The sequence below is a fragment of the Colwellia piezophila ATCC BAA-637 genome (genome assembly GCF_000378625.1).
Classification (GTDB): domain Bacteria; phylum Pseudomonadota; class Gammaproteobacteria; order Enterobacterales; family Alteromonadaceae; genus Colwellia; species Colwellia piezophila.
Map to the genome: position 1 here is coordinate 101,552 of NZ_KB905160.1, position 57,671 is coordinate 159,222.

Annotated in this window: 49 protein-coding genes, 4 tRNA genes and 2 other RNA genes (1 of these 55 cut by a window edge); 38 read left to right on the forward strand and 17 right to left on the reverse strand. The window is 38.3% G+C overall.

Annotated elements, in window-relative coordinates; genetic code table 11:
- From F580_RS0100500 to purF, 7 genes are all read left to right on the forward strand, one after another.
- The coding region (locus F580_RS0100500; RefSeq protein ID WP_020621316.1) for a FimV/HubP family polar landmark protein at window positions 1–1,245 on the forward strand (1,245 nt) is incomplete at its 5' end.
- Between the two features lie 95 nt (window positions 1,246–1,340).
- Complete coding sequence (gene truA, locus F580_RS0100505) at window positions 1,341–2,120, forward strand: tRNA pseudouridine(38-40) synthase TruA (protein ID WP_019025736.1); 780 nt, start codon at window positions 1,341–1,343, stop codon at window positions 2,118–2,120.
- Between the two features lie 182 nt (window positions 2,121–2,302).
- A complete protein-coding gene (accD, locus tag F580_RS0100510) occupies window positions 2,303–3,160 on the forward strand; it encodes an acetyl-CoA carboxylase, carboxyltransferase subunit beta (RefSeq protein WP_019025737.1) in 858 nt (285 codons plus the stop codon).
- 57 nt (window positions 3,161–3,217) lie between these two features.
- On the forward strand, window positions 3,218–4,531 hold the full coding sequence (gene folC, locus F580_RS0100515) for a bifunctional tetrahydrofolate synthase/dihydrofolate synthase (protein ID WP_019025738.1): 1,314 nt from the start codon (window positions 3,218–3,220) through the stop codon (window positions 4,529–4,531).
- Between the two features lie 107 nt (window positions 4,532–4,638).
- On the forward strand, window positions 4,639–5,247 hold the full coding sequence (locus F580_RS0100520) for an SPOR domain-containing protein (protein ID WP_019025739.1): 609 nt from the start codon (window positions 4,639–4,641) through the stop codon (window positions 5,245–5,247).
- Window positions 5,248–5,337: 90 nt separating this feature from the next.
- The gene (locus F580_RS0100525) at window positions 5,338–5,820 is read left to right on the forward strand and encodes a CvpA family protein (protein ID WP_019025740.1); all 483 of its coding nucleotides are present in this window, start codon (window positions 5,338–5,340) and stop codon (window positions 5,818–5,820) included.
- 164 nt (window positions 5,821–5,984) lie between these two features.
- Window positions 5,985–7,502: an amidophosphoribosyltransferase gene (purF, locus tag F580_RS0100530; protein WP_019025741.1), complete on the forward strand. Its 1,518-nt coding sequence runs from the start codon at window positions 5,985–5,987 to the stop codon at window positions 7,500–7,502.
- Window positions 7,503–7,656: 154 nt separating this feature from the next.
- Here the strand turns inward: purF and F580_RS0100535 are convergent, their stop codons facing one another.
- The gene (locus F580_RS0100535; protein WP_019025742.1) at window positions 7,657–8,256 is read right to left on the reverse strand and encodes a Yip1 family protein; all 600 of its coding nucleotides are present in this window, start codon (window positions 8,254–8,256) and stop codon (window positions 7,657–7,659) included.
- Window positions 8,257–8,663: 407 nt separating this feature from the next.
- A complete protein-coding gene (locus F580_RS0100540) occupies window positions 8,664–8,969 on the reverse strand; it encodes a hypothetical protein (protein ID WP_019025743.1) in 306 nt (101 codons plus the stop codon).
- A 589-nt stretch (window positions 8,970–9,558) separates the two neighbouring features.
- Here F580_RS0100540 and miaE point away from each other — a divergent pair.
- Window positions 9,559–10,338 (forward strand): tRNA isopentenyl-2-thiomethyl-A-37 hydroxylase MiaE, encoded by a 780-nt coding sequence (gene miaE / locus F580_RS0100545; protein WP_019025744.1) that lies wholly within the window; start codon window positions 9,559–9,561, stop codon window positions 10,336–10,338.
- A gap of 94 nt (window positions 10,339–10,432) precedes the next feature.
- Here the strand turns inward: miaE and F580_RS0100550 are convergent, their stop codons facing one another.
- Together F580_RS0100550 and F580_RS0100555 are read right to left on the reverse strand one after the other, a co-directional pair.
- On the reverse strand, window positions 10,433–11,176 hold the full coding sequence (locus F580_RS0100550; RefSeq protein ID WP_019025745.1) for a UDP-2,3-diacylglucosamine diphosphatase: 744 nt from the start codon (window positions 11,174–11,176) through the stop codon (window positions 10,433–10,435).
- A 27-nt stretch (window positions 11,177–11,203) separates the two neighbouring features.
- Window positions 11,204–11,695, reverse strand: coding sequence for a peptidylprolyl isomerase (locus tag F580_RS0100555; RefSeq protein ID WP_019025746.1), 492 nt, complete (start codon window positions 11,693–11,695; stop codon window positions 11,204–11,206).
- Between the two features lie 380 nt (window positions 11,696–12,075).
- On the opposite strand from F580_RS0100555, the gene cysS reads away from it, so the two are divergent.
- Window positions 12,076–13,485 (forward strand): cysteine--tRNA ligase, encoded by a 1,410-nt coding sequence (gene cysS, locus F580_RS0100560; protein WP_019025747.1) that lies wholly within the window; start codon window positions 12,076–12,078, stop codon window positions 13,483–13,485.
- Between the two features lie 338 nt (window positions 13,486–13,823).
- Here the strand turns inward: cysS and folD are convergent, their stop codons facing one another.
- Entirely contained in the window at window positions 13,824–14,678 is an 855-nt protein-coding gene (folD, locus tag F580_RS0100565; RefSeq protein ID WP_019025748.1) for a bifunctional methylenetetrahydrofolate dehydrogenase/methenyltetrahydrofolate cyclohydrolase FolD, read from the reverse strand.
- Between the two features lie 576 nt (window positions 14,679–15,254).
- On the opposite strand from folD, the gene F580_RS0100570 reads away from it, so the two are divergent.
- From F580_RS0100570 to F580_RS0100615, 10 genes are all read left to right on the forward strand, one after another.
- Window positions 15,255–15,331 (forward strand) — tRNA-Pro (locus F580_RS0100570).
- 129 nt (window positions 15,332–15,460) lie between these two features.
- A tRNA-Arg gene (locus F580_RS0100575) sits at window positions 15,461–15,537 on the forward strand.
- Between the two features lie 39 nt (window positions 15,538–15,576).
- Window positions 15,577–15,652 (forward strand) — tRNA-His (locus F580_RS0100580).
- 46 nt (window positions 15,653–15,698) lie between these two features.
- Window positions 15,699–15,775, forward strand: a tRNA-Pro gene (locus F580_RS0100585).
- 405 nt (window positions 15,776–16,180) lie between these two features.
- The gene (tig, locus tag F580_RS0100590; protein WP_019025749.1) at window positions 16,181–17,488 is read left to right on the forward strand and encodes a trigger factor; all 1,308 of its coding nucleotides are present in this window, start codon (window positions 16,181–16,183) and stop codon (window positions 17,486–17,488) included.
- Between the two features lie 149 nt (window positions 17,489–17,637).
- Window positions 17,638–18,285, forward strand: coding sequence for an ATP-dependent Clp endopeptidase proteolytic subunit ClpP (clpP, locus tag F580_RS0100595; RefSeq protein ID WP_425393308.1), 648 nt, complete (start codon window positions 17,638–17,640; stop codon window positions 18,283–18,285).
- Window positions 18,286–18,360: 75 nt separating this feature from the next.
- Window positions 18,361–19,635 carry an ATP-dependent protease ATP-binding subunit ClpX gene (clpX, locus tag F580_RS0100600; RefSeq protein ID WP_019025751.1) on the forward strand — a complete coding sequence of 425 codons (1,275 nt, stop codon included), beginning with the start codon at window positions 18,361–18,363 and terminating at the stop codon, window positions 19,633–19,635.
- Window positions 19,636–19,855: 220 nt separating this feature from the next.
- Window positions 19,856–22,204, forward strand: coding sequence for an endopeptidase La (gene lon / locus F580_RS0100605; protein ID WP_019025752.1), 2,349 nt, complete (start codon window positions 19,856–19,858; stop codon window positions 22,202–22,204).
- A 294-nt stretch (window positions 22,205–22,498) separates the two neighbouring features.
- Window positions 22,499–22,771, forward strand: a complete 273-nt coding sequence (gene hupB / locus F580_RS0100610; protein WP_019025753.1) for a nucleoid-associated protein HU-beta — start codon at window positions 22,499–22,501, stop codon at window positions 22,769–22,771.
- 489 nt (window positions 22,772–23,260) lie between these two features.
- Entirely contained in the window at window positions 23,261–25,177 is a 1,917-nt protein-coding gene (locus tag F580_RS0100615) for a SurA N-terminal domain-containing protein (RefSeq protein WP_019025754.1), read from the forward strand.
- A gap of 179 nt (window positions 25,178–25,356) precedes the next feature.
- On the opposite strand, the gene F580_RS0100620 is transcribed toward F580_RS0100615, so the two are convergent.
- From F580_RS0100620 to pspF, 6 genes are read right to left on the reverse strand one after another with little or no spacing between them, the layout of a single operon-like run.
- Window positions 25,357–26,133 carry a peptide ABC transporter ATP-binding protein gene (locus tag F580_RS0100620; RefSeq protein ID WP_019025755.1) on the reverse strand — a complete coding sequence of 259 codons (777 nt, stop codon included), beginning with the start codon at window positions 26,131–26,133 and terminating at the stop codon, window positions 25,357–25,359.
- A 1-nt stretch (window position 26,134) separates the two neighbouring features.
- Window positions 26,135–27,169: a peptide ABC transporter ATP-binding protein gene (locus tag F580_RS0100625; protein WP_019025756.1), complete on the reverse strand. Its 1,035-nt coding sequence runs from the start codon at window positions 27,167–27,169 to the stop codon at window positions 26,135–26,137.
- A 46-nt stretch (window positions 27,170–27,215) separates the two neighbouring features.
- Window positions 27,216–28,109 carry an ABC transporter permease subunit gene (locus F580_RS0100630; RefSeq protein WP_019025757.1) on the reverse strand — a complete coding sequence of 298 codons (894 nt, stop codon included), beginning with the start codon at window positions 28,107–28,109 and terminating at the stop codon, window positions 27,216–27,218.
- Entirely contained in the window at window positions 28,099–29,127 is a 1,029-nt protein-coding gene (locus F580_RS0100635; RefSeq protein WP_019025758.1) for an ABC transporter permease, read from the reverse strand. The genes F580_RS0100630 and F580_RS0100635 overlap by 11 nt, the downstream gene beginning before the upstream one ends.
- Before the next feature lies 1 nt (window position 29,128).
- The gene (locus F580_RS0100640) at window positions 29,129–30,724 is read right to left on the reverse strand and encodes an ABC transporter substrate-binding protein (protein ID WP_245560580.1); all 1,596 of its coding nucleotides are present in this window, start codon (window positions 30,722–30,724) and stop codon (window positions 29,129–29,131) included.
- A 31-nt stretch (window positions 30,725–30,755) separates the two neighbouring features.
- A complete protein-coding gene (gene pspF, locus F580_RS0100645; RefSeq protein ID WP_019025760.1) occupies window positions 30,756–31,874 on the reverse strand; it encodes a phage shock protein operon transcriptional activator in 1,119 nt (372 codons plus the stop codon).
- Window positions 31,875–32,121: 247 nt separating this feature from the next.
- Between pspF and pspA the strand changes: the two genes are divergently transcribed.
- From pspA to F580_RS27070, 14 genes are all read left to right on the forward strand, one after another.
- A complete protein-coding gene (gene pspA, locus F580_RS0100650; RefSeq protein WP_019025761.1) occupies window positions 32,122–32,787 on the forward strand; it encodes a phage shock protein PspA in 666 nt (221 codons plus the stop codon).
- 89 nt (window positions 32,788–32,876) lie between these two features.
- Entirely contained in the window at window positions 32,877–33,089 is a 213-nt protein-coding gene (gene pspB / locus F580_RS0100655) for an envelope stress response membrane protein PspB (protein ID WP_040356686.1), read from the forward strand.
- Window positions 33,086–33,526, forward strand: coding sequence for an envelope stress response membrane protein PspC (gene pspC, locus F580_RS0100660; protein ID WP_019025763.1), 441 nt, complete (start codon window positions 33,086–33,088; stop codon window positions 33,524–33,526). The genes pspB and pspC overlap by 4 nt, the downstream gene beginning before the upstream one ends.
- 193 nt (window positions 33,527–33,719) lie before the next feature.
- Complete coding sequence (locus F580_RS0100665) at window positions 33,720–35,252, forward strand: YcjX family GTP-binding protein (RefSeq protein WP_019025764.1); 1,533 nt, start codon at window positions 33,720–33,722, stop codon at window positions 35,250–35,252.
- Window positions 35,249–36,385, forward strand: coding sequence for a YcjF family protein (locus F580_RS0100670; protein WP_019025765.1), 1,137 nt, complete (start codon window positions 35,249–35,251; stop codon window positions 36,383–36,385). The genes F580_RS0100665 and F580_RS0100670 overlap by 4 nt, the downstream gene beginning before the upstream one ends.
- A gap of 218 nt (window positions 36,386–36,603) precedes the next feature.
- A complete protein-coding gene (gene phhA / locus F580_RS0100675; protein WP_019025766.1) occupies window positions 36,604–37,407 on the forward strand; it encodes a phenylalanine 4-monooxygenase in 804 nt (267 codons plus the stop codon).
- A gap of 54 nt (window positions 37,408–37,461) precedes the next feature.
- Window positions 37,462–37,815 carry a 4a-hydroxytetrahydrobiopterin dehydratase gene (locus tag F580_RS0100680; RefSeq protein WP_019025767.1) on the forward strand — a complete coding sequence of 118 codons (354 nt, stop codon included), beginning with the start codon at window positions 37,462–37,464 and terminating at the stop codon, window positions 37,813–37,815.
- Window positions 37,816–37,984: 169 nt separating this feature from the next.
- Window positions 37,985–39,535 carry a transcriptional regulator TyrR gene (gene tyrR / locus F580_RS0100685; protein WP_019025768.1) on the forward strand — a complete coding sequence of 517 codons (1,551 nt, stop codon included), beginning with the start codon at window positions 37,985–37,987 and terminating at the stop codon, window positions 39,533–39,535.
- A 177-nt stretch (window positions 39,536–39,712) separates the two neighbouring features.
- On the forward strand, window positions 39,713–40,702 hold the full coding sequence (locus F580_RS0100690; protein ID WP_019025769.1) for a fumarylacetoacetate hydrolase family protein: 990 nt from the start codon (window positions 39,713–39,715) through the stop codon (window positions 40,700–40,702).
- A 146-nt stretch (window positions 40,703–40,848) separates the two neighbouring features.
- Window positions 40,849–41,487: a maleylacetoacetate isomerase gene (gene maiA / locus F580_RS0100695; protein ID WP_019025770.1), complete on the forward strand. Its 639-nt coding sequence runs from the start codon at window positions 40,849–40,851 to the stop codon at window positions 41,485–41,487.
- A 208-nt stretch (window positions 41,488–41,695) separates the two neighbouring features.
- Entirely contained in the window at window positions 41,696–42,610 is a 915-nt protein-coding gene (locus F580_RS0100700) for a DUF3014 domain-containing protein (RefSeq protein ID WP_019025771.1), read from the forward strand.
- A 130-nt stretch (window positions 42,611–42,740) separates the two neighbouring features.
- Window positions 42,741–42,837: signal recognition particle sRNA small type (gene ffs / locus F580_RS25800), an RNA gene on the forward strand.
- 69 nt (window positions 42,838–42,906) lie between these two features.
- Entirely contained in the window at window positions 42,907–43,287 is a 381-nt protein-coding gene (locus tag F580_RS0100705) for a hypothetical protein (RefSeq protein ID WP_019025772.1), read from the forward strand.
- Between the two features lie 260 nt (window positions 43,288–43,547).
- The gene (locus F580_RS27070) at window positions 43,548–43,673 is read left to right on the forward strand and encodes a site-specific integrase (RefSeq protein WP_281167203.1); all 126 of its coding nucleotides are present in this window, start codon (window positions 43,548–43,550) and stop codon (window positions 43,671–43,673) included.
- A gap of 520 nt (window positions 43,674–44,193) precedes the next feature.
- On the opposite strand, the gene F580_RS0100710 is transcribed toward F580_RS27070, so the two are convergent.
- Both F580_RS0100710 and F580_RS0100715 read right to left on the reverse strand, forming a co-directional pair.
- Window positions 44,194–44,586: a hypothetical protein gene (locus F580_RS0100710; RefSeq protein ID WP_019025773.1), complete on the reverse strand. Its 393-nt coding sequence runs from the start codon at window positions 44,584–44,586 to the stop codon at window positions 44,194–44,196.
- A gap of 458 nt (window positions 44,587–45,044) precedes the next feature.
- Window positions 45,045–46,043 (reverse strand): PAS domain S-box protein, encoded by a 999-nt coding sequence (locus tag F580_RS0100715; protein WP_019025774.1) that lies wholly within the window; start codon window positions 46,041–46,043, stop codon window positions 45,045–45,047.
- Between the two features lie 974 nt (window positions 46,044–47,017).
- On the opposite strand from F580_RS0100715, the gene F580_RS25280 reads away from it, so the two are divergent.
- The gene (locus tag F580_RS25280; protein ID WP_051092033.1) at window positions 47,018–47,503 is read left to right on the forward strand and encodes an STAS domain-containing protein; all 486 of its coding nucleotides are present in this window, start codon (window positions 47,018–47,020) and stop codon (window positions 47,501–47,503) included.
- 968 nt (window positions 47,504–48,471) lie between these two features.
- Window positions 48,472–48,987, forward strand: a complete 516-nt coding sequence (locus F580_RS0100725) for a hypothetical protein (protein ID WP_019025776.1) — start codon at window positions 48,472–48,474, stop codon at window positions 48,985–48,987.
- 280 nt (window positions 48,988–49,267) lie between these two features.
- On the opposite strand, the gene F580_RS0100730 is transcribed toward F580_RS0100725, so the two are convergent.
- Both F580_RS0100730 and F580_RS0100735 read right to left on the reverse strand, forming a co-directional pair.
- The gene (locus tag F580_RS0100730) at window positions 49,268–50,128 is read right to left on the reverse strand and encodes an alpha/beta fold hydrolase (RefSeq protein WP_019025777.1); all 861 of its coding nucleotides are present in this window, start codon (window positions 50,126–50,128) and stop codon (window positions 49,268–49,270) included.
- Window positions 50,129–50,496: 368 nt separating this feature from the next.
- Window positions 50,497–51,732: an ABC transporter substrate-binding protein gene (locus F580_RS0100735; protein ID WP_019025778.1), complete on the reverse strand. Its 1,236-nt coding sequence runs from the start codon at window positions 51,730–51,732 to the stop codon at window positions 50,497–50,499.
- Window positions 51,733–52,164: 432 nt separating this feature from the next.
- Between F580_RS0100735 and ffs (F580_RS25810) the strand changes: the two genes are divergently transcribed.
- Window positions 52,165–52,261: signal recognition particle sRNA small type (gene ffs / locus F580_RS25810), an RNA gene on the forward strand.
- Window positions 52,262–52,285: 24 nt separating this feature from the next.
- On the opposite strand, the gene F580_RS0100740 is transcribed toward ffs (F580_RS25810), so the two are convergent.
- A complete protein-coding gene (locus tag F580_RS0100740) occupies window positions 52,286–52,555 on the reverse strand; it encodes a late competence development ComFB family protein (RefSeq protein WP_019025779.1) in 270 nt (89 codons plus the stop codon).
- A 119-nt stretch (window positions 52,556–52,674) separates the two neighbouring features.
- Window positions 52,675–53,427: a primosomal replication protein PriC gene (priC, locus tag F580_RS0100745; protein WP_019025780.1), complete on the reverse strand. Its 753-nt coding sequence runs from the start codon at window positions 53,425–53,427 to the stop codon at window positions 52,675–52,677.
- 589 nt (window positions 53,428–54,016) lie between these two features.
- Here priC and F580_RS0100750 point away from each other — a divergent pair.
- Together F580_RS0100750 and F580_RS0100755 are read left to right on the forward strand one after the other, a co-directional pair.
- Window positions 54,017–56,641: a TonB-dependent receptor gene (locus tag F580_RS0100750; RefSeq protein ID WP_019025781.1), complete on the forward strand. Its 2,625-nt coding sequence runs from the start codon at window positions 54,017–54,019 to the stop codon at window positions 56,639–56,641.
- Between the two features lie 126 nt (window positions 56,642–56,767).
- A protein-coding gene (locus tag F580_RS0100755; protein ID WP_019025782.1) for a class I SAM-dependent methyltransferase crosses the window boundary here: on the forward strand, window positions 56,768–57,671 show its 5' portion. It continues 71 nt past the right edge of the window; 904 of the gene's 975 nt are visible here — the first part of the coding sequence; it begins with the start codon at window positions 56,768–56,770; the stop codon falls past the right edge of the window.

The following is a 57,671-nucleotide window of genomic DNA, read 5'->3' on the forward strand; positions in this document are numbered from 1 at the left end:
GATATTGATGCCCTGCTTGACTCTGTAGCGGAAGCCGCTGATGTCACTGACCCTGACGATATTGATGCCCTGCTTGACTCTATAGCTGGAACAGCTGATGTTACCGACCCTGACGATATTGATGCACTACTTGAGGCCGCTAATGCTTCTGCTAACACTTCAGTTAACACTTCAGTTAACACCTCAGTAAATGACGCGGCTAATGCGTCAGAGACTGACCCTGTCGCTAAAGCAAGTGATGTCACTGAAGCAGAAGATAAGGCAGTCGAAAGCGATAGTACGTTAAGTGCAGAAGATCTGAGAATTAAAAATGAAATAGCAGAAAATGAAGCTAAAATTGCTGAGTTTACTGCTGAGTATGTGACCCCATTCCTTACCGCTGATTTTAGTGATATTTTTGCCAAAGAAAGTGAGGCAGAAGTAGAAATCGCGATAGAAGAGGGTGATAGCAGTGAGAGTAATCTATTAGATGATGAGCTCGATATAGATGCTCTCATTGCTGAGGCGCAAAATGAAGCGTCAAATGGTGCAGACGACATTGGTGATAGCTTAACAGAGCAAATAACAATTGAATCGTCAGATGAGCCAATTACTGAGTCATTATCTGAATCGGCATTAAGTCAATTATTAGCTGAAGAGTCACTTAATGATGAAAATTCACTAGCAGAAGATATGACACTTGAGGCAATAGAACTAGCGCCTGACTTCACTGATGAAGATGTATTAGCTGACTTATTAGCGGAAACTGCAGAGCAAGATGAGCAGTTTGATAAAGTTGAAGAGTTGGATGTTATTAAAGAATTAGATGATGTCGACTTTGACGAACTGTTAGCTAATATCGAAGCGGAAAGTGATACAGACTCTGCAGAGGAAGATGAAGTTGCTCTAACGCTTGATGATATCGGTGACGATTTAATTGATGAAACCCTTGCATCGACCAATCAGAAAACAGAGTCAGAGGACTATGTTTCTGTAGAAGAACTACTTGCTGAACCTTTGAGTGAGGAAGACTTAACAGAGCCTTATGAAAACATGAATATCGATGTCGGCTTAGACCAGTTTTCTGAAAATGAAGCGGGCATTGACGTCGATGAAGATGGCACCATGTCGAGTAAATTAGATTTAGCTAAAATGTATATAGAGTTAAGTGATGAAGAAAATGCTCAAGTAATTTTGCTAGAAGTTATCGAAAAAGGAAATGCTGTTCAGCAAGTTGAGGCGAAAAAGATTTTAGACGCTTTATAGGGTAATAAAAACTAACAGCAATAGCCTAACTGCATAAAATAAAGGATAATACGCAGCGGAAAATAATCTCCGCACGGTTGAAGAGGCGAATTGGTATGCGTTATGCGTTAGGCATTGAGTACGATGGTAAGAATTATTGCGGCTGGCAACGTCAAAACAACGCCATGACAGTACAAGAAAAAGTAGAAAAAGCACTCTCAAAAATTGCTGATGAGCCTATAGAAGTTACTTGCGCGGGTCGTACCGATACGGGGGTGAATGCCACTAATCAAGTCATTCACTTTGATACCACCAAAAAGCGAAAAGATGTAGCTTGGACGTTGGGCGTAAATACTCACTTACCTACTGATATCGCCGTTGCTTGGGTCAAGCAGGTTGATGATGAGTTCCACGCTCGCTTTAGTGCTACCGCTAGAAATTATCGTTATATTATTTATAACAAGCCGCTACGTTCAGCGATATTGAGTCATGGTATAAGTCATCATCATCACAGTTTAGATGAAGGTTTAATGCAACTGGGTGCTGATCATCTAATTGGTTGCCATGATTTCACCTCTTTTAGAACGGTACACTGTCAATCACATTCAGCGGTCCGTACCATTAAACATTGTCGGGTAACACGCCAAGGTGATTATCTTGTTGTTGATATCAAAGCGAATGCTTTTTTACATCACATGGTAAGAAATATTGTCGGTAGTTTAATGCGGGTAGGGCAATCACAAGAGACGACGCAATGGATGAAAGAAGTATTATTGGCTAAAAACCGCTGTGTCGCAGGTATAACCGCGCCACCAGAAGGACTTTATTTTGTTGATGTCGATTATCCGGAACATTTTAACTTGCCAAAGAGCCGTTTAGGGCCGCTTTTTTTATAGAAAAGAATAGCCTATATCTAATAGTTATTAACTAAGCAGACCAGTTTTTCCTATATTGTATAGGCTATACTGTGCTTTAATGTTTGGTTTACGATTAGTGTTTTTAAAAAATAGAGTTTGATGGGGGGTATTCCTATCAATAAACCGTCAGATATTTCGTTGTTACAGGCAAAGATAAAATTATGAGCTGGATAGAAAAAATTCTCCCAAAAGCAAAAACGACCCGAAAAAGTAATATTCCTGAAGGTGTATGGAGTAAATGTTCTTCATGTAATGCCGTGTTATACAAAACTGAATTAGAACGTCAAATTTCAGTATGTCCTAAGTGTGACCATCATATGCGTATCAGCGCACGTAAACGTATTGATAGTTTCCTTGACAAAGATAACCGCATGGAATTAGGTGAAGAATTTCAAGCTCAAGATATCTTAAAATTTAAAGACACTAAGCGATATAAAGACCGTATTACTGCGGCACAAAAAAAGACCGGTGAAAAAGATGCGATAGTGGTCATGAAAGGTGAGCTAAATGGTATGCCAGTTGTTGCTGCTGCATTTGAATTTGCATTTTTAGGCGGTTCAATGGCCTCGGTTGTCGGTGCTCGCTTTGTTAAAGGTGTAGAATACTGTTTAGAACATAACACCCCCTTTATCTGTTTCTCTGCTAGTGGCGGTGCTCGTATGCAAGAAGCACTTATATCTTTAATGCAAATGGCAAAAACCAGTGCAGCATTAGCTAAAATGAGTGAAAAAGGTCTTCCGTATGTTTCTGTGTTAACTGATCCTACTATGGGTGGCGTATCGGCAAGTTTAGCAATGTTAGGCGATATTAATGTCGCTGAGCCAAAAGCGCTTATCGGTTTCGCAGGTCCTCGTATTATCGAACAAACAGTTCGTGAAAAACTACCTGAAGGCTTTCAACGTAGTGAATTCTTATTAGAAAAAGGCGCGATTGATATGATTGTTGATCGCCGTGATATGCGTACTACTTTATCACGCATGCTAGGTAAATATATGGGGCAACCTAGCGTAGTCTCGTAACTAGTATGGTAAGATAACTTATTAGTTATTTTACTTATATCACTGGTTGTTGGAATAATGTCAGTATCCTATTCAAGCCACTATCAAGACTTTACTCGTCTTGATCAGTGGCTTTATTATTTAGAGAATTTGCATAGTACTGAGATAGACATGGGCCTATCTAGGATAGGAAAAGTTGCTCAATGTCTGGCTATTGATCTAAGCTTTGCAAAAGTAATTACTGTTGCAGGTACAAACGGTAAAGGCACCACCTGTGCTTTTATTGAGAATGCTTTACTCCTTCACCAAAATAATGGTTTAACACCCACTGTTGCGGTTTATTCCTCTCCTCATATTGAACACTTCAATGAACGTTTACGGTTCAATAAGCAAGATGTAAAAGATCAGCCGTTAATGGCTGCTTTTAAGCAGATTGAAGAAGCGCGTGCAGATATTTCATTAACTTACTATGAATATACGACCCTAGCAGCACTCTTGGTGTTGATGAAGCTGAAACCGCAATTTATCATCCTTGAAGTAGGTTTAGGTGGGCGGTTAGATGCAACCAACATTATTGATGCAGACATTGCCGTAATCACGACAATTGATCTTGACCACCAAAACTTCTTAGGTGATGACAGGGAAAGTATTGGCTTTGAAAAAGCAGGCATCATGCGACAAGGGCAAGATATTATTGTCGGTGATAGTAATATACCCCAGTCAGTATTAAAACATGCACATACGTTACATGCTCACCATGGGGACAAACTGTTTTTACGTGATGCTGAGTTCATTGTTAAAAGTGAAACACCTTGTTGGCAATGGCAGTCAAAGCAAATAATATTAAAAGGTCTTGAAGCGACCTTTATCCCACAAGATAATGTCGCTACAGCATTAATGGTTTTACAAACACTTGATATACCGCTTACTACTGACATGGTAAACAAAATTATTTCGATAACAAAGGTAGCCGGACGTACAGAGCTAATAAAGCAAATAAAGCATTGTGATGTTATTCTTGATGTCGGCCATAATCCACAAGCGACACGTTACTTAGCAAGTCACCTTAAACGGGTGAAAGAGCAAGCTAATTATCAAAATATTTATGCTGTCGTTGCTATGTTAGGTGATAAGGATATTAGTGCTAGTTTGCTCTCTTTAAAAGACGATGTCGACTTTTGGTATACTGCCGCGTTAAGTGTACCAAGGGCTGCAACAAGAGAAACAATGCAAAGTAAGTTAGCAAGCTTTACTAATGAGGTTAATTGTTTTGACAATATTGGTGAGGCATTTAAAATGGCGAACAAGAAGGCTAGTTCATCTGATTTGATCCTTGTTTTTGGTTCATTTTTTACTGTTGCGCAAATTAGGTCTCAGTTAATTACCGGCTAGTTACGCTATGACTTCCATAGTGCTAGTTTTATTGGGTAATTTTACCGTATTAATTTTGACATATAAGTTTTCCGAATAGCTGAACTTATATTAATTAGGAGTATCTCTTGTCTACACCATTTCAAAATCGCCTTGTCGGTACCATTATTGTTGCAGCCGTGGTTATCATTTTCTTACCTGATGTACTTGATGGTGAGAAACAGTCATACCAAGCTGATTTTGAAGCTATCCCAAGAGCCGAAGTTTTTTCGGGTAGATTGGCCAATAAACCTTTTCCTGAAGATAAATTAAGCCCTCAAAAAACGATACCAATCTCAAATGAGCAGGCTATCGATGCAGTGATTAAAGCTCAGGACAATGACAGTAAAGCGAAAGAAACTAGCCAAGTCACGATAACTAAACCTAAGCATAAACCACCGGTTACAGTCGTCAGTGCCACAAAAAAGAAGTTACCAGAAAAGGCTATCGCCAAAGAAGCGTGGGTTATTCATCTTGGTAGCTTTAGAGATAAAAGTAATGTCGAGCAATTATTAAAGAAATTGCGCGCAAATGGTTATATTGTTTTCACTAAACCAATCAAGACCAAACAAGGGACTTTGACTAAAGTCATTATTGGTCCCGAATTAATTAAGTCAGTGATGATAAAAAAAATACCAGCCTTGAAAAAACTCACCGATATCCAAGGTAAAATCGCATCTTTTGAGCCCAAGAAATAACAGCTGCTTATAAAAAATTAGGCAATATTTAGTGGGTTCTGATAGAATGCGCGCCTCTAATTTAGAGAAACTCAACGAGACATTCAAGTTATGGTTTGGATAGATTACGCCATTTTGGCCATCATAGGTATATCAACGCTAGTTAGTTTGATCCGCGGCTTTGTAAAAGAAGCGGTATCTTTAATCATATGGATCAGTGCCTTCTTCATCGCTAGTACATTTTATGCAAACCTCGCCAACTTATTAACCAATATTTCCGATCAATTCCTGCGCAATGCTGCAGCCGTTGCCATTCTCTTTATAACAACTTTAGTCCTCGGTGCTTTAGTGAATTACCTTATTGGACAGCTAGTTAGTAAAACCGGCCTTTCAGGCACAGACCGTATATTAGGTTTGGTTTTTGGTGCTCTTCGCGGCGTGCTTATTATTAGCGCATTGTTGTTTTTTGTTGATGCCTTTACTGGCGTTGCTACTACACCATGGTGGCAAAGCTCGCAATTAATTCCTGAGTTTACTTTGGTAGTAGAATGGTTTTTTGAGTATCTGAAAGGCTCATCAAGTTTTTTAACCTAGTGTTTTAAAAACCGCTAGTGATTATGCGGAGTCAATCCGCATAGGTTGATTTATAAGGTTTTTTTAATCCCTTATTTCAAATATTATATTATGGTTCATTCCATTTTGAGCAGAACGCTTTAACCCTAAAGATATTGCAAATACTTTTTTGTGGAGAAAATTACATGTGTGGCATTGTCGGTATTGTTGGTCAAACCCCTGTTAGTCAGAATTTATACGATGCATTAACTGTACTTCAGCATCGTGGTCAAGATGCGGCGGGTATCGTTACCATTCATAACAACAAGTTCAGGTTACGTAAAGGTAACGGCTTAGTAAAAGATGTTTTTCATACGCGCCATATGCTGCGTTTGCAAGGTAACATTGGTATTGGTCATATTCGTTATCCTACCGCGGGAACCTCTAGCTCTTCTGAAGCCCAGCCTTTTTATGCAAACTCGCCATTTGGTTTATCATTAGCCCATAACGGTAACTTAACGAATGCAGAAGAATTAAGAACATGGTTGTTTAATGAGGCTCGTCGCCATGTTAATACCAGCTCTGATTCAGAAGTATTATTAAACGTTTTAGCCCATGAGTTGCAGCAAAGTAAAAATATTGTATTAACTCCGGATGATATTTTCACTGCGGTTACAAAAATCCATAAGCGTGTTCGTGGTGCATATGCGAGTGTTGCATTGATCGTTGGCCATGGTTTGATTGCGTTTCGAGATCCAAACGGTATCCGACCTTTAGTTTTTGGTAAGCGTGAAACCGAGCAGGGCATTGAATATATGGTTGCTTCTGAATCAGTTGCGCTTGATGCATGTTCTTTTGAATTTGTCCGTGATGTTGCACCTGGAGAGGCTATATTCTTTGGTGAAAATGGTCAAATTCACAGCCAGCAATGCGCAGAAAATCCAGTGTATAGCCCATGTATTTTTGAGTTTGTTTATTTTGCACGCCCTGATTCAACCATGGATAAAATGTCGGTTTATGCCTCACGTGTCGAAATGGGAACTAAGCTAGGCGAAAAAATAGCGACAGAATGGCAAGATCTCGATATTGATGTTGTAATCCCTATCCCTGAAACGTCATGTGATATTGCTTTGCAAATTGCTCATCATCTTGACTTACCTTATCGACAAGGTTTTGTTAAGAATCGCTATATTGGCCGTACTTTCATTATGCCTGGTCAGGAGCAACGTAAGAAATCAGTTCGTCAAAAACTTAATGCTATAACGACTGAGTTTAAAGGTAAAAATGTTTTGCTTGTTGACGACTCAATCGTTCGAGGGACTACCTCAGAGCAGATTATTGAGATGGCACGTGCTGCGGGAGCAAAGAAAGTTTACTTCGCATCAGCGGCTCCTGAAGTTAGGTTCCCTAATGTCTATGGTATTGATATGCCAAGTGCTAATGAATTAATTGCACATGGACGCGAATTAGAAGATATTTGTAATTTACTTGGTGCTGATAAGCTTATCTATCAATCACTTAATGATCTTATTGCCGCAGTGAGTTCAGGTAACCCTGAAATCAAGACTTTTGATACCTCGGTATTTGACGGGAATTATGTTACTAATGATATTGATCAAGCTTACTTAGAAAAATTAGATGCACTGCGTAATAATACCAGTAAAGAAGATTCAGATAAGGATGCTGACTCAATAATTGATATGTATAATGAAGGCGCAGAGTAGCTTTTTACCCGGCTCTGGTACTGGCATTAGATAATTTATTCAACAGTAATCGTTGAAAAAAAAGGCCCTGTTTCTATCAAAGAAATAGGGCCTTTTTATTTGCATTATCAATACAAGAACAATACCGGGTAACTAACTAACTAACTAACTAATGTTAGGAAACGAATTCTGGACCAAAGCCCATTGTCCACATCATTGCGGTAAATGCCATTAAGGCAACCAATAATACTAAACCACAAGTAACCACCGAGCTAGAATAAATAAAGCCTTTCTCTTCTGGAATATTCATCATAATAGGAACGCCTGAATATAACAGGTAGACCGAATAAGCTACGGCGGCAAGTCCAGCCACTGCAACGAACCATAACACCGGAAATAAGGCAGTAATACCTACCATAAATAATGGTGTCGCTGTGTAGGAAGCAAGCTCTAGTGCTTGAACAAAATCAGGTTTAGAGTCAAAGGTTTTCGCCATCCATTGTATTAAGTAGGCTAAAGCGAATACACCAAAAATCAAGCCGAAATACATACTTATCGCCATTATCTTAGCACTTTCAATACTTATTTTTATTGGGTCGCCAACACCAATGGTCCAGCCTATATAGGCGGCAGCGTAGTAAGAGCATATTGCAGGAATAAGCGCGACGGTTAAAATGTGCATTAAACTATAACTCAAGCTTTCGTGACGTTTTTCAATAATATGCCATTCTTCTTTAGGGTGGGCATAAAGCCCCCAAATGTGATTCAGTATCATATTTATTCCTCTCGCACGTGAGTATTTGGAATGTACTTTTTAGTTTTAAACAACAACATTAAATGATTAAGCTAGTAGTACTCTTATTATTACTTTTATATCCATTATCAATCACAGCAACGATGAAGTGATGTTGCTCAAGCGCTTCTTTGATGGGTTTTAAATGACTTTATACCGGGTTAAATTATCTAAACATAAAATGACTATGCTTAATTTATTTTTCCTAGCCTAAAGATATTTTAATTCCCACACAAATCCTGCACTTTGAATGGTAACGGCTATATATATTTATGAAATATATAAAGCCTCCCGTCAAGTGTTGGTTGAAAAATAATCAATAAAGCTCTATTAAAAGCATTTTTAATCGTTTTATGTAATAAGGGGAATGGCTTTATCTGGTAGAACTATCAACTGATTTTTATTCGCACAACCGACATTACTTCGATACTAAAACCGGCAACAAGCTCAGTTTCAGCATAATAAGTCAGGTTAACCCTTTGTCCTTGCAAACATTGGTAAAGCTTTTTACGTTTGTATTTGAATGGAACATCAAGGTTAGCTAACATTAAGGTGTTAACGATCCAATCATCAGACTCTCGTTGTACATGAGAGCTAACTTTCATGTTTTCGCTATGTATTAATTGTTTATGTTTCTTAACAAGGTTTATTGCGGCATTTTTACTTGTTAGTGTTTTTTTTATAATAGAAGGCATAAATCTGATCTATGTAAGGTAAAAAACAGGCTTTGCTAGTATCTCAATAAATAGGCTTTTTAAATAGCGTAATAATTTAAAACCCCTTTTTAAATCATCATCGGGGTAAATGAACTTACTCGTAATTTAGGCGTGAGATAAACCCATAACGGGAAACGAACAATTACCTCCCCCTAGATAAGTTTTGTTTCATGCAAAACTCCTGAGACATGGATGGATTAAGCGAGGAACATCTCTGCTCGATTTAATGCGGCCAATTCTTTGGCAACGATCGCTAGGGTGATAAAGCAGCAAGTTATATCGTTGCCACAATCGCCGATGTAATTAAAGATTGGTATAGAGGCATTGATAAATTATACCTACGTGGGTAAAAGCAATATTACCTCTTAGTGGCGATGTGCTTCACATCGGTAGTAGACCAAGTAATTAGTGAGCATATTATTTTTGTATCGCGTTCGATTGTTGTTAACCATGAGGGACTGTTTGATAAATTTAAATATATGAAACAGGCATAAAAGCTCGCTTGTTTCGTTATATCGCTATGGTAGAATGCCGCACAATTTATATTTACCGCTGAGTTGCTAACGTTTTGTCGAATTATTCATTATTAAAGCCTATTTTATCCTTTCTTAAATGTGAAACGCCTGATGCATGGATCGATGAAGCTAAAAAGCCTGAAAATTTAAAATTATTACTTATTGATCATATGATTTGTGAATTAAAAGCAGGCCAAAGTGCGATGTTTTTAATTAGAAAATATGCAATAGATAAAAATAGCTCGAAAGAGTTGTTAGCATGGTTTCGGCCGTATGAAGACTTTATTTATAAAAAACAAGGTGATCTAGCTAGCCTTGAGCAAACGCCAAAGCTGTCTAAATTAATAGTACTCAAAGCCACACCTAATGATACGTTAACTGTTTTTACGCAAGAGCTTGTTGATAAAATGATCATGTTGATCAAAGAAGAGTTACATCACTTTTATCAAGTATTAGAAATCATGACCAAGCGAGGCATCGAGTATGAAAATATTACTGCCGGTCGTTATGCCAAAGGCATGCTTAAACATGTGAAAACTTTTGAACCTGCGGCCTTAGTCGATAAGTTAATTATCGGTGCATATATAGAAGCACGGTCTTGTGAGCGTTTCGCTAAATTAGCACCACATTTAGATGATGACCTAAATAAATTTTATGTGTCTTTATTACGCTCTGAAGCGCGTCACTACCAAGATTACTTGACGCTTGCCGGCCAAGTTGCCGGCGAGGGCATAGATATTAGTGAGCGCATTGCTTATTTCGGCAAGGTTGAAGCAGAGCTTATTACTAGTCTGGATGAAGACTTTAAATTCCACTCGGGAGCGCCGGTTTAAACAATTGATAGAGAGTGGCATAAAACCGGTATTTTTTGTTGCTGACCACTACTTATCCTAGGTAGTGGTGGGAAATAGTATTTAGTAAATATTATTATAAAGAATGATTGAGTAATTCAATAGTTTTAGGCGTTACTTTTAACCAAGCACCTTGTTCGTACCAATCCCCAAGTACAATACGTTGAGCTTTAACACCGTTGGCCATTATATCGTGCACCGCAGGTCTGTGGGTATGACCATGAATTAACAATTGGCTATGGTTGTTTTCAAGGCATTTTATCACCTCACTTTCGGTAACATCCATAATATCTTGTGATTTCATTGCTGTGGCTTGTGCACTTTTCTTTCGGTAATTTGCGGCCATCTTTTTACGGACAAATAATGGCAGACTTTTAACCATTGTTTGCCACCACCAGGAGCGGGATTTTTTTCTAAATACTTGATAGTCGATGTCACGGGTACATAAAGTATCACCATGCATTATAACGACATGTCGGCCATAAAGATCGATAGTCTCTATTTCTGGTAGGAGCGTCATGCTTGATTTTTTTGCGTAATTTTTACCTAAGAGGAAATCTCGATTACCATGAATATAATAAACACAGGTACCAGACTGACTTAACTTAGTTAGTGCCTCAGCGATAGTTTTAAGGTAAGGATTATCATCATCATCACCGACCCACGTTTCAAACAAATCACCTAAAATATAAAGCGTCTCTGCCTCTGTCGCATCATTTTCTAAAAAACGTAAAAAACAGGCGCTGATATCAGGCCTGTTTTCACATAAGTGCAAATCAGCAATAAAGTAAGTTATTGCTGTATCTTTACTGTTAATCATAATTTTAATTGGGTTAAGCGCTAAAACTTATTCGACAATAGCCGATTCAATCAAAATGTCATCTTTTGGTACGTCGCCATGACCATGATAAGTGCCTGTTTCAACTAAAGCCATCTTATCAACGATGTCCATGCCTTCGACAACTTCACCAAATACACAGTAACCCCAGCCTTGTACGTTTTCAGCGGTGAAATCTAAGAAGTCATTATCTGATAAATTGATAAAAAATTGTGCCGATGCAGAATGTGGTTCTTGAGTACGTGCCATGGCTAAAGTACCGCGCTTATTGCTTACACCATTGTTTGCTTCATTTTTAATGCTAGCGCGAGATTCTTTTTCTTCTAATCCAGGTGTAAAACCACCACCTTGTGCCATAAAACCTTTAATTACACGGTGAAAAATTGTGCCATTGAAATGACCCTCTTCAACATACTGCTGAAAGTTTTTTGCGGAAACAGGTGCGTTTTCGAAGTCTAACTCTACTTTAATATCGCCAAGGCTGGTTTTTAATACGATCATAATTGTCTCTTGTTAAGTTCTGATAAATTAATTGCCACAATTGTACGCTAACTTGCTATAAAGTGCATTACTCCAATGACATCAATAAAGGGGGCAATCTAGCGTTGCATTGGTGATCTTAAAACAAATCAAATTACTTTCGCATAGTTATTCTATATGCCATTCATTCTGAGCGGTTATCAGATCGCTAATGAACTTCTGCAAAGAGATAGCTAATAAGAAAGCAAAGGCTTATAAGCGCGTTATGAATTTTATTAATTCTCGTTAAGTGGTCAATTAATTAATGTATTTGGTCTTTGTCTTGATGATCCTTTAGGTATGTTCAGGTACAATCTACGCCTAATTTATTAAAAGCTACTCAGTAGGAGTCATAAAATATCATGTTGCAGATTTACAACACTTTAAGTCGAAAAAAAGAAACCTTTACACCAATTAACCCCGGTAAAGTAGGCTTATATGTTTGTGGTTGCACTGTTTATGATTTATGCCATATTGGCCATGGCCGTACCTATATTAGTTTTGATAATATTGCGCGTTACTTACGATTTTCTGGTTATGATGTTAACTATGTACGCAACATCACTGATGTTGAAGATAAGATAATCAATCGAGCCAATGAAAATAATGAAACACCTGAAGCATTAACTGAGCGTACCATCGCAGCTATGCATCAAGACTTTGATGCACTTAATATGGTTCGGCCTGATCTTGAGCCAAGAGTCACTACACACATGGATGAAATCATCACTATGATTGAAACCTTAGTGGTGAAGGGGCATGCTTATGTTGCGGGTGCTAACGTTACCTCTACCGGGCAGGGCGATGTACTTTTTGATGTTTCTAGTTATGCTGATTACGGCAAATTAAGTGGTCAAAACCTTGATCAATTACAAGCGGGCTCACGCGTAGAAGTTGACCAGTACAAACATAACCCACTTGATTTCGTTTTATGGAAATCAGCTAAACCGGGTGAGCCGAGCTGGTCATCGCCTTGGGGAGAAGGTCGTCCTGGTTGGCATATAGAATGTTCAGCGATGAATGCTAAAGAGCTAGGTCATCATTTTGATATTCACGGTGGCGGCTCTGATTTAACTTTCCCTCATCATGAAAATGAAATCGCGCAGAGTTGTTGTGCTCTAGATACTCCCTATGTCAATTACTGGATACATACTGGGATGGTGCAAGTCGATCAAGAAAAAATGTCTAAGTCATTGGGTAACTTTTTCACTATACGTGATGTATTAACTCAATATGATGCCGAAACAGTGCGGTTTTTCTTAACTACAGGGCATTATCGTAGTCAATTAAATTATTCTACCGATAACTTAACGCAAGCGAGATCTTCTGTAGAGCGAATTTATACTTCGCTACGTGATGTAAATATCCCAAGTAATCATGTGCTGGATAAAGACTCAAGTTTCGTTAAACAATTTTGCCAAGCAATGGATGATGACTTTAACACCCCACAGGCGTTAGCGGTGTTTTTTGAAATATCGAAAGAGTTAAATGTTGCGAAAGCTGCCAATAATGAAGTCTTAGCAGGCGAGTTGGCGGCAACATTAGTTGCGCTTGGTGATATTGTTGGCTTATTACAGCTCGACCCTGCCGCTTTCTTGCAAGGTGACAATGATAATGATGAGGTAGCTGTTATTGAAGCCCTTATCGTTCAGCGTAACCAGGCACGTATTGATAAAGATTGGGCACTTGCTGATGATGCACGTGACAAGCTTAATGCGATGAATATTGTGTTAGAAGATAGCGCAGGTAAAACAACGTGGCGTAAAGCCTAGCTTAATCCTAACGGCAGGGACATTAAGTTAACATCATAAAAAAGGTGAACACGACAAGTGTTCACCTTTTTTTGTATTGGAATTTTACTTTACGTTTTAGCAAGTCACTACTTAACATCAACTCTGGATAATGAATGTTAATTTTTTAAGTACTTATTTATTATCAGTCACATAGCATAAACACCTATGCTATAAGTTTATTTATTCGTCTCAATATTGATAGTTTTGGTGAAAACAAGGCGGTATTACGTACCCAATAACTGGTTATTGGTAGGAATACCAACGCTGATATCGCCTAAAATAGCTTTTTAAGTAACTTTGCTTATCCAGAGTTGAGGTTACTTAGTCGTTTGCTCGCAAGCAATCAAGGTATTCTCAATTAAGCTAGCCACTGTCATTGGCCCAACGCCACCTGGTACCGGTGTGATAAATGCCGCTCTTTCTTTAGCACTATCAAAATCAACATCACCCACTAATTTACCGTTATCTAAGCGGTTAATACCAACATCTATCACTATAGCGCCTTCTTTAATCCATGCACCAGGGATAAAGCCAGGTTTGCCAACGGCGACCACAATAAGGTCTGCGTTGCGCACTTTGCCTTCTAGGTCTTTGGTAAAACGATGCGCTGTTGTTACCGTGCACTTGGCGAGTAAAAGTTCTAGTCCCATAGGTCGACCGACAATGTTTGAAGCGCCAACAACAAGTGCATCTAGACCTCTAGGGTCGATACCAGTCGATTCAATTAAGGTGATAATGCCTTTTGGCGTACAGGGTCTTAGGCCGGGTTGTCTTAATACTAACTTACCGACATTAGCGGGGTGAAAACCGTCTACATCTTTAAGTGGGTTGATATGCTCGATGATTAGATCAGCATTTAATCCCTCAGGTAAAGGTAGCTGTACTAATATACCATCGATGGTGTCATCGTTATTTAACTCACTCACTAAAGCTAGTAGTTCTTGCTCAGATGTCGTGCTTGGTAAATCATAAGAGCGGGAAACAAAGCCAACTTCCTCACAGGCTTTACGCTTACTACCAACATAAACTTGAGAAGCTGCATCACAACCAACAAGAATCACGGCTAAACCGGGTACTTTTTGGCCTTTACTAATACGTAAGCTAACTTTTTCTTTAACTGAGTCTCTAAGTTGTTTGGCAATCGCTTTGCCATCGATCAATGATGCTGTCATAACTCTACTGTTAGCCTTACTTTAAATAATAAAAAAACACGGTTATTTTGCCACAAACTACACTGGTATTGTAGGTTTACTTTACTTATCCTTACCTTGAAATACGGAGGACTAGCAAAGGGCATTTTTTCTCTTCATTTAGCCACTATTGTATACAATAGTCATTGGCAATATGTACTATCACAACGTTGCCAAAAACTAAATGAGTCAAGCTAGCTTATTTAGTCACTATCGAATTCCCCGTATCGTTCATTACTTAGTCGTATTGAACGGGTATTTTATATAGCGCGATATAAGTAATCTCGAATATTTTAATATTGAGTCAAATTTAATAGTAGCTGTCATAGCTAGCTACATAGTTAAGTTAAATTAAGTAAAGTTGAATTTACCTTGTCGATATCCTGGGTAATTAAATCACAGCAACACCATTGCTCGCTGAAGAATCCAACGACTTGCGCTAAAAACAACCGAACAGTTATTTATTTATAAAAAAGGTTTGACTGGGGATAAGCAACTCGGTAATATCCGCATCCGTTGAAACGAGGCAGTCTTCTGTTTAGTTGAAACAGCATAAATCGGTGATTAGCGCAGCTTGGTAGCGCACTTGGTTTGGGTCCAAGGGGTCGCAAGTTCGAATCTTGCATCACCGACCACTTTTTCTTTACAGTCAATCTGTAGCAAAATATTTAGTTTGGGGTCGTCAAATTCAGTCGTAAGTTTGAATTTTACATAACCTTACAATTTAGTTTATTAGTTAAAGTGATTATGCTTTGTAGGGAATTGCGCCCTTAGCTCAGCTGGATAGAGCAACGCCCTTCTAAGGCGTGGGTCGCAGGTTCGAATCCTGCAGGGCGCACCATATTTATCTGTTTAAGGATAGGTGTGGGAAGTTGTTATGGTGGCTATAGCTCAGTTGGTAGAGCCCCGGATTGTGATTCCGGTTGTCGAGGGTTCAAGTCCCTTTAGCCACCCCATCTTTATGTTATTAGTGTCTACTAATAAAATATTGAGAGAATATGTCGGTGATTAGCGCAGCTTGGTAGCGCACTTGGTTTGGGTCCAAGGGGTCGCAAGTTCGAATCTTGCATCACCGACCACTTTCTCTAATTCTTCAAGTAACCTCTAAAAATTCTAGCTGTAAATATTAATTCAATCGTTCAATCATTCAATCATTTAATCATTTAATCATTCAATCATTCAATCACTCAATAAATCTACTAACCCTCTAACCCTCTATGCTTCATCGGTTTTTACACCATGAAAGTTGTCATAGCTTTTAGGGTCAGATCCCCCAATATATCTCTTATTTTTGCCCTTATGACAAAAAAATCCTTATTGCTTAAAACTTACAACTTGCAACTTTTTTTAGCCCTCGCTATAATTCGGCGTCATATTTTTGTAACAGGGCATCATTTTGTCACAAATTTGGTAATTTTTATCAAAGGTGTTGGCAACTAATTGGTGCGTAAAAAGCGTAATACGCTAAGTTTTGAGGTATTAAAATGCAAGTTTCAGTTGAGACTACACAAGGTTTGGAACGTCGTCTGACTATTTCTGTTCCTGCCGAGAAAGTCGATGTAGAAGTTAAGAGCCGTCTTCGTCAAATTAGTAAAACACAGCGTATTGACGGTTTCCGTCCAGGTAAAGTACCTGCGTCTGTAATTCAAAAGCGCTACGGTAAGTCAGTACGTCAAGAAGTCGCTGGTGAAATCATGCAGCGTAACTTTGTTGATGCTATTGTTGCAGAAAAAATCAACCCTGCAGGTCGTCCTTCATTTGTAGCTAAAAGTAATGAAGATGGCAAAGCACTAGAATTTGAAGCAACTTTTGAAATTTATCCTGAAGTTGAATTAAAAGATTTAGATAAAATTGCCATTGAGCGTCCACAAGTAGATGTGACCGATGCTGATCTAGATGAAATGTTTGTTACGCTACAAAAGCAACACCAAACATGGAAAGAAAATAAACGTAAAACTAAAAAAGGCGATAAGTTAACGCTTGATTTCACTGGTCGTGTCGACGGTGAAGAGTTTGAAGGTGGTAAGGCTGAAGCTTTTGAATTAGAACTAGGCGCTGGTCGTATGATCCCTGGTTTTGAGAAAGAAGTTACGGGCATGAAAGCCGGTGACGAAAAAACTATCAAGGTAACTTTCCCTGATGATTACCATGCTGAAAACCTAAAAGGCAAAGAAGCTGAGTTTGATATCGTTGTTCATAAAACTGAAGCTCCAGAGCTACCAGAAATTGATGACGCGTTTGCAAAGCTTTTCGGTATTGAGGAAGGTGGCGTTGAAGCTTTACGTGCTGAAGTAAGTAAAAACATGACACGTGAATTAACGCAAGCTGTTAAAGCTAAAGTTAAGACACAAGTGATTGACGGTTTATTAGCCGGTCATGAAGTTGATTTACCAGCTAGTCTAGTTACGCAAGAAGTTGATGTTTTGCGTCAGCAAGCGATGCAACGTTTTAAAGGCCAAATGGACCCTAAAAACTTACCTGAACTTCCAGCTGAAATGTTCAAAGAGCAAGCTGAACGTCGTGTTAAGATCGGTTTACTTTTAGGTGAAGTAATTAAAGTAAATGAACTTAAAGTTGATGAAACTAAAGTTAACGAACTTATCGCGTCTGCGGCTTCTGCTTATGAAGACCCTAAAGAAGTCGTTGATTACTACGCTAATAACAAAGAGCTAATGCAGCAAATGCAGAACGTTGCTTTAGAAGAGCAGGCTGTTGAACTTTTAGTTGAAAAAGCTAAAGTTTCTGATAAAAAAGTAAGCTTCAATGAGATAATGAATCCAGAAGCTAAGTAATATTAAGTAAAGCTAAAGTTTATCGCAATTTTGCATTGACAATAGACTTAGCTATCGCTTAAATTTAATGGCTTGTATGGCAACATACAGGCCATTTTTATTTATTAAGGGAAGGTATACTCTTGTTTAACTCTCAGATTAATTATCAAATTACATCACAAAGTTCATCTCCTGTTTCATCACAACGTGGTGCGACGGGTATCGAAAGTACGTTAGTGCCTATGGTTGTTGAGCAAACACCTAAAGGTGAACGTTCATACGATATCTATTCAAGGTTGTTAAAAGAGCGTGTAATCTTTCTTTGTGGTCAAGTTGAAGACCATATGGCTAACTTAATCATTGCACAGTTATTATACTTAGAATCCGAAAGCCCAGATAAAGATATATTTCTTTACATAAATTCACCCGGTGGCTCTGTGACGGCTGGTATGGCGATTTATGACACAATGAAATTCATCAAGCCGAATGTCAGCACTGTTTGTATTGGCCAAGCGGCAAGTATGGGCGCATTTTTGTTATCAGGTGGTGAAAAAGGCAAACGTTATTGCTTACCTAATGCGCGAGTAATGATTCATCAGCCGCTAGGTGGTTTCCAAGGACAAGCTTCAGATTTTGAAATTCACGCCAAAGAAATTTTATTTATTAAAGAGAAACTTAACCGATTAATGGCCGAGCATACGGGTAAAACATTAGAGCAGCTTTCTCAAGATACAGACAGAGATAACTTTTTAAGTGCAGAGGCTGCGGTTGAATATGGCTTAGTTGACTCCATATTAGAACAACGTAACGATAAATAGAATTTCGGTGTATACTTAGCAGTATAGATTGAGTAAACAATGGATCTATTGGTATTAAAAGTTTAGAGGTAGGGCATGACCGATATTAAAAGTGGTGGCGATAAGGGTAAATTACTTTACTGTTCATTTTGTGGTAAAAGCCAACATGAAGTACGTAAATTAATTGCTGGCCCATCAGTATTTGTTTGTGATGAATGTGTTGAACTTTGCAATGACATTATTCGCGAAGAAATTTCTGAAATTTCGCCAAAAGAAAGTAAAAAGGCATTGCCAACTCCGATGGAGATTCGTAAAAGCCTTGATGATTATGTTATTGGTCAAGACCATGCAAAGAAAGTATTAGCGGTTGCTGTTTATAATCACTATAAGCGTTTACGAAATGGTGATAATCATAATGGTATCGAACTCGGTAAAAGTAATATTTTACTGATTGGGCCAACGGGTAGTGGTAAAACATTATTAGCGCAAACTCTAGCTCGTTTATTAGACGTGCCCTTTACCATGGCTGATGCAACTACGTTAACTGAAGCAGGTTATGTAGGTGAAGATGTAGAGAATATCATTCAAAAGTTATTACAGAAATGTGATTACGACGTAGAAAAAGCTCAACGTGGTATTGTTTACATTGATGAGATCGATAAAATCTCACGTAAGTCAGATAACCCTTCTATTACTCGTGATGTATCAGGTGAAGGTGTTCAGCAAGCTTTATTAAAGCTTATTGAAGGCACAATCGCTTCAGTCCCGCCGCAAGGTGGTCGTAAACACCCACAACAAGAGTTCTTACAAGTAGATACTTCTAAGATTCTTTTCATTTGTGGTGGTGCGTTTTCTGGTCTAGAGAAAGTGATTGAACAGCGTAATCATAAAGGTACAGGTATTGGCTTTGGCGCGGAAGTTCGTGGTAAAGATCAACAAAAATCGTTAACAGATCATTTAGCTGAAGTTGAGCCGGAAGATTTAGTTAAGTATGGTTTGATCCCTGAGTTTATTGGTCGTTTACCCGTTTTGGCCACCTTACGTGAACTTGATGAAGAAGCGCTTATTCAAATTTTACAAGAGCCTAAAAATGCACTAACTAAGCAGTTTACCGCATTATTTGATATGGAAGATGTCGAGCTAGAGTTTAGAACTGATGCTTTACATGCCATTGCAACTAAGGCAATGAACAGAAAGACCGGCGCTCGTGGTTTACGCTCTATTGTTGAAGCCGTTTTGCTTGATACCATGTATGAACTACCATCAATGGAAAATGTCAGTAAAATAGTTGTTGATGAAAACACCATTAAAGGTGAGAGTAAGCCAATTGTTATTTATGACAGTAAGCAAGATAAAGCCGTTTCTGAGTAAATTCAAGCACTCATAATCTGTTTAAACATAAAGATATAGCCTGGTGTAGTGAGTAATTATATTTATAAGTAATTACTCACTACACCAGGCTTTTTTGATCGTATAAATAAAAAGCCGACTGTTTAGCTCTTTATTTTTTTTCTATTGTTGAAAGTTAACAGCCTAGCCCCATATAGTTTCTATAGCTTTATAATTAAAAAAATTCCAAGAAGAGTAGCCAATGAGTAAAGAATTATCTGGTGTCGTTGAGATCCCCGTTTTAGCCCTAAGAGATGTTGTTGTTTACCCACAAATGGTTATCCCCCTTTTTGTTGGTCGTGAAAAATCAATTCGCTGTTTAGATTTAGCCATGGAACAAGATAAACAGGTATTTCTGGTTGCGCAAAAAGATGCCGCTATTGATGATCCTAAAGCGGAAGATGTATACAGCACAGGTACGGTTGCCACTATTTTGCAAATGTTAAAGCTTCCTGACGGTACCGTTAAAGTATTAGTGGAAGGCGCACAGCGGGCAACGATAAAAAAGTTTATTGAGACTGAAGAATACTTTAGCGCAGAAATTGAATATCTTAAACCAAAGACAGATCTGGGCGATGATATTGAAGTACTGATACGTTCGGCTATTTCGCAATTTGAAGGTTATGTAAAACTTAATAAAAAAATCCCGCCGGAAGTTCTCACTTCGGTATCGGGTATTGATGAAGCTGAACAACTTGCCGATACTATGGCCGCTCATATGCCTTTGAAACTTGCAGACAAGCAAAAGATCTTAGAGATTATTGATGTCAATGTGCGATTAGAGCATTTGATGGCATTGATGGAAGGCGAAATCGACTTACTACAAGTTGAAAAGAAAATTCGCACCCGTGTTAAAAAGCAAATGGAAAAAAGTCAGCGCGATTATTACTTGAATGAGCAAATGAAAGCCATTCAAAAAGAGCTTAATGAGGGGGATGATACCCTTGATGAGCTTGAACAAATGGCTAAGCGCATTGAAGAGGCGCAGATGCCTACTGAAGCCAAGGAAAAAACCTTGGCTGAGTTGCAGAAGCTAAAAATGATGTCGCCTATGTCTGCAGAGGCAACCGTGGTACGTAGCTATATCGATTGTATGATTAACGTACCTTGGAAAAAACGAAGTAAATTAAAGCGCAACCTTACTCTTGCAAAAGAAGTGCTTGATCAAGACCATTATGGTTTAGATAAGGTTAAAGAACGAATTCTAGAGTATCTAGCCGTTCAGCAACGAGTGAGCCAGTTAAAAGGCCCTATTTTATGTTTAGTGGGACCTCCAGGTGTAGGTAAAACTTCACTAGGACAATCTATAGCAAGATCTACAGGACGAAAATTTGTCCGTATGGCTTTAGGTGGTGTTCGTGATGAAGCAGAGATTCGTGGCCATAGACGTACATACATTGGTTCTTTACCGGGTAAGTTGATCCAAAAAATATCTAAAGTAGGGGTGAAAAATCCACTTTTCTTATTAGATGAAATCGATAAAATGGCTTCAGATATGCGTGGCGATCCTGCCTCAGCCCTGCTTGAAGTGTTAGACCCAGAGCAAAATACCACGTTTAACGATCACTATTTGGAAGTTGATTACGATTTATCTGATGTGATGTTTGTCGCTACCTCAAATAGCATGGATATTCCAGGGCCATTATTGGATCGTATGGAAGTTATTCGTTTGTCAGGTTATACCGAAGATGAAAAACTCAATATTGCTAAAAATCATTTACTCAATAAGCAAATTGAGCGCAATGGCCTAAAGGCAAAAGAAATAGACATTGATGACAGTGCCATTATTGGCATTATCCGCTACTACACACGAGAAGCTGGTGTACGGAGCTTAGAACGTGAGATATCAAAGTTATGCCGTAAAGCGGTAAAGGCTATTTTACTTGATAAAAAAATCAAGAAAGTCACTATTAATCAAGATAATCTCAATGAGTTCTTAGGTGTACAGCGCTTTGATTACGGTAAAGCAGACACAGAAAATAGAATCGGCTTGGTTACTGGTTTAGCTTGGACTCAAGTGGGCGGAGAGCTACTTACCATAGAAACGGCGTCTGTACCGGGTAAAGGTAAGTTGACTTATACCGGTTCATTAGGTGATGTTATGCAAGAGTCTATTCAAGCGGCCATGACGGTTGTGCGAAGTCGTACCGAGAAACTTCGAATCAATGAAAACTTTTACGAGAAACGTGATATCCATGTTCATGTTCCTGAAGGAGCAACACCAAAAGATGGTCCTAGTGCGGGTATTGGTATGTGTACAGCCCTAGTATCAAGCCTCACGGGAAATCCGGTAAAAGCAGAAGTAGCGATGACAGGAGAAATTACTCTACGTGGTGAGATTCTCGCTATTGGTGGTTTAAAAGAGAAGTTGTTGGCTGCGCATCGTGGCGGTATTAAAACCGTGATTATCCCCCACGAAAATGAACGAGATTTACAAGACATTCCTGAAAATGTTAAGGCTGAATTGTCTATCCACCCCGTAAAATGGATAGATGAAGTACTTGCCATTGCGCTTGAGCACCCAGTAGAACAATGGAAAGTAGAGAAATAAATTGCTTAAAGCTTGGCCTTTTTTGATGATTTATATCAAAAAAGGTCAAAAAAACTAAAAAAACAGTAAAAAAATGCAGTTTTCGCTTTTCAAACGCTGAAACTATGGTAAGTTAACTACGCTTTTATCGCTAGACCCCTTGTTCTCTATGTTACATAGGTGAGTTGGAGGGAATTTGATAGCGCAATAATTTCTAAACTCAACGCTATAATTCGTCAAAAAAAATAATTTTGGATTGTCGAAATTTATAATAAAGGATAGCGTTGTATAATAACAATTGAAGGGGTATACACTGTGAATAAATCTCAACTAATCGAGAAAATTGCTGCTGGTGCAGATATTTCAAAAGCTGCTGCGGGTCGTGCATTAGATTCATTTATTGGCGCTGTAACTGATGAATTAAAAAATGGCGAGCAAGTTGCTCTTGTTGGTTTTGGTACTTTCTCTGTACGTGACCGTGCTGCACGTACTGGTCGTAACCCACAAACGGGTGCTACTATCCAAATCGCTGCTGCTAAAATTCCAGCTTTCAAAGCGGGTAAAGCATTAAAAGACGCATGTAACTAGTCACTATGTAGACTGAGTTATTCCGCGTATTAGAAACCACCTTTATAGGTGGTTTTTTACTTTTAGCCTAGTTAAACATGAAATATTATAATTAAAATAATAATAAATTTGCATTTAGCTCAAGTTGTACTTCAAGCTGGGTTTATACCAATTGCACTAATTAATTGCTCAACTTAGAGTTGTATTAGCGAGCTTAGAACAAACAAAATTACTTAAACATAGTTATTCTATATTTTATTAATTCTGTGCTGTTATCAGTTTGCTAATAAACTCCCAAGGGCGAGTTTAAAAGGCTTACATGCCGCGTTATTGATTTTGATAAGGGAATAACCATTCTCTTCGGTCAATGCCTTGCCTCTAAGCCTTTTAATTCTCGCTAAGTAGACAATAAATTAATGCACTTGGTATTATCATCTGCTAAAATCGCGAACAACTTTAATTTAAAGACACTGAAGCTTAGATATTTTAGGCATAAAAAAAGAGAAAGAGATGTTAGAAGATATTCGTGAAAAATCGCAGGGATTGACTGCCAAAATTATTCTTGGTTTGATTATCTTAACCTTCGCTGTTGCTGGGGTTGGTAGTTATACCAATTCAGTTGATACTTCTGTAGCGACAGTTAATGGCGAAGTTATCAGCCAGCAAGCATTTAATAAAGCCTATCAGGCACAACGCGGTCGCATGGCGCAGCAATTTGGTGAAATGTTTGATACTTTATCAAATGATGCAAGTTACATGGCTAACTTCCGCCAGGGTGTTTTAGATACCCTGATTAATGAAAAATTAATTGATCAAAGTAGTGCCGCATTAGCTATTCGTGTTTCAGACCAGCGATTGAAAGAAGCTATTCGTACCATGCCTGAATTTCAAGTTGAGGGCAATTTTGATAACAACCGCTATTTAGCCATTATTAATCAAGCAGGTTTCTTTCAGTCTTCGGATTTTCGTGATTATTTACGCGTAGATATGACACGTCGTCAATTAAGCCAAGCGCTAGTTGCCACAGAGTTTAATTTACCGTATCAAGAGGAACTGCAACTAGCGTTGCAAAACCAGACTCGTGACATTCGCTTTGCTACTATTTCAGCGCAGCAATTTAAAGCAGATATTGAATTAACCGATGAAGAAATCAATAACTATTACTTAACTAACCAAGCCCGTTTTGAAAATAAAGAGCAAGTGAAGGTAGATTATATCCGTTTAAACGTTGCTGATATCGCTAAAAACGTTAAAATTACCGATGCAGAACTCGCTACACATTATCAAGAAAACCTAGCAAGCTTTACTGAAACAGAGCAGCGTCGTATTTCTCATATCTTAATTGAGTTTACAGATGGCGATGCAGATGATGAATTAGCCAAGAGCCAAGCACAAGCCGTGATCGCTCGTCTTGAGCAGGGTGAAGATTTTGCTGTTATCGCTAAAGAAGTATCAAATGATACTTTCAGTGGTGAAAACGGCGGTGATTTAGAATGGTTAGAGCCAGGCGTAATGGAAGAAAGTTTTGATGAAGCCGCATTAGCATTAGTCAGTGTTGGCGATACTAGCCCACTGGTTAAAACTAGCTTTGGTTATCACGTATTAAAGTTAACCGATTATAAAGAACAAGTTGTCCAAGCCTTTGGTGAAGTTAAAGCTGAGTTACTTATTAAGCTGAGCAATGATGAAGCGCAAGAGCAGTTCTTTACCCTACAGCAAGAGATGGCTCGTATTAGCTTTGAATATCCTGATAGCCTAGATGATGCTTCCGAAGAGGTAAGTGTCACCATTCAAACATCTCCTTGGTTATTACGTGGTGGCAATAGCGCTCCTTTTGATCAAACCCAAGTGATCGAGGCTGCTTTTTCTGAGATGGTTATACAAGACAATATGAACTCAGACCTTATCGAAGTGAATGATGGCGTTGCGTTGGTTTTACGACTAAATACTTTCCAAGAAGCTAATGTAAAACCTCTAATGGAAGTTGAAGCGCAAATTAAAGATATTTTAGTGAATCAAAAAGCCACACAGAAAGCTCAGCAAACTGTTGATTCACTATTCGCTGACTTTAATGCGGGTAACGATATTTCTGCTCAATTAGCAGCACTTAACACTAGCTTTGTTAGTAAAACTAACGTTGCTCGTTATAGTTCTCAAGTTGACCAAGGAATCAGTCGTGCTGCTTTTGTATTGCCACACCCAGTGAATGATGTTATTTCTGCATCAACGGTAGCCTTAAGTAATGGTGATCTTGCCATTGTTGAAGTGACTGCAGTTGCGGTAAATGAAACGGCAGTTAACCCTAATTTAGCCCAACAACAAACGTCCCAGTTGGCGCAATCAGCTTATCAAAGCTTTGTTAACTCGTTAAAGGTTGATGCTACCATTACTCGTAGAGCAGTTTCTGAGCCTGTAGCCGCTTATTAATAGCGAATACATTTACTAAGGTTATAGTAGTCGCTAAGGCGATTAAACCGAGTAGACCACCTAAAAAAGCCAATATCAGCAAGCTGTTATTGGCTTTTTTGTCGCTTATTTTTAAGCGTTATAAGTATAATCAAATACCGGCAAGGGCAGGTAAATTCAGCCTAATAGGGGGGGGGAAGTTATTTCACCTGAAAGTTTTGGCTCATCATTAATCTTTGCGTCACTTTATGTTGCGGATTACGCATAACTTCCATTGTTTTACCTGACTCAACGACCTCGCCATGAGACATCACCATGACATTGTCACTGAAATGACGAACAATGCCTAAGTTATGTGAAATCAAAATATAAGCCAAGCCCATTTGTTGTTGGAGGTCGAGTAATAGATTTATCATCTGTGAGCGCAGCGAGGGATCTAGCGCGGCTAAAGCTTCATCTAATATAATGACTTGTGGCTCTAATATAATAGCTCTAGCGAGCGATATGCGTTGTTTTTGCCCACCCGAAAACATATGAGGATAAAAATTCATATGATCACCAAGTAAACCAACTTTTTGTAAGGTATTCCTAATAAGCTGACGGCGCTGTTTTTCATCTAAGTCAGTATTGAGCGTTAAGGGCTCATCAAGTAATTGCTGAATAGTTAAGCTAGGGTTTAAGGTTGTGCCCGAGTCTTGAAAGATCATTCTGACATGCTGACAACGTTGTTTGAACTGCTTGCTTTGCAATAATTGACCGTTTAGGTATATTTCACCTGTGGTTGGCGCCTCTGCACCGACCAATATTTTTGCTAAAGTCGATTTACCCGAACCGGTTTCGCCAACAATCGCGAGCGTCTTTTTTGCTGCTACGGTAAAAGATATCGGCGCTAGTGCATTAAACTTACGCTTGTGATACCAGTGCCCCTTAAGCTTAAACGACTTAGCGACCCCTCTAACATCCAATAATACGCTCATCTTAACGGACTCCTTTCACTGGTTTGCGCTTGGTCGATTCTTTTCGAGTTGTTTCTTGCAGTATAGGGAAGTGACAACTGACTTTATGGCCATGAAAATTACTGACCTTTGGCGCGACCACACAGCTTTGTTGTGCTCTCGGGCATCGTGGCCCTAGACGGCAACCAATCGGTAAATGTTGTAAAATTGGGATGCTACCTGGTAGGGTCATTAAACGTGATTTGGACGGTAACTGTAAATTAGCCTTAGTACTACTATCAACTAAAGCACGGGTGTAGGGGTGCATTGGCTTATTGAATATCTGCTCGGTAGTGCCCGCTTCCACAAACTGCCCGCTATACATCACTGTAATGGTACTAGTCCAGTGGGTAAGGTTTTCTAAATCATGACTGATTAATAGAATTGACATGTTTTTTAATTGGTTTAAGTTAGCTAATAGCCTATATATTTGCCCCTGATTAGTACTTTCCATTGTTGCTGTCGGCTCATCGGCAATCAATAATATTGGCCTGCCGGCGAGGGCGATTGCAATCATAACGCGTTGACAAATAGCTTCAGTAAGTTGATGAGGGTAACTATTAATACATTGGCTATGTTTCTTAATACCCACTTTGTGCAGTAATTTTATTACCGCCTCTTTTCGTTGTTTTTTCCGCTGCCAGAAATGACCAGATAATTGTGAAGTATCGATGGCCTCACTTAACTGCTCGCCTATCAAAGTGGTGGGATCTAAGCAACTCATAGGCTCTTGAAAAATCATCGCGATATCACGGCATAACAGTGCTCTACGTTCATCGATTGTTAATCTCAACAAGTCGATACCGCGCCAATGAAATCGGTCGGCATGGACATGCCACTTATCTTCTAAAACGCCGATGATTGCCTGTGCGAGCAAGGTTTTACCTGAGCCAGATTCACCCACTAAACCGCGAACTTCGCCTTCTTTAATTGATAGACTTACCTTATCTACCGCTAATACCCGCCCATTGGGGGTGTCTAGTTCAATAGATAAGTTTCTAATATCGAGTAAATTCATAAGCTCTACTTATGTGCTCTTATAGGGAAAGTGGGTAATGGTGTCATTAGTTCTCCTTACGTAGCTTTAACGCATGACGAATGCCTTCACCTACTAAGTTAGTGGCAACTACGGCGAACAATATGGCTAAACCTGGCAGATAAACTGTCCATGGCGCTATATAAAAACGTTCTAGGCCATTAGCTAATATAGCGCCCCATTCAGGTAAGGGGATTTGCGCGCCGAGACCTAAGAAGCCTAAGGTGGCTATATCTAAAATCGCAGCAGACTGCGCTAAGGTTGCTTGACTCATTAAGCGCTCAATAATGTTAGGGAATACCGAGTAGTACAAAATACGGAAATTACTGGCGCCATCAAGGCGTGATGCCAAAACATAATCTTTTCTAAATTCTTCTTTCACTGCATAACGAGTGATGTGGATAAATTGAGGGATAAAGACAATGGCAACTGCCCACACGGTATTACTGATGCCTGGCCCTAATATCGCCACGATAATTATCGCCAACAATAGCGATGGAATTGATAACACGACATCGAGAAAGTGATTTAAAAAACTAGATTTAATGCCTTTGGTTAGGGCCGAAAGTGAGCCTATCACTACACCGATAACTAAAGAGAAAAAGACCACGATAAAACTTAAGCCAAAGGTCAGTGAGGTGCCGTACATCAGGCGAGATAACATGTCTCTGCCTAATTCATCAGTGCCTAATAAGTAACTTACATTGCCATCTGGATGCCATGCAGGCGGTAATAAAATCATTTCCAAATTACTGTCTACGGGCGAGTAGGGGGATAAAATAGGTGCGAAAATAGCTAATAAAATTAAAAAGATAAAACAACAAAACCCAGCCATGGCAACAGGGGTTTTACGAAATATCCCCCATAACTGCATAAAAGGAGAAGGAAAAACTTCCTCAAGATAGGTTTTTTCACGAGCCATGATTGTTACCTCGTGCTAGTGGGTTAAGCGCCGCATAAATAAAATCCGTTAGAATATGCACCAGAAATATAAAACATGACAGCACTAACAGTCCACTTTGAATCGCGGTGTAATCACGTTGATAAATACTTTCTATTAACCAACGTCCAATTCCAGGCCAGCTAAATATGACCTCAGTGACCATAGCAATGGTGACGAGATTGGCAAACTGTAAACCGACATGACGAATTATTTTAATTAAGGCATTTCGTATGGCATGACGAAATATTATTTGATTAAAGCTTAAGCCTTTAGCCCGAGCGGCTCTTATATAAGGTGCCGCTAATACTTCAATCATTGCAGCGCGTGATAAACGGATGAATATCGTTGCCGGTGCTAAGGCGATGACACAAGCGGGTAGGATGATATGCGCACTAGCGTTACTGAACGCTTGCCACTTATATGGGCTGTCACTTAACAAAATATCAATAAACTGAATGCCGGTTACAAAGTCAATTTCAAATAACAAACTGATTTTACCTGCAGAGGGCAGCCAACCAAGGTTGATAGAGAAGGTGTGTATCGCTAATAAGCCAAGCCAGAAAACAGGAATGGAATAGCCAATCATCGCGAAGGATAATATCGCATTATCACTGGTCTTATTATGGCGAATGGCGGCAATAAAACCCAGAGGAATACCAATGAGCATTGCAATAAGTAAGGCGACTAAGCTGAGTTCAATAGTTGCGGGCAGTAATTCTATAATTTCATCACTAATGGGTGATTGACTGGCCATCGACTGACCCAGATCACCTTGCAGTATGTGCGATAAGTAAGCATTGTATTGGCTGAAAATATTTTCATCCATTTTATAGACTTTATTCAGCTCCACTAACTCTGTTGGGGTAGCATGAATTTGCCCCGAGTGGTTGATAACCGTATCACCAGGAAAAAGAAAACTTAAACTGAACGAAAGCAGTGTTAACACCAACATAGTAAAGATAAATAAGCTGAAGCGTCGTAAGGTAAAAGTAAGCATCTTAGTTACTCGCCTCGTTAACCAATTTGGCCTTTTTACTTGCCTGATAAAAACTAATGCCACCAAATTTTGATAGTATATCGCCTTCTACGTCAGAGCCTCGTGCTTGAAATCGTTTAGAGTGAGCAATAGGTAATAATGGCATTTCATCATTAATTATTACCATCGCCTTGGCGTAATAGCCTTTGCGTTTACTCATATCGGTGGTTTTTAACGCTTTTTTTAGCAAATCATCATATTCTTTATGACACCAAAATGTGCGGTTGTTACCTATTTCATTTGCTGAACAACTTAACATGGGGGTAAAGAAATTATCCGGGTCGGGGTGATCGGCATTCCAGCCTAATAAAAAACTCTGATGTTCACCTAATGATAAACGACGTAGAAAAGTACTCCACTCGTAGCTGACAATCTTCACCTTAACGCCTATTTTCTTTAAGTCTGCCTGAATGAGTTTTGCCATCTTCACAGCATTAGGATTGTATGTCCTTTGAACTGGCATTGCCCAAATGTCCATGGTAAAACCTTGGGGATAACCTGCTTCCGCTAATAACGATTTTGCACGCACAGGATCATAACCGAGCTCAGGGGTGTTTTTGTCATACGCCCAAGAAGTTGTCGGCAAAATGGACTTTGCACGAGCCGCCTGCGAGCGATAAATATTATCAACTAAAGCCTGTTTATTGATCGCCAAACTGATGGCCTGTCGGACTAATTTATTATCAAAGGGTGCCTTTTGGGTATTAAAACCAAAGTAGCCGACATTTAATGACGTAATTGACTCTAGCTGCAAATCGCTACGCTGCGCTATTTTTTTATGGGCGTTAGGGTAGCTACTGACATCACACTCTTTCGCTAATAACTTAGTTAAACGACTGGTTTCTCTGGGGGATATATCATAAACGAGCTGCTCAATTTTAGCTTTTCCTTGCCAATATGAATCATGACGATAAAAACGGATTAAGGATCCCACCCGATAGTCCTTTAGCTTGAAGGGTCCTGTACCGATTGGGAGGATATCTATTTCATGTTTTGAGTTGCTGTTGGTGAGTTGTTGTCCATATTCAGCGGATAAAATTACGGCATAATCGGTGGCTAAATTGGCCAAAAATGAGCTTTCATTACGCCTCAATATAAAGCGTACAGTATAGTCATTAATTTTCTCTACCTTTTCAACAAGCTCAGAAAAATTAACGCTTTGAAAAAAGGGATATTGGCCACCGGATACGTGATGAAAAGCATGTTCTTTATCTAGGATTCGATTAAAAGTGAATAAAACATCGTCAGCATTAAATAATCTTGTTGGGGTAAAGTAGCTTGTTTGATGGAAGCTCACATCTTGTCGTAAATAAAAAGTGATTTTTCTACCATCACGGGTTATATGTTTGGATTTAGCTAAGCTAGGACCTAGAGTATTGCTTTGCCCTTTATAAACAATCAGGCTGTTATAAAGCTGCTTTGAAGTCGCATCGGATGTTGTGCCAGAGGTACTCAGTTGTGGGTTAAATGTTTCAGGAGAGCCTTCAGAGCAATAGATAATACTTCGTTCACTTAACGACAATTTACTATCTTCGTTACATCCTGACAAAAGGCTCACCAAAGCCACCATTGAAATAAAGAGGATGGACTTAGAATTCATCGGTAATACTGCTATCAAGCAAGTTGTATTTTTTTAGATAACCCCTTAATTGATGATACGTTAATTCAAGTGCTTCAGCGGTTTTCTTTTGGTTAAACTGACAATGTGCTAATGCAGACTTAATTAACTCAATTTCATAGTCTTGCGACAGGGTTTTTAATGACTGTGGAAACTGTTGTGTCACCAGAGTAGAAGACGTCTGTAGGGATTCCTCTTTGGCAGGCATTACCGTTGAACCTTCTGCAACTAATTTTTCATCAGGTGTACTGTGACTGCTCTGAAGGGAATTTATCCGGTCATTTGTTTTGATTCGTTGACTGGGTCTAAAAGGTGACTCAAATGGATCTATGATTAATTCATGCACAGGCAAGTGTGGATTGTTACATCGATAGACACTGCGCTCAACGACATTTTTCAACTCGCGAACATTACCCGGCCAATGATATTCAAGTAGGCTGCGTTTAGCTTTTTCGGTAAAACCACTAAACAATTCAAATTCAAGCTCACGCGCCATAATTATAGCGAAGTGTTCAGCTAACATTAAAATGTCATCTAAACGCTCTCTTAATGGTGGCAGGGTAATAACATCAAAGGCTAATCTATCTAATAAGTCAGCTCTAAAATGACCTGATGCGGCTAGGGTAGGTAAGTCTTCGTTGGTGGCTGCAACCAAACGGACATCGGTATAGATTGTTTTTGAACCACCGACACGTTCAAATTCACCGTATTCAACGACACGTAAGAGCTTCTCTTGAATTAAGCCTGAAGTATTGGCAATCTCGTCTAAAAAGAGCGTACCTTTATCGGCACGTTCAAACCGGCCTTCATGTCGTTTGTTGGCACCGGTGAATGCACCACTGTCGTAACCAAATAGTTCAGTTTCGAGTAGATTTTCATTTAGAGCCGCGCAATTGAGCTTTAAATAGCTTTGATCCCAGCGCTTTGATAAATAATGCAAACGAGCGGCAACAAGTTCTTTGCCCGTACCACGCTCACCGATGATCAGAACGGATTTTCTTAACGGAGCAATTTGGGATATTTGCTCGAGAACTTCTAAAAAGCTATTTGATTGACCAAGCAGGTTATCTTGTTGGTTAAAACGCGACATACTAAACTCAAATGTTGGTTTATTTCACTAACAAATAGTGTATTTTATTAGTTGGTAGGTTGGAAGACTTTTTTAAATAAATAATAAGTTTATTTAAAACAGTGTGTTATAAGTTATTATAAAGTTGGCGTAAATAATGAATATGTTAAAACGTAGTTAAAGTAAAAATAAACGCTAAGTTAGTGCTTAGTTCATGTAAAAGTAATTATAAATTGGCATTGTTTAGCCATTAGTTGAGGAAGATGTTATGGGTATTTTTTCAAGGTTCACCGATATTATAAATTCGAATATTAACAATTTATTAGACAAAGCCGAAGATCCAGCAAAAATGGTGCGTTTAATCATTCAAGAGATGGAAGATACCTTAGTTGAAGTACGCTCTAGTTCTGCAAAAACACTTGCAGATAAAAAAGAATTAACCCGCCAAGTAAGCCGCCTTGAAAAGGATGCGCTAATATGGCAAGAAAAAGCAGAGTTGGCGTTAAGTAAAGATCGAGAAGATTTGGCACGTGCCGCCTTAATGGAAAAGAAAAAAAGCAGCGAAAGTGCCGCGGCTTTACTAGCCGAGTTAACCCACACTGATGGCCATATCAGCAAGTTGCAAGATGAAATTTCACAATTACAAGATAAGCTCTCCGATGCTAAATCGCGTCAAAAAGCGATTCTTATTCGTGAAAAATCAGCTAGCTCTCGTCTGAAAGTAAAAGAAAACATCCATAGTAACCGAGTAAACGACGCGTTAAACCGCTTTGATCACTATGAACGTAAAATTGATGACATCGAAGCCGAAATTGAATCTTATGACTTAGGTGGTAAATCTTTAGCTGATGAGATTGCCGAACTTGAGAGTGATGAAAAGGTTGATGATGAATTAGCGAAATTAAAAGCTAAGATGAAACGTAATAAAAAATAGCCAAAATCACAGAATAAACATCTAATAAGAACGTAAAAAAAACTATCGATAGAATAGGATAAAGGAGAAGTATTGTGGAAGAGATTATCATGGCACCCGTCATTATATTTATGATCATTGTCGCGCCTATATGGTTGGTGTTGCATTACCGCAGTAAAAAGCAGGTTAGCCAGGGGTTAAGCCAAGAAGAGTATATGCAATTATCAGAATTGTCTGAAGTTGCTGATACCATGGCTGATAGAATACAAACTCTTGAAGCGATATTAGACGCGGAGACCCCGAGCTGGAGAGCCAAATTATGAACCGAAAAAGAGGTGAATTGTATCGTAATACCAATCGGGGGAAAATCGCCGGGGTTTGTGCTGGTATAGCAGACTACTTTGGTTGGGAAACGTGGTTAGTTAGAATTTTAGTGGTATCTGGGGTGTTGTTTGGTATGCCTTTTCTTATCTTAGGCTATATTGCCGGTTGGTTTATTCTTGATAAGTCGCCAGAGCAAGCAATCGAACCCGGTGGACGTCATAGCCGCTATGCTAAAGGTCATTCACAGCAATATAATGATGTGAGTAATGAGTCAATCAAGGTGAAATCGCGAATATGGCAAGCAGGTGAGCCGCCAAAACAAGCCCTGCATGATATCGGCCGTAAATTTCGTTCTCTGGAAAGGAAAGTACAAGCGATGGAACAATATGTCACGTCGGCTGAATTTACCGTTTCAAGAGAAATTAATAAGCTGTAATAGCCTCACCTTAAAAGCTGCCGTTGGTAGCTTTTTTATTTTACTCACTCACTATGTTCTCCCCTGATTCGCTCATTTTTCTGAGGAAGGTAATCAATAAGGTGTAATGTTATAGAAAAGACCTTATTATCAACTTATTCATCAAATATATTATCATTAAATCTACTATTAATTTAAAAGTTATCAATTCGTTATGGCATTAATAAGCAAGTCGTTAATAAAAAAATATGGCCTAGATAAGCTAAAAAATAAGCTGAAAGATAAGGGCAAGGAACTTCTACGTCACACACTCGACCAACAGGTAACGTTAGCGGTGACCGGGTTAAGTCGTAGCGGTAAGACTGCGTTTATTACTTCATTGGTGAATCAACTAATCAATGAAGGTAGTGGCACTAAATTGAGTTTTTTTGATCCCGTCCATAATGGTAATTTTATTGCCGCTAAACGAGTGCCGCAAAAACATTTTCATGTGCCCCGATTTGATTATGACTCGGCAATGTCTGCCTTAACATCTGAGCCTGCTAACTGGCCAAAACCAACACATGGCATCAGTGAACTACGCTTGGCTATTCGTTATCAACCTAAAAACTCAATACTTAAATATGCCACTGACATGGCAACGTTGACTTTAGATATTACCGACTACCCTGGTGAGTGGTTACTCGACTTACCTATGCTTAAGCAAACTTATCAAGAGTGGTCAAAGCAAACCCATGAATTGATGAAAAAGGCCCCAAGAGCTGAGTACAGTAAAAGTTTTTTGGCTAAACTGGCAAAAATTGACCCTTTTTCGACGGCGAGTGAAGAGTTATTAGCCCAGCTAGCCCAGGAATATAGCGCACTGTTACATACTTTTCGTCATACGTTGGGTTTATCTGTGATCCAGCCAGGGCGTTTTATATTACCCGGTGATTTAGCCGGAGCACCAATCTTAGAGTTTTTCCCCTTTCCTGCGTTAGAAGAACTTGACGGCAATGATTATCAAAATGCCCCTGATGATAGCTTTATTGGCATGTTGCGTTCACGTTACCTTGAATATAAAGAGCAGGTGGTGCGCAAGTTCTATCAAGAACACTTTCTGCGTTTTGACCGACAAATAGTATTAGCTGATTGTTTAACGCCCTTGAATAAAGGTAAAGAAAGTTTTGCCGATTTAGAGTTGGCGATGTCGATGATCTTGCAAAGTTACAGTTACGGAAAGTCGGGGCTGTTTTCTCGTTTATTCTCACCTAAGATAGACAAGTTACTTTTTGCCGCGACAAAAGCTGATCATGTCACCCCTGAGCAACATGGCCCTATGGTGGCGTTATTGAATCAGTTAATTCATCAAAATAAGCATCAGTTAAACTTTGAGGCCGTTAAGGTTAAAACGTTAGCCATTGCATCCGTTAAAGCAACTAACTCAGGACTAAGTAAACATAAGGGCAAAGATATTCCTGTGATACAGGGGCGAAGTTTAGCTAAAGCAAGTGCCGTTAATTCAAACTCTGCTAATTCAAATATATCTCATTCAGACGTTGATGAATCAACAGAAATCTTCGGTCATAAAATAACCGTTTTTCCCGGCGCGGTACCCAGTCAGTTGCCAAAGGATGATTACTGGCAATCGAGTTCCTTTAATTTTATTGATTTCGCGCCGTTAAGTGGCCTTAACAAGCACCAATGCTTGCCTCATGTACGTATGGATCAAGTATTACAGTTTTTAATTGCAGATAAAATGATATGACTAATAACAAAGATAAAGCCAATGAAGACTTACAGCAACAACAAATACTTTTTAGCGAAAGTGATACCGTCGTTGTATCGAGTAATAGTCAATATAAAGATAAAATCGCAGGTAACAGTGTTACCGAACAAGTTGTCTTTACTAATGAGGACTACTTGCCTTTGGTGCTTGATGAGCATCAGGCAGATGAACTAGACCAAACAGAGCTAAGTGCTGATGACATTTTATCGGGCGTTGACAAAATACAGCGTGGTAAGCGTTCGTGGTTATGGCGTACTATCCTGGTATTATTTGTCACCTTACTCACCATAGAAATGGTTGGTTTTTTTATTAGTGGTTTTGAACAGTCACCAATAATTACTAGTCTTTATGGGATATTATTCGCTTCATTAACTTTGGTTGCGGGTAATGCTCTGTGGCATGAACTTATCGGGCTTAAGCAGTTTAAGCGTCGCCAGAAAATGAAAAAACAAGCAACTGAGTTATTATTAATTGAAAGCGAACAATTAACCGAGTCTACCAACCAACGCGGTAAAGACTTTTGTGAAAATATTAGCGAAAGTTTGCCCTGTGATTTAGTGTTTGATTGCCCTAAAGAGCAGCAGGTTTGGCATGACGCCTTAGCTTCAGATCATAGCTCGAGAGAATTAGTACAGTTATATTCTCGCGTGGTATTAACTAAAGTCGACGAGAAAGCGCTAAATGAAGTCGCTAAATTTTCAACCGAAGCGGTGGTGCTAATCGCTTTAAGTCCGGTTGCCCTTATCGATATGTTGATTATGTTGTCGCGTAACTTACGTATGATTAATAAAATAGCTGGGCTTTATGGCTTAAAGTTGGGCTATTGGAGTCGTATAAAGTTGATCAAGCAGGTATTTATTAATTTGGCTTATGCTGGCGCCAGTGAGTTAGTCGCTGATTTGGGGAGTGATATGCTCGGCGCAGAACTCATGGGTAAACTCTCTGCTCGATTCGCCCAAGGACTAGGTGCTGGTATGCTTACCGCTCGACTCGGTGCCAAAACAATGGAGTTGTGTCGTCCTATTCCATTTGAGAAGAAACCTAAGTTAAGCCATGTCCGTAAAAAAATTGCCCAGCAAATTAAAGTGCTACTCAGTCCTAAAAAGTCATGAGAGTGGGGGAAACCCCACTGTAATTTATGATGTAACCTTTCTTGTACAGTAAATGCTATTGTTTGTTATTTGACCGTTTGTTGCGGCTTTATTTTATCTACCCAGATGTCTTAAGATGAATACAGCAACATTACATCTTTAACGCTAAAGTTTTAGCGTTAAAATTTTAGCGTAAAAAACTACAATAATAATAATCGCATTGCAGAAAGGTTAGTAAGATGGACAAAATAACTAAATATACTTCTAAAGCTCCTGATGAACAGGGTTATATCCAATGGACAGCAGAAGAAAATACTATTTGGCAAGAGCTGTTTGCTCGCCAAATAGCCTGTATTAAGGATAAAGCTTGTGATGAATATCACGAAGGTCTAGCAAAATTAAACTTAAGTCAAGATCGCATTCCTCAACTTGGTGATGTAAGTAAGGTGCTAAAAGCAACTACGGGTTGGCAATGCTATCCTGTGCCTGCCTTAATTGGTTTTGGTGAGTTTTTTAGACTACTATCGGAAAAGAAATTTCCAGTAGCAACTTTTATACGTAGTCGTGAAGAAATGGACTATTTACAAGAACCGGATATTTTTCATGAAATCTTCGGTCATTGCCCGCTACTAACAAACCCATCTTTTGCCAACTACACCGAAGCTTTTGGAAAAATGGGCTTAAACGCGAGTAAAGAGCAGCGGGTATTTTTAGCTCGCTTATATTGGTTTACCATTGAATTTGGCTTACTTGATACCCCGAAAGGTCTACGTATTTACGGTGGTGGTGTACTGTCTTCTCCAGGAGAAACAGACTACGCCATGAACAGTACCGAAGTGGAACGTCAGCCTTTTAATGTTCTAGATGTTTTAAGAACGCCTTATCGCATAGATATAATGCAGCCTATATATTACATGCTAACCAAGGTATCTGATTTAGATGATATTAGAAAATATGAAGTTGAGGATATCATGGCGCTGGTTGCCGAAGCACAAAGTCTAGGTTTACATGAAGCAAAATTTCCAGCGAAAGAAGCCAGTTAGTGCTTCGGGAAATAAGTCAGACGAATAATTTAAAATATAAACTAAGGATAAATAATGACTACAACACCAAGTAACCCATTAGCGAACCAAGTGTGTGAAGCTTGCCATGCCGATGCGCCAAAAGTAAGCGATGAAGAGCTTAAAGAGTTGATGGCGCTAATTCCTGATTGGGTGCCACAAGTTCGTGATAATGTCATGATGCTCGAACGTGAATACAAGTTTAAAAACTATAAGTTAGCTTGGGCTTTTGCTAATAAAGTCTCTGAATTAGCGGAAAGTGAGTTTCATCACCCGTCTATATTACTTGAGTGGGGGAAAGTGACAGTGACTTGGTGGACCCACTCAATCGGTGGTTTACACAAAAACGACTTTATTTGTGCCGCAAAATCAGACAAATTAACCGATTAACTTTCACGTTTGAATAAGCCGAAGAAAACATTTATAGGGTCACAATATAACTTGATAAATGTTGTGCTTTATTATCGTAAAAATTAGTTTACAATAGCCCTTCATCAATCTCTAAAATTAGTTTTAGAGTTCAATTATAGAATTATATTCTTGATTAAGGGCTAGTTAAATGCGTTTGGAAATTACTTGTCATGACCGTGTTGGTATGGGGCAGAAAGTTTTAGGTATTTTTGTTGAACATGGCATCAATGTACGTGGTATTGAGCTAATGCAGCCAGGGCGTATTTTTATTAATATCCCTGATTTAGATTTTTCAGATTTACAAACCTTTATGCCGCAATTAAGGTTAACTGAAGGTGTCGGTGATGTTAAAACGGCTCCTTACATGCCGTCCGAGCGAGAAAGAAACGAACTTGCTACTTTAATTAAAACTTTTCCAGATCCTTTTATATCAATAGATAGAAAAGGCAATGTTCGCATTGTTAACACTATTGCGTCGAATATTATCGGCGATGATGAGTCGACTCTCATTGGTCAACATATTAGTTTGTGGTTGAAAGGTTTTAACTTTAATCGTTGGTTAGATGCTAATGATGTGCTAGCACAAACCCGACGTTTAAAATTCCAAGGTGAAGACTTCGTCGCTGATATTATGCCCATCCATGTTTCTGGTGAAGACGAAAGTAAAGTGCTTGCCGGTGCGGTATTAATTTTAAAGTCAGAAGCTCGCTTAGGCCAGCAAATGAATGCCTTTAAACAGCCCAATGAAAATACTTTCTCAGGTATACAGGCAACTTCAAGTGCTATGAGAAAAGTGATCCGTGAAGCTAAACGTATGTCATCACTTGACTCCTCTATTTTAATTCTGGGTGAAACCGGAACAGGAAAAGAGCTACTTGCGCGAGCTTGTCATAGTGCTAGTGAACGTGCAGAGCATCCTTTTATGACCTTAAATTGTGCTGCCCTACCTGATGATGTGGCTGAATCAGAATTATTTGGTTCTGGCGAAAAAGAACAAGAGCGAAGTAAACGTGGCCTCTTTGAATTAGCTGATGGGGGCACTGTCTTTTTAGATGAAATCGGTGAAATGTCGCCTAAATTACAAAGTAAATTATTACGTGTCATTCAGCATGGTAGCTTTAGGCGTGTTGACTCTGAACAAGAAGTCACGGTAAATGTTCGTATTATTAGTTCTACCAACAAAGACTTGCTTAACCTAGTGTCATTGGGGTCGTTTAGAGAAGATCTGTATTATCGATTAAATGTCTTTGGCCTGACACTCCCCGCCTTGAGAGAGCGCCGCAGTGATATTTTACCGTTGGCAGAATTCTTTATTGTTAGTTCAGTCCAGCAGATTGGTCGTAGCCACGTTAAAATAAGTGATGACTGTCGTGATTTTATCGAACACTATCCTTGGCCAGGCAATATTCGTCAATTAGAGAATGTGCTAACCCGTGCGGTCTCATTACTTGAAGGTGATGAAATAGAGACCAGTCATCTACAATTACCTGCTTATACTCGGGAACATGGTTATTTAGAGCAGGAGTTCGAGGGAACATTAGATGCGGCAGTGAAAAAATTTGAAGCCGACTTATTACGTAAACTATATCCTGCATATCCAAGTACTAGACAATTAGCTAAAAAGCTTGGCCTAAGCCATACGGCAATTGCCAATAAGTTACGTGAATATGATATTAATAAAAAAACGGTGAAAATATAATTTAATCAGTGAGTTTTGACTGCTAACGACAGTGTAATAGTAACCGTAAAGAAATTATTCCGTACTGTTTCAGCTAAGCTGGCGCTATTGCTTGGTTGTCAGCGAAAAAATTCGTACCATACTTTCATCTTCTTAAAGTATCGATAAATATACCCGTTTTAATTAAAAGGTTTAACAATGAAATTAGCTACACTGAAAAATAATACCCGCGATGGTCAACTCGTTGTTGTTAACCGCGCTCTTGATAAAGCTGTCTTGGTAAGTGATATCGCAGAAACGTTACAAGCAGCTCTCGACAATTGGACTGATATTTCACCTAAATTAGCAGAAGTTTATCAAGCGCTCAATAATAATGAGCTCACCGACACTTTAACCTTTGAACAAGCAGAGTGTGAATCACCTTTACCTCGTGCTTATCAATGGGCTGATGGTAGTGCATATGTTAACCATGTTGAATTAGTACGCAAGGCAAGAAATGCTGAGATGCCAGCATCATTCTGGACTGAACCTTTAATGTACCAAGGTGGCTCAGACGCATTTATTGGCCCACGTGACGATATTTTGATTGCCAGTGAAGAGTTTGGTATTGATTTCGAGTCAGAAGTTGCAGTGATCACGGATGATATCCCAATGGGTACATCCGCAGAGCAAGCCGCAAGTCATATTAAGTTATTAATGTTAGTAAACGATGTGTCATTACGTAACCTGATACCGGGAGAATTAGCCAAAGGTTTTGGGTTTTTTGCCTCTAAGCCTTCAAGCGCATTCTCACCCGTAGCCGTTACACCCGATGAGTTAGGTGACGCGTGGGATGGCAAGAAATTGCATTTACCGCTAACAACTCATTTAAATGAAAAATTATTTGGTCAGCCTAACTGTGGCGTTGATATGACCTTTGATTTTCCGACGATTGTTGCTCATGCGGCTAAAACTCGCCCATTATCAGCAGGCTGTGTTATTGGCTCAGGTACTATTTCAAACTATGATCGCTCTGCAGGCTCAAGCTGTTTAGCTGAAATCCGTATGTTAGAGATCATTGCCGATGGGAAAGCAAGTACACCGTTTATGAGTTTTGGTGATACGGTTCGCATTGAAATGTTTGATAAAGAAGGCGCAAGTATTTTTGGTGCTATTGACCAAAAGGTTGTTGAATATAAAGCGCAGTAGCTTTTAGCGGTAAGCCGCTTTTAAATTCAGCGTTAAATAAATACTAATTAAATGCTAATTATCTACACTGAAGATAACTATAAGAGTTAACTTAGTCAGGTAATTAGCATTTTTTTTTACCGATAAAAATCCTATTAAGGAACAGTATGAAACTTTATGGCTATTGGCGCTCTACGGCCGCGTATCGTGTGCGCATTGCTCTTCATTTAAAAAATATTCCCTTTGAATCGATCTCAGTACACCTTGTTAAAAATGGAGGGGAACAACATAGTCGCGACTATAGTGAGCTTAATCCTAATCATTTAGTGCCGACGTTGGTAGATGGCGATTTCTCCTTAAATCAATCCTTAGCTATTATTGATTACCTAGACCAAGTCCATGTTGAACATGCCTTGTACCCAAAAGAGTTACAAAGCAGGGCTAAAGTAAAGGCGCTAGCATTAGACATCGCCTGTGAGGTGCATCCCTTAAATAATTTAAGGGTTCAACAGTATTTAGCTAAATCATTACAAGTCAGTGATCAAGCGAAACAAGCCTGGGTTGAACATTGGATGACCATTGGCTTCAAGGCGGTTGAGCAGAAATTATCGTTGAGTGCAGGGCAGTTTTGTTTTGCCGACACGGTAACTGTTGCTGATATTTGTTTAGTGGCACAAGTGTATAATGCTCATCGCTTTAACGTTGAGATGATTGCTTATCCATTAATCAACCAAGTCGTAGATAATTGTAATAAGTTGCCGGCTTTTATAAAGGCCTTACCTGAAAATCAACCTGATGCCCAGTAAGTGAGTTCAGCTCAAGTGATTTCTATATGGGTGTATTAAATACAGCTACTAAAGTTAAATGCTATTTTGATTGAGCTGTATTTGAAAACCGATAAAACACACAAAAAAATGAAATGAAACAATAAAATGTCTATGGATGGTTGCATCCATAGGCAAAACACGTTGCAATAATAGCGACGAAGAAATTAACCACATAATTGGGATAGCCATGGAAAACTCAGAACCAACACAGCAAGTAGAGCAGGGCGAAAATGATAAGAATTCTGGACCTCTCATTATATTCATTGTTGCTTTTATTCTCGTAGCCGCTGCATCGTGGCAGTTTCTCAGGGGGACAGAAGACACCAATGAAATTCTACAACAAGAGCCTGTGGTTGAAGCTACTGCCGTTGTTTTAGATGTTGCGGAAGGAAATGATGATGCCTTAAATACAGAAATCGCACTTCTTCCTGTTGAAAACAGCGAAGTTACCGCGCCAGAGGACGTTATAGAGTCACCTAAAGCAATTGTATTACCCGCATTAGATGAAAGTGATAGTTGGCTGCAAGAGAAGCTCCCTGAGTTAACATGGCGAAAAGAATTGCTTTCATTGTTAATCACCGAAGATATGATTCGCCGTTTTGTCGTTTTTACTGATAACTTTGCACAAGGCTTACTTGCTTATGAGCACAGTCCTTTTATTCAGCCTAAAGAGAAGTTTTCTATTGATGAGCAGTTAAACACAAGTGAGCCAAATGTTTGGCAATGGGATAGTGAAACAAGTAAACGTTTTGACCTATATGTCGATTTATTACGCTCTGTTGATAGCACTACGTTAGTTAATCAATATGTTGAAATGAAACCATTAATAGATGAAGCCTATAGTGAATTAGGCTATGAAGATGATTTTACTTATACACTGCAAGATGCCATTACCAGAGTGTTAGATATGGAACTGCCTAAATCCCCAATGGATGTAACGCGCACTAGTGTCATGTATAAATACCACGATGCTAAATTAGAGGCCTTAGATGATAGTGACAAGCTTCTGCTACGAATAGGTAAAGAAAACCTATTGATTATTAAGTCCGTGTTATTAGACATTAATGAAAAACTGGTGAAAAAAGTAAATAGTAGCAATTAATCTTAGTAGTTAGCGTAAAAAACAATCAACCAGTAGCTTTTTGCAAACTTGTACTTGCATCTGGCGGCACGATTAGCGATAATTCGCGCCGCTTTAAGAGTTAATTCTTTTGAAGCCTCTATGGTGACCCTTTCGGTCCCCTCGCAATGATACTCTGTGAACTCGGCCAGGTCCGGAAGGAAGCAACCGCAGCAGACGACTCATGTGCCGAGGTGTGGCTGATTGGGTTGCCACCAATCTTTTATAAATCAATGACTTACACCTAAATAAGCTTAGTTGCTACAATAGGTGCTACAATGCAGTCAGCAAATATCCCTCATTTATACATCCGTAATGGCATTTATTACTATCGTAATAACAGCTATTGGAAGTCTTTACGTACCCGTTGTAAAAAAGAAGCCTTTAAACAGCTTGCTCATTTGCTATTCGGCACAGTGAGTGAGGTGGTCGATAAATCTCCCACCAAGGTGTCTTGTGATGCTGAAGCATCAAAGCCACAATCGTCTGCTGCGGTTGCTTCCTCCCCTAAGTTTGGTGTACTAATCAAAGCCTACCTAGATGAACATGGTCATAGGTGGTCGCTGCGGGAATATACCCGTATTGAAAATCCCCTTAAGTTCTTACCTAAAAAAATCTCAATAAAGAAGCAGCTATTGCGGTTAAGCAATCACTGTTAAAAATCAAAACAATACCGACGTTCAATCGTTACCTTAAATACTTCAATTCTTTCTTTAGGTGGGTTATCGCTAACAATGTAGAAGTAATTATCAATCCCTTTGATGGTCTAAAAGTCATTGAAAAGAAAATATCACAAGCCAGTAAACGTAATGCCTATACCATTGACCAATTAGCTGAGTTATACAGCTTTGCCAATAAGTACGGTAATAAAAGCATAAAGTACTGGTTGATTCTCATTGGGCGTTATACGGGTGCTCGAATGAATGAAATCTGTCAGTTGAAACCAGAAGATATAACATCTGAGGCTATCCATATCCGTGGTGATATTCTTAAAACAGATAATGCCAAACGTTCTATACCAATACACCTCGGCTTATCGAGTTAGGTCTTTTAGATTGGGCTGGACAATGTGCTAAAGAACGCTTATTCCACGAATGGAAGCCTATGAGGGGCTCTTATAGCCATGCAGGAAGTCGTTGGTTTAGTCGGAACAATCCTTTTAAATCAGGTGTTAAAGGGGAAAAGGCTATTGTTGATTTTCATTCACTGAGGCATACGGTTGCTACTGAATTAAAGTAAGGTGGAGTAGCAAGTCAATTCACTGCTCAGATATTAGGTCATAGTAATGGAAATATTACTTACGATAGGTATGGTAAGTGCGTAAATATATCAATGTTGAAAGAAGCAATGTTATTTATTAAGTAATGGCTGTTCTGTGCGCTATATAGTCTTTTCAGTCTGAATAAACCTATAATCAGGGTGTTCAGATCATGTACCTATTTCATACGAATATTGTGCGCTTATTATCTTGATGATTTCCGCTTTGCTTTCGATGAACCCTCAAAGTTACCACAGTACACAGCTATAGGTCAGCTACAAAACGGTTATTCAGTGTTAGTGCCACTTTATGACAACTCTTGTTCTAACCAAGTAACTGCTGACTGAAATCCTAATTCTAATTCTAATTCTAAACCAGAAAATTGCCTTAAATTCAAATTATCTATTTTACGTGTATTGACCAATGCATTGGTCACCTGTTCGCAATATTGATTATAAGTAACAACAGCTATCGCCTTAATGCCAGATAATGAAGCGATGGTTAATTGCGCTTCAAAAGTATAAGTATACTTGTTAATTTTATTGATTAGTAAACCGAAATTTTTGTTGAAATGACATTTTAAACAATAATCAAATTCTTCAACCATTTCTAGGCTTATGATAATATTAGGATTAACCACTACTTCAGCTATGTTATCAGAAAGTAATGTAATGTAACCAAAACTTAATACGTGCTTCATTTTTTTGTGAGCTCTTTTAATTTAAGTTATTAATAAACACATTAGAAATGTCATTTTATGTTGTATTATTCTTTAAATATGTTCTTTACGAACAAATAAAAGGAAAGCTGCTCATAGAACTTAATTAAGCAGCTTTAAGGGAGGTGTTAATATCAATTTAAAATAATGAAAAAACTTTATACTGATATTAAAAAATCTACAAACTTTATAGGGAAGTTGACTGAATTATGGTTGTCTTTGGAATGTCTGTGCTATTTTTGTGATTCTGGAGCAGTTAAAAAGAAAAATTATAGTGTGTTAACGGTAGATGTTGAGCAAATAAATTATTAAAAAGTAATTGTTACATCTATAGCTGATATAGCTGATTTTTAGCACCTACATCCTTCCCATAGATAACAGCGACCATTTTATATCATTTTTTAAATCTAGGAGATTATTTCTATGGTTCGATGTGAAAATTATACGGGATTATTGTTTTTTATCGTCAGGAGATATTTTTTATATAATTTTGAAAAATGACCTATGTGCTTAAAGCCTACGGCACATGCAGTTTCCGTTAACGTGTTATGGACTTTGTTTTTAATAAAGTCATGCGCCTTTGCCAGCCTCGCTTTACGAATAAATAGTGCTGCACTGACTCCACATTCTATTTTTATTTTTCGCTGTAATGTTGAGCGGCTCATGAATACATATTCTGCCAGAGCGTTTACGTCAAAGTTACTATCAGCCATGTTAGCAAGTACGAGATTTGTAACCTTGGTTATAAAGCTGATGTTAGTGTGTAGATTAGAGTGGTCTATCATGAATTGCATGCCTACGCTTTTTTGAAGAATCATCAATTTTGATAATTCATCTTCTGCTATTTTGCGAGCGGTAATTTCATATGCCGTTGCATATATGTCTCCTCCGTTGACAAAGCAACGAGCGGTCCATTCTAGCCATTTATAAGAGCCATCTTTGCATACATAACGGTTTTGGAATCGTATAATTGGTAATCCCCTTGAAAGAGGCTCCATGTTATTAAAAGTCGATTCTCTTTCATCCGGATGAACAAATTCAACAAAAGGTTGAGCAAGAAGTTCTTGTTCAGAAAATCCGAGTGTTTCTGTAAATGCAGGACTAATTTTCAGAAAATAACCCTCTGGTGAGGCAATGCAAACCATGTGAGTTGTTAAATTGAAAATGTTATCTAGATCATCTTGTCTATAATTTTTTTTATCAAGCTGGGCTTGTCCATTTTTACCACCATTAATACCTGTAAGGGGACAACTTAGTGATGATTTTTCTGTTAGTAAAAGTGCCTGCTCTAAGTTTTTCACTAAAGCAGTGATATTTATTTCACCCGCTAATTTTGGATTACTCTCCGTTAAAAGCTGTGCATGTGAAATAGCCTTGACTAGATAATTGCTAATATCATGGCTTATAAGTTGGCTGTCGGGCGTGTCTTTCTTAATCAATGTTATGCTTCCTTTTCTTGATATCCCAGTGAATTACCACCGAGAGTTCCCTATTAAAGCGTATTTAATTATGCCGTTAGCGCATTGCCTGTAAACACTTTAATCTCTCACATGGCGGTATAGCAATAATTTAAACCAAAATATTACGCCCAATTGAGGTTATTCAGATTACACAGATAGCGACAAAACTACGAATTATGAGATGGTGTTGACTAAATTATGCTTGGATTTGACACGTTTGTGCTGCTTATTGAGTCGGGATAAGTTAAAAATACAAAAATCAGGTGTAAAATTTAAAATTATATTGAATTTTTTTTAGGCTGTTGCGGATGTTGAGATTAATTCCTTCTTGATAACACAATGTGTACTGAAAAATCATAAGTACGAATAGGTGAACAGTCCGCTTTAGGATCAACAGTGACCAATAAACTCCTTCAAAATTTACCGTAGCTAAAGACTTCTTTGTGGTAGCTTGTGACCTTAGAACAGTGAACAATGAACACTGGTAGCTTTGCCCACCCCAAAAGATAACGTCAAAAAGTGAGCGAAGAAGAAGTGATATTTCAAAATTGTGAGTGTTGTTCGAGGTCAACTTAACTCCAGTTAGTTGACTTAAGCATGTAGGCAGCTAACTTGATAAACATTGGCATAGCAGACGTTCCAAAAATTGGTTTTGAGACTAATATCAAGATCAAAAAATCAAAATACAGTTATAGAACGAGAACAATATCTCTGACTGCTGCAAGGACATTAGGCTGCCAGTGGGCGTTCATCTAAGAACGCTAACTGATGCCACATAGACGACTTTAGGTAATAAAAAAACGTCTAAAAAGGACGGCTCAAGTCGGTAATCAGCTTACTAAAATAAATTTAATCTCCAGTTATATTGCAGTTAATAACAATAAGCAACACAACTGTTACAGTTTAATCCAAGCTTTTCTATACAATATATATTATCGGAATTTTTAGTTGATATGTATATATCAGAAGCAACAAATGGATTTTTTATCATGAGTTTACATACAAGCTTTACTGATTTTACTTTTAATATTAAGGTAATTGAAAAACTAACTTTCGATGATTTTTATAATTTTAATAATTTTTTCCAAACAGCAAAAAGTATTGGAGCAGAGTTTGTAGTGGATTTGAACGATACCGTTCATATTGATGTTTCGGGATTGGGTATGCTGCTGCTTCTGCAAGAATACGTTACAAACTTAAAAGGAAGTGTTTCCTTAATCTTACCAAATCAAGCTAATCAAGCTAATCAAGCTAACAATATGCTCAAAATAGCTAAATTCGATAAAACTTTTGTAATAAAGTCATCTAATGGCAAGGATAAGTCACTAATACAAATAAGTGAGCCGTCCTCTGTCGTATCTAAGCGAGTTGTAGGAAAAGATATTTCGACTCTACCATCACACCGTTATTCGCTATTAGAAGACTATAAAGCGCACTAAGTGATCATTAATAATTAGATGATGAACGAACGCTGTGCTGTCTTAGTTCACATTCAGGTTTAACGACTCATTGACAGAAGTCATTATCAAAAGACTCATGTTTTTATCTATGAGGGAACGTCTGCTATCAGGAAGCCGTTAACATAGTCTAGTTGTTCAGCTATGTCCGCTGTAGATCAAAAAACTAAAGAATTTTCAGTCAAAATTATCAACCCCTTACTTCCGCAAAGTGGTAACAGTTGACGTTAGGAACTCAAAAACTAGCGTCTCTTTGTGGTAATAACGGAATATTATCCTGACGAAGTAGTTCCCGAGTAATTTGAATAAATGAATGGATTTAGCCCTATGTACCCTTTGATAATAAAGGGCTGTAGAGGGCTTTTTTCTTATGAATAACCCAGTGTTCATTAAATCTAAAATGGTAGGAATTACCCATGAGCCGTAAGGAATAGCCCTATTTCTGCATGTTTACATAATAGTTAAAGTTTAGTGTCTTGTAGTCCTATATTAATGGTAACTGTAAAGCATCTTGCTTTACCCTGATTTTCATTTTTATCATAGAGTTAAATGCAAACTACTTTTAGTAGTTAGTTTTAATGACCGCTTAGATAGGGTGAATGTTACAAAGCTGTAACAGCTTTTGGTGTTGTTTTCGAATAATATGTAAACATATTGAAGTTTATTTTTATTTGCATACTCAAAGGGCGTTATGAACAAAATTATTAGTATTACTATTTTAGCACTTATGTTATCTGCTTGTGGTGGAAGTGAATCAGTAGAGCTATAATTTTATAAACGAATTCAACCCTCTAGTCTCCTTATTATTAAGGGGATGTTGAGGTGGAATTATTATGATTTTGTTATCGTGACTTAAATAGCAAATGTATTGTTGTATAGTTTTCAACTTTTCTTAACATATGCTGATCTTTTAATTTCTGACTATCAGTAATAACTTGGTGCAATCGAATATGTCTCACAAAGCAACCTTATTTCCTTTGATTTTGTTAATAACCTTTATCACAGGTTGTACTACAGTTAGTTCAGATTCTGATATGAAAACTTTATCGGCTACGATACCAAGTTCGGTACTTACTGATTGTACTACAAATGCATCAACATTTTTTGAGACCTCACTTAGAACAAATGAAGATTTAGGTAATGATGAAAAACGTTCTGCAATACTCAAATCGATTGGCATCTCAACATCTAATCCTAATTTTGCAGTTAAAACATTTAAAGGACAATGGTTTTTAGAGTTTGAAACCCCTGATGCTATTTATGTTAGTTACAAGGTTCGTAGCCACTACCTTCAAGTTGCTGTATTTTATACGCCTAGAGGGCTAGATACTATTATATGTAATAGCAGAAACCTAAAGCAAAGTGATTCATCTATCCATAAAAAGGCTCCGATATGGAAAGAAAGTTTAAACTCAAGAATTAGATCAGAATTATCTCAACTCACTTATCCTCAGCAAAAAAGTTAAGATTGTTCACTTCATATTGATCCAACTAAAAGTGTTTTAATTACTCTACCTGATGATGGTACTTATGGCGCAAAACAGTATTTTAACTCTGGTCAAATGACTGCTAAATCTCTTAAATCATCACTAATTAAAGCTTCAATAAAAGTAGGCATAGCTAATCATAGTACAGCTGAAAATTTCATAGATGATATAAACTCAGTAGAACGAAAGTACTGGCTTAGCTACAAATCCGTGGCCAATTTTACTTGACCACTTCATATTGAGGTGAGGGAGAAACTATTCACTTATCCATATCATTTTGAAGAATAGCACTGACATAACTTTGCGTAGATTCAAGTTGTAAAAAGTGGCCAACATTAGGAAGTTTTGTGATTTTTGCTGACGGAAATATTTTACTCAACAATAATCCAGGGCCTTTCCATTGCTGATTTGGATCATCTAACCCCCAAACCAAATGGACTGGCAAATTTACATTTCGTAATTGAATCATATTATTAATTGTGTGTTTTGGATCTAGCGAAGCGAGCATATTTTGAAAAGCAAGTTGCCCCTGTTTATCTGTGATTTTACTATCCCAAAATATACGAGATACTGTTGCAGGAGTAAGGCATGCTGAGTTAAAAACAGCCCGACGTAATTCCCAATTAGCATATGAGTTTGGGAATAAGCCTAACTTAACAGATGTCCTGAACAATCTAAATTTTGCCATCCAGATCATTAACCTGACACTTAATACAGGCCAAGAACTAGCAGTAATACAATTGCTAAGCGTAACATGACTAAATAATTGCTCATCGAGGGTCATAAGTATTTGCGCCACTCCACCTCCAATATCATGACCTATCAACCAAACATTTTTATATTTCTTTTGTATGAGCCATTCTTGTAACAAAAGAGCGGCTCCCAAAAGAGAGTAATTTCCTTTAGTCGGAAGTCGAGTTTTGCCATAACCAGGTAGATCAGGAGCGATACAATGCCATCCTTTCTCGCTAACTTCGATCATCACACTTCTCCAAAGCTCCGCACTGGCAGGGATACCATGTAAGAATAAAGCGATTGGGTTATCTTTTGAACCAGCTTCCAAATATGATATTTCTGCATCCCCAATTTTTACAGCATGTCGTTTGATCTCTGCAGTCATAAATACGTCCTATGTTCTCCAGAAAGGAGTAATAGACAGTATAGTTACATAATGTAGATATTAGCGATCAGTTGACCTAAAGAACAGCCAATAGCTAACGCCTTTTATGCCCAAATAATGAGCGTTACAAGATGAATACTGAACGACTGCTTAGGTGGCGAAGCGGACTATTTTTGGTGATAAATTTAAGCCGAAATTAAGACCGCTTTGTGGCTTGAGTTCAATTGGTGAATGCAAGGGTAGCTAGTGACCTTAGTGCAATGAACACTGGCAGTTTTACCCTTACAAAAAGCTAACGTCAAAAAAGTGCGCTATATAGCCCTTTTAGTATGTCTCATGAAAGGGGGTAGCCTTTATCTTAATTCTTTTTATTCCTTTTTGATTATTAATACCTCACCATTGGAGTCATAAAACCCCATAGCATAGTCTTTTGTGTCTAATGCCTCATGCGCATCTAAACGACTAGTTGAGTATGGAGAAAACGGTTGATTATATTCTTTAACTAAGCCCATTACTGGATGTTTTAAATTTTCTAAAGCTTTATGGATCGCCTTTTTATCAATAGCTTTATTACCCGTTAAACCCGCTTGGTTTATTGCTGCAATAAGTAATTTGGTTAAATCATAGCTATGAACAAAACCTGTCTGAGCTTTGATATCGTGTTTACTTGCTATAGATTTATTGGATTTTATTGCCTGTATTAACACAGATGTTGCGAATGGTGTAAGTGACTCATTTAAAAATGAAAACTTAGTTTGTATAAATTGTAGATCCAATTGTTCTCGGGTAGATAATGTAGTCTTCTCGGTAAAATCTCCTCCGGTAATTCCCCAATGACTGCGAATTGGTAGATGAAAATGTTTAGGTAATTCAATCATCGCATTAACGAAAGATATTCCTTCGGGAGCATTACCTATGAAGAAAATAACATCGGCACCCGATTCTGTAATTTTACTCAGCATCAATTTGGCATGAGTTGTTTCTACTCCCCAATTAAACCAGTCAATGCCACTAGGATTAATGTTTTCCCCCCTTAAAGCTAAAACTATCTCTTTGTGGTTAGAGCGACCCCAGCTAGTATCTTCAAGTAAAATAAACGGTTTTTTAAACCCTTCGGCTAAAGCACAGCGGCTAATAAAAGCTCCGGCTTTAGTATCGTCAATGGATAATCTGAATATCCAGTTTTCAATGTCTGTACTTCGAGTGATGGGGCCTGCTGCTGCCCATGGATCTAATAGCAACACTTTGTTGTTATTAATAAAAGATTTATTGGACAATATTGGAGGTGAATGCAAGCCAGAAAAAACGACTAAAGCGTTATCATCATTTAAAAAGGACTGAAGATTCTCTCTGCTGTCTAATGGGTTAGCCCTATGATCTTTGAGAACAATATCAAAAATATAACCTTGTATTTTGAAATCTACTTCGGCTAAAGCGGTATTAATGCCTTGTTTAATTGACAGGCTAGAAGATTGGGTACCACTAAAATCTGCATCAATGTATATTGAATATGTATTCTCGGCAACAGCAGGTGTACTCAACAACATTAAGGGGACAAGTAAAGCTTGATATTTATGTAATAAGAAAACAATAAGTTTATACATAAAATGCTCGTAGTATATATTTGGAAGAATAAAGGGGAATTATAGTAAATTAATAGAGCAGCGTTTAATATTCTTCATTGAGCTTCCTCTACTTTTAAAGAAATATTTTTATCGTTTTAATATTTGGCTCATAATTGGGGCGTTATCGATACAAAATCTAATCCAAATTAACTTTAAACTCTCACTGGTTAATGTCCGCAGTGGTGGCAAAGCGGACTATTTATTGTGATAAATACGTGCCTAAATTTGGTCGGCTTTGTGGCTTGAGTTCAACCGATGGATGCAACACACAGGTTAAATTTATCTGCTCAACGTACATATAGGCTAACTCAAGAGAACCAAAATATTGATGACAAATCTATACTATATTGTAGGTAATCTTTTGCTACAATTTTATGTTAATTAACACGATGTGGTTATTGGTCACTAAAAGGCCGAACCCCTCGCAATGATACACTGTGAACTCGGCCAGGTCCGGAAGGAAGCAACCGCAGCAGACGACTCATGTGCCGAGGTGTGGCTGATGGGGTCGCCACCCAATATCTACAGTAACTTACTTCCCCATCCGATCTACACTCATAAACTCAAGCGCTTGAGAAACTGCTTTCTTTACATTGCCCCCCATTTCAAAACGCTCTGATGGCGGTAAATAAAAAGCCATATCGACTTCATGACGAATGTAACGAGTTGGTAGTTGATTCAAAACCACACAGGTTAAATCAGCAATAAAGTCATCATCATATTTTTCATCAAATTTTGCTGAAGCAAAATATTGCATCACTAATTTTTCATAATAGTTATGGATATCATCTGAAATTCTCATACAACCTCTTTTTATTATCAATAAGGTAAGCAACACTTAATAAAGTTAATCAAAGAGTAACCTGAGTTAAAACAAATTGCGAATATATACCCTACGGCTTTGGTTGTTATCTCTGGTGGCTACCTTAAGTTGTTTTTTTCTGCTAATTCAATGTTACGTTCAATAGCGCTAATTGCTTTACGGCATCGGCCCAAACGTAGGTGTAAAGCAAGCACTTCCTGAGACAGTTTGTCGATATTAGCGCTTTTGCTTCTAACGCGTTGTTGCTCACGTTCACTTATCATAGCCATTAACCTTCTTTCAAACTCTTGATGTTCAGTTAACTGCTGGTACAGTTGATGGCTTGACAGTAAAACTGTTTCAGCCAGTTTACGGTATTTTTCACTTTGTTTTAATTGCGCCGCTTTTGCTGATTTCATCCGCACTTTTTTTCTGGCATCAAAGCTCACCTGGGCTGTCTGATGCATTACTTGGTTTGCTTGTAAGGCATTATTTAAGGATGAAATTTGTTGCTCTATTTGTTGTAGCGATGACATGGCGAATTCAGCTTTAGCTGAATTGTCTGTACTTAAGCGAGATAAGCGGGAAAATTCATGCAGTCGCTTTTGTATTTCTGCAACATAATGAGAAAACTTATCACTTTCAGTGCTAAAGAGGTGCTGAGAGAAAAGGTTGTTGTTTTCGATAAAACGATGTGATTTCTGCTTATTATTTAATTGATCTGTTTGCTTGGCTTGTAATGATAAATGCTCAAGAAGTATTGATAAACGTTGAATAGCTATTTCATGTCGATTGTTGTGCATATTGTCAGCGATAAAGGGAATAAGAGGCGCAATTGTAACGCAAAATGCGAAAAAAGCTAAATCAGGCATGCAAAACTTCTGTAAATGGCTAAATTTTGCTACAGGTGTAATTAGATGGAATCACAAAAGTGCAATTATGTAATTATAAGTATACGCCTAGGTTTATTTTCGTGATAACTACCTGATATATAAAATTTAAATTATTAATGATGGGATTTGTTTTTATACTGGAAGGATAGACGGCAATTAATGTGTATTTTGACTAACTAATTGTAATTGTTGGTTATAAGTGTAGTTGTTATTAAAATGTAAAATTAATATTTAACTTTTTTTTAAATATTAAATTAACAGGGTTTTATAATTGTTTTTCAACGGTGATTTTACAATATAATCCTTATACAACAATGCATTACCTTGTTGTTCTTACTTTGTTTTATTACGTGTGCGGATGTGTTCAAATGTGTCCATATGTTATAAATATTACCATTTGGTTATATTTAGTGTTGACGATTCAAGTATTTCCCGTTTACTATCTTAGCGGACAGATCAGGTCATACGACTTGATAAAAGATAAACGAGGCAGCATAGCCTTGAGTCTTTTCAAAATAAAAACAAACAAATAAACAACCAAATCACCTACGTGATCCAGGGAGTATACATGTATAACAATAGTAAAGTAGCTAAAGCGATACGCTTAGCAATGATGTTTGGTGCCGGCGCAGCCGCAACAATCGCAGCACCAACTTTCGCAGCAGCAGCTGATGAAGGCGCAGAAGAAGTCGAAAAAATTGAAGTAACTGGTTCACGTATTAAACGTAGTGACCTTGAAGGTGCTTCACCGGTAACTATAATTACTGCTGCTGATATGAAGATGGAAGGTAACTTAACGGTTGCTGATGCACTTCGTAACTCAAACCTTAACTCTTTTGGTTCTTTCTCTGAACGTTCAGGTAGCTCAGCGCAATCTCAAGCAACTATCAATTTACGTGGTGCTGGTTCTGACCGTACTCTAGTATTAATCGATGGTAAGCGTTTCCCTGGTTCTCCTACATTGGGTGGTTCTTCAGCTAACTTAAACGCTATTCCTATGGCAGCTGTAGAACGTATCGAAATCTTAACAGATGGTGCTTCTTCAACTTACGGTTCTGATGCAATGGCTGGTGTTGTTAACATCATCATGAAGAAGAACTTTGAAGGCCTAGAATTTAATGTTGGTGCTGGTAGTCGTGAACGCGATGGTGGCATGACAAGTAAAGAATTTTCAATTATCGGTGGTTTTCAAACTGATAAAGGTGGCATAACGTTCTCAATCGATCATCAATCTCGTGATGGTATTGCTGATGCGGACCGTGAGTTCACTTCGCCATGGCAGAGAGATTTAGATGGCGACGGAACAATCCAAGCTTATAATGAAACTGATGGTTGGAGTTACTATGGTGCAACAATACTTGCCCCTGATTTCTCTACCGCCATGGCTGCAAGTAATTGTGATGCACTAGAAGCTGAATATGGTACTGATACCTTTAAAAGAACAGCTGCTGATGATGATTGGAGTGAAGGCTCTGAATACTGTATGTTCGCATACGGTAATGTTTCATATAACAAAGCCTCAACTGAACGTAATACTATTTACTTAGATGCAGATTACGATTTATCTGATGATGTTGAGTGGTTTGGTCGTGTAATGTTTACGCAAAATAACTCTTTTGGTCGTTATGCACCACCAGCGGCACAATGGAATGATATCGCGGCAGATAGTGCAAACAACCCATATCCTGACGATGGTGAAGCTTCGTTAGGTTTATACCGTTGGGTTGGTATTGGTAACCGTGACGGTAACGTTCATGATTATAACCAAGATTTCTTAACGGGTTTACGTGGTGAACTTGACTGGGGCGATGCAACTTGGGAAGTGTACTATCACTATAACAAGGCTGATAACAAGTCTATGGGTGAGTACTACTTAAGTTATGCTGGTCTTGCGTACAACGAAAAAAATGATATTCCATTAGGTTCAGAAACTGGTCAAAACAACATGAAAGCAACGACCTTAACCCAAGGTACGTCTGATTTTCATCAATATAATGCTGGCTTAGGCTTTAGCATGTTTGAACTTTCTGGTGGCGAAGTTGCTCATTACGTAGGTATTGAGTATTTTGATACTGTATTTAATGAAGTATATGATGGTCAATCAGAAGCTGGTTTGATTGGTGGCTCTGCGGGTAACTCTGCTGGTGGTGACCGTCAAGTAATGGCAATGTTTTATGAAGCTGCACTGCCTGTTACAGATGACATAGAAATTAACCTTGCAGCACGTTACGATGATTACTCTGACTTTGGTAGCAATGTTTCACCTAAAGCAAGTATTCGCTGGCAAGCACTTGAAAGTTTAGTTATTCGCGCTTCTTACTCTGAGTCTTTCCGTGCACCAGGACTTGATGATTTATATGCAGCCGTTACTTTCAGCGCAGCAGATACAACGGATTACCCGTACTGTGAAGAACGTGGAGAATCAGCAGTAGATTGTCCTGAGAAGCAAGTTAATACTTACATCCGTCCAAATGCAGACTTAGGCCCTGAAACCTCTCAATATGTAAACTTAGGTTTAGCGTGGGATGTTACCGATAGCTTTGGTGTGAAACTTGATTACTTCAGCTTAAACATCGATAACGTTATAACTCAGCGCTCAACAACTAACGTAATTGATGGTATTTATGCAGGTACATTAGCACCTACTGAAACGTTCTACGTTGTACGTGCTCCTGATAATGCACAAGGCCAAATTGGTAAAGCATTAGAAGTTGGTACAGGTACAGGTAACGGTAACCAAATGACAATTGAAGGTGTTGATTTATCCTTTAACGGTAGTTTTGAAACTAGTTTTGGTGACTTTGGTCTTAACTGGACTAACAGCTACATTTTAGATTACACCATTGAAACTGAAGGTGGTGGTGACGCTACTAACACTGCTGGTTGGTCTGGTAACCCTGAATTAAAGTCAGTATTTACTACAACTTACACGATTGGTGATCACCGTCTAGGTTGGAACATGAACTACACTGGCTCTACTTATGAGAAGCAAGAAGAAGGTACATTAGATTCTTGGTTAATCCATAACCTTAGTTATACCTATGACGCAGGTGATATTGGTACAGTAATGTTAGGTATTAATAACCTTACTGATGAAGATCCAATATTGTCTTCTACAGGTAAGTATGAAAACCCTGATCTTTACAACAACTACGGTCGTGAATTCACGGTACGTTACTCAATTACTTTCTAAGCACTAGTTAGAATTGAATATAAAAAGACCCTTTTAGGGTCTTTTTTTTTATTTGATAATTGATAAACTAGGGCTGTGTTATTAAGTATTTTACTTAAGGTAAATATAATATTTTTAGGGTTTTCAATGGGAAATAATAATAAAGAAAACAGTGAATGCTGGAGTGACTATTGGTCTCAGGGGCATCAAACATCTTTTGGCTCTGCTTTTACCGCGGGTTATGAAGGCACAATAAAAAATGTTTGGCTCGATTATTTCCAGACCTTAACTCCAAATAGCCGAATGTTAGACCTTTGCACTGGAAACGCCTCGTTATTGAGGTTAGCTAAAGCCTGCCTCAATGATAATTGTAATATAAACTTAACAGGTGTTGATTACGCTAAAATCCACACAGAGGATGGCTTCTTTGAATTAGAAAATGTTAATTTAGCCTTTGAAATTAATATAGAAAAGTTACCGTTTCAAAATCAGAGCTTTGACCATGTCATTTCTAATTTTGGCATAGAGTATAGTCAATTTAATAAATCAATTGCTGAGGCCGCAAGGGTACTTGTCACTGGCGGCCAAGTTAACTTCGTCTGTCATTGCCATGATTCCATGTTAATCAAAAGCAATGCACAAGAGTTGCATATGCTAATAGAAATGTTTAAACCAATGAATGTTTTGGATAATCTATCAGTGCTGGTTGATGCACTGACTGTACGGCAGAAAAACAGTCAGCAACACAGCAGTGAAGAACAAAGCCTTTATAAAGTCGCTTGTGAACGCGCAGAAGAGGCAAGACATAAGCTTAATGATAATATTGGCTATATTGCCAATAGCTATGAAGTAGCCTTTAGAGAAAGTGATTTCCTAGGGTTTTTGAAGTACTTATTAAGTGCTCGAAGTGGCGATAAAGTTGCCGCATTAAAACTGTATAAGTATGACTTACAAAGTCATAAGGCTAGATTAAGTTCAATGGTCGATGCGGCTTTATCAAAAGAAATACTGGCTGCATTACCTGATATATTCTTAAAAAATGGCTTGATAG

Bases quoted from the DNA above. Each gene is read 5' to 3' on its own strand.
- truA (WP_019025736.1), top strand. From the start codon at position 1,341: ATGCGTTATGCGTTAGGCATTGAGTACGATGGTAAGAATTATTGCGGC.
- accD (WP_019025737.1), top strand. From the start codon at position 2,303: ATGAGCTGGATAGAAAAAATTCTCCCAAAAGCAAAAACGACCCGAAAA.
- folC (WP_019025738.1), top strand. From the start codon at position 3,218: ATGTCAGTATCCTATTCAAGCCACTATCAAGACTTTACTCGTCTTGAT.
- F580_RS0100525 (WP_019025740.1), top strand. From the start codon at position 5,338: ATGGTTTGGATAGATTACGCCATTTTGGCCATCATAGGTATATCAACG.
- purF (WP_019025741.1), top strand. From the start codon at position 5,985: ATGTGTGGCATTGTCGGTATTGTTGGTCAAACCCCTGTTAGTCAGAAT.
- F580_RS0100535 (WP_019025742.1), bottom strand. From the start codon at position 8,256: ATGATACTGAATCACATTTGGGGGCTTTATGCCCACCCTAAAGAAGAA.
- F580_RS0100540 (WP_019025743.1), bottom strand. From the start codon at position 8,969: ATGCCTTCTATTATAAAAAAAACACTAACAAGTAAAAATGCCGCAATA.
- F580_RS0100550 (WP_019025745.1), bottom strand. From the start codon at position 11,176: ATGATTAACAGTAAAGATACAGCAATAACTTACTTTATTGCTGATTTG.
- F580_RS0100555 (WP_019025746.1), bottom strand. From the start codon at position 11,695: ATGATCGTATTAAAAACCAGCCTTGGCGATATTAAAGTAGAGTTAGAC.
- cysS (WP_019025747.1), top strand. From the start codon at position 12,076: ATGTTGCAGATTTACAACACTTTAAGTCGAAAAAAAGAAACCTTTACA.
- folD (WP_019025748.1), bottom strand. From the start codon at position 14,678: ATGACAGCATCATTGATCGATGGCAAAGCGATTGCCAAACAACTTAGA.
- tig (WP_019025749.1), top strand. From the start codon at position 16,181: ATGCAAGTTTCAGTTGAGACTACACAAGGTTTGGAACGTCGTCTGACT.
- clpX (WP_019025751.1), top strand. From the start codon at position 18,361: ATGACCGATATTAAAAGTGGTGGCGATAAGGGTAAATTACTTTACTGT.
- lon (WP_019025752.1), top strand. From the start codon at position 19,856: ATGAGTAAAGAATTATCTGGTGTCGTTGAGATCCCCGTTTTAGCCCTA.
- F580_RS0100615 (WP_019025754.1), top strand. From the start codon at position 23,261: ATGTTAGAAGATATTCGTGAAAAATCGCAGGGATTGACTGCCAAAATT.
- F580_RS0100620 (WP_019025755.1), bottom strand. From the start codon at position 26,133: ATGAGCGTATTATTGGATGTTAGAGGGGTCGCTAAGTCGTTTAAGCTT.
- F580_RS0100625 (WP_019025756.1), bottom strand. From the start codon at position 27,169: ATGAATTTACTCGATATTAGAAACTTATCTATTGAACTAGACACCCCC.
- F580_RS0100630 (WP_019025757.1), bottom strand. From the start codon at position 28,109: ATGGCTCGTGAAAAAACCTATCTTGAGGAAGTTTTTCCTTCTCCTTTT.
- F580_RS0100635 (WP_019025758.1), bottom strand. From the start codon at position 29,127: ATGCTTACTTTTACCTTACGACGCTTCAGCTTATTTATCTTTACTATG.
- pspF (WP_019025760.1), bottom strand. From the start codon at position 31,874: ATGTCGCGTTTTAACCAACAAGATAACCTGCTTGGTCAATCAAATAGC.
- pspA (WP_019025761.1), top strand. From the start codon at position 32,122: ATGGGTATTTTTTCAAGGTTCACCGATATTATAAATTCGAATATTAAC.
- pspB (WP_040356686.1), top strand. From the start codon at position 32,877: ATGGCACCCGTCATTATATTTATGATCATTGTCGCGCCTATATGGTTG.
- pspC (WP_019025763.1), top strand. From the start codon at position 33,086: ATGAACCGAAAAAGAGGTGAATTGTATCGTAATACCAATCGGGGGAAA.
- F580_RS0100665 (WP_019025764.1), top strand. From the start codon at position 33,720: ATGGCATTAATAAGCAAGTCGTTAATAAAAAAATATGGCCTAGATAAG.
- F580_RS0100670 (WP_019025765.1), top strand. From the start codon at position 35,249: ATGACTAATAACAAAGATAAAGCCAATGAAGACTTACAGCAACAACAA.
- phhA (WP_019025766.1), top strand. From the start codon at position 36,604: ATGGACAAAATAACTAAATATACTTCTAAAGCTCCTGATGAACAGGGT.
- F580_RS0100680 (WP_019025767.1), top strand. From the start codon at position 37,462: ATGACTACAACACCAAGTAACCCATTAGCGAACCAAGTGTGTGAAGCT.
- tyrR (WP_019025768.1), top strand. From the start codon at position 37,985: ATGCGTTTGGAAATTACTTGTCATGACCGTGTTGGTATGGGGCAGAAA.
- F580_RS0100690 (WP_019025769.1), top strand. From the start codon at position 39,713: ATGAAATTAGCTACACTGAAAAATAATACCCGCGATGGTCAACTCGTT.
- maiA (WP_019025770.1), top strand. From the start codon at position 40,849: ATGAAACTTTATGGCTATTGGCGCTCTACGGCCGCGTATCGTGTGCGC.
- F580_RS0100700 (WP_019025771.1), top strand. From the start codon at position 41,696: ATGGAAAACTCAGAACCAACACAGCAAGTAGAGCAGGGCGAAAATGAT.
- F580_RS0100705 (WP_019025772.1), top strand. From the start codon at position 42,907: ATGCAGTCAGCAAATATCCCTCATTTATACATCCGTAATGGCATTTAT.
- F580_RS27070 (WP_281167203.1), top strand. From the start codon at position 43,548: ATGAATGAAATCTGTCAGTTGAAACCAGAAGATATAACATCTGAGGCT.
- F580_RS0100710 (WP_019025773.1), bottom strand. From the start codon at position 44,586: ATGAAGCACGTATTAAGTTTTGGTTACATTACATTACTTTCTGATAAC.
- F580_RS25280 (WP_051092033.1), top strand. From the start codon at position 47,018: ATGTATATATCAGAAGCAACAAATGGATTTTTTATCATGAGTTTACAT.
- F580_RS0100725 (WP_019025776.1), top strand. From the start codon at position 48,472: ATGTCTCACAAAGCAACCTTATTTCCTTTGATTTTGTTAATAACCTTT.
- F580_RS0100730 (WP_019025777.1), bottom strand. From the start codon at position 50,128: ATGACTGCAGAGATCAAACGACATGCTGTAAAAATTGGGGATGCAGAA.
- F580_RS0100735 (WP_019025778.1), bottom strand. From the start codon at position 51,732: ATGTATAAACTTATTGTTTTCTTATTACATAAATATCAAGCTTTACTT.
- F580_RS0100740 (WP_019025779.1), bottom strand. From the start codon at position 52,555: ATGAGAATTTCAGATGATATCCATAACTATTATGAAAAATTAGTGATG.
- priC (WP_019025780.1), bottom strand. From the start codon at position 53,427: ATGCCTGATTTAGCTTTTTTCGCATTTTGCGTTACAATTGCGCCTCTT.
- F580_RS0100750 (WP_019025781.1), top strand. From the start codon at position 54,017: ATGTATAACAATAGTAAAGTAGCTAAAGCGATACGCTTAGCAATGATG.